This window comes from Escherichia sp. WS1118, assembly GCF_046487695.1.
Taxonomy (GTDB): Bacteria; Pseudomonadota; Gammaproteobacteria; order Enterobacterales; family Enterobacteriaceae; genus Escherichia; species Escherichia coli.
In genome coordinates, this window is record NZ_JBJQIZ010000002.1 from 1 (window position 1) to 57,671 (window position 57,671).

Sequence of the window (57,671 nt, forward strand, 5' to 3'; positions counted from 1 at the left end):
CGCGGTGGTCCCACCTGACCCCATGCCGAACTCAGAAGTGAAACGCCGTAGCGCCGATGGTAGTGTGGGGTCTCCCCATGCGAGAGTAGGGAACTGCCAGGCATCAAATTAGAAAAACCCCGGTCAATAAGGCCGGGGTTTTTTGCATATCAATTATTTGCATGATGAAGGGAATCTCATGTCAGTTCTGTATATCCAAATTCGTCGTAATCAAATTACTGTTCGCGATCTTGAAAGCAAACGTGAAGTGTCAGGAGATGCTGCCTTCAGTAACCAGCGCCTGTTAATCGCCAATTTCTTTGTTGCAGAAAAAGTTCTGCAAGATCTTGTTCTGCAACTCCACCCACGTTCAACCTGGCATTCTTTTTTGCCAGCAAAACGTATGGATATTGTTGTGAGCGCGCTGGAAATGAATGAGGGCGGTTTGTCACAGGTTGAGGAACGCATTCTTCATGAAGTGGTCGCAGGGGCAACGTTAATGAAATATCGCCAGTTCCACATCCATGCGCAATCAGTGGTGCTCAGTGATAGTGCGGTCATGGCAATGTTTAAGCAGAAATAATCATGTCACCATTGGTGGGTACGAAACCTAAAGTTCAGCCCACCGGGATGAGAAAAAACCGCCTACGCCCCCACATATGCCAGATTCAGCAATGGATACGGTTTCCCCAAATCGTCCACCTCAGAGCGTCCCGTAACCTTAAAACCCATCTTCTTATAGAACCCAACAGCCTGCTTATTTTGCTCATTAACATTGGTTGTCAGTTCCGGTGCCATCGAGAGCGCATGTTCCACCAGCATCCGACCCACGCCGCAGCCGCGCACATCAGGATCGATAAACAGCGCATCCATATGCTGCCCACTTAACAACATAAACCCAACCGGCCGATCCCGCTCATTAACCGCGACCCACAACGGCGCTTCCGGCAGGAAGGAACGCACCAGCTCTTCCAGCTCGGCCCGATACTCTGCTGATAAAAAATCGTGAGTGGCATCGACAGAACGACACCAAATCGCAACGAGTTCCTCCCCTTCCTCATGCCGTGAGCGGCGAATACTAATAACCATTTTCTCTCCTTTTCGTCATTCTTATATTCTAACGTAGCCTTTTCCTTGAAACTTTCTCACCTTCAACATGCAGGCTCGACATTGGTAAATTTTCTGGTTATCTTCAGCTATCTGGATGTCTAAACGTATAAGCGTATGTAGTGAGGTAATCAGGTTATGCCGATTCGTGTGCCGGACGAGCTACCCGCCGTCAATTTCTTGCGTGAAGAAAACGTCTTTGTGATGACAACTTCTCGCGCGTCTGGTCAGGAAATTCGTCCGCTAAAGGTGCTTATCCTTAACCTGATGCCGAAGAAGATCGAAACTGAAAATCAGTTTCTGCGCCTGCTTTCAAACTCACCTTTGCAGGTCGATATTCAGCTGTTGCGCATCGATTCCCGTGAATCGCGCAACACGCCCGCAGAGCATCTGAATAACTTCTACTGTAACTTTGAAGATATTCAGGAACAAAACTTTGACGGTCTGATAGTTACCGGCGCGCCGCTGGGCCTGGTGGAGTTTAATGATGTCGCTTACTGGCCGCAGATCAAACAGGTGCTGGAGTGGTCGAAAGATCACGTCACCTCGACGCTGTTTGTCTGCTGGGCTGTACAGGCCGCGCTCAATATCCTCTATGGTATTCCTAAGCAAACCCGCACCGACAAACTCTCTGGCGTTTACGAGCATCATATTCTCCATCCTCATGCGCTTCTGACGCGTGGCTTTGATGATTCATTCCTGGCACCGCATTCGCGCTATGCTGACTTTCCGGCAGCGTTGATTCGTGATTATACCGATCTGGAAATTCTGGCAGAGACGGAAGAAGGGGATGCATATCTGTTTGCCAGCAAAGATAAGCGCATTGCCTTTGTGACGGGCCATCCCGAATATGATGCGCAAACGCTGGCGCAGGAATATTTCCGCGATGTGGAAGCCGGGCTAGACCCGGATGTACCGTATAACTATTTCCCGCACAATGATCCGCAAAATACACCGCGAGCGAGCTGGCGTAGTCACGGTAATTTGCTGTTTACCAACTGGCTCAACTATTACGTCTACCAGATCACGCCATATGATCTACGGCACATGAATCCAACGCTGGATTAATCTTCTGTGATAGTCGATCGTTAAGCGATTCAGCACCTTACCTCAGGCACCTTCGGGTGCCTTTTTTATTTCCGAAACACACCTCAGTAAGTGAATAAATTTTATTTATATTGTTATCAATAAGTTAACATGTATTTTTAATTAAAATGGAAATTGTTTTTGATTTTGCATTTTAAATGAGTAGTCTTAGTTGTGCTGAACGAAAAGCGCACAACGATCCTTCGTTCACAGTGGGGAAGTTTTCGGATCCATGACGAGGAGCTGCACGATGACTGAACAGGCAACAACAATCGATGAACTGGCTTTTACAAGGCCGTATGGCGAGCAGGAGAAGCAAATTCTTACTGCCGAAGCGGTAGAATTTCTGACTGAGCTGGTGACGCATTTTACGCCACAACGCAATAAACTTCTGGCAGCGCGCATTCAGCAGCAGCAGGATATCGATAACGGAACGTTGCCTGATTTCATTTCGGAAACAGCTTCCATTCGTGATGCTGACTGGAAAATTCGCGGGATTCCTGCGGACTTAGAAGATCGTCGCGTAGAGATTACCGGACCTGTAGAGCGCAAGATGGTGATCAACGCGCTCAACGCCAATGTGAAAGTCTTTATGGCCGATTTCGAAGATTCACTGGCACCAGACTGGAACAAAGTGATCGATGGGCAAATTAACCTGCGCGATGCGGTTAACGGCACCATCAGCTATAGCAATGAAGCAGGCAAAATTTATCAGCTCAAGCCCAATCCAGCGGTTTTGATTTGTCGGGTACGCGGTCTGCACTTGCCGGAAAAACATGTCACCTGGCGTGGTGAGACAATCCCCGGTAGCCTGTTTGATTTTGCGCTCTATTTCTTCCACAACTATCAGGCACTGTTGGCAAAGGGCAGCGGTCCCTATTTCTATCTGCCGAAAACCCAGTCCTGGCAGGAAGCGGCCTGGTGGAGCGAAGTCTTCAGCTATGCAGAAGATCGCTTTAATCTGCCGCGCGGCACCATCAAGGCGACGTTGCTGATTGAAACGCTGCCCGCCGTGTTCCAGATGGATGAAATCCTTCACGCGCTGCGTGACCATATTGTTGGTCTGAACTGCGGTCGTTGGGATTACATCTTCAGTTATATCAAAACATTGAAAAACTATCCCGATCGCGTCCTGCCAGACAGACAGGCAGTGACGATGGATAAACCCTTCCTGAATGCTTACTCACGCCTGTTGATTAAAACCTGCCATAAACGCGGTGCTTTTGCGATGGGCGGCATGGCGGCGTTTATTCCGAGCAAAGATGAAGAGCGCAATAACCAGGTGCTCGACAAAGTAAAAGCGGATAAATCGCTGGAAGCCAATAACGGTCACGATGGCACATGGATCGCTCACCCGGGCCTTGCTGATACGGCAATGGCGGTATTCAACGATATTCTCGGCTCCCGCAAAAACCAGCTTGAGGTGATGCGCGAACAAGACGCGCCGATTACTGCCGATCAGCTGCTGGCACCTTGTGATGGTGAACGCACCGAAGAAGGTATGCGCGCCAACATTCGCGTGGCTGTGCAGTACATCGAAGCGTGGATCTCTGGCAATGGCTGTGTGCCGATTTATGGCCTGATGGAAGATGCGGCGACGGCTGAAATTTCCCGTACCTCAATCTGGCAGTGGATCCATCATCAAAAAACGTTGAGCAATGGCAAACCGGTGACTAAAGCCTTGTTCCGCCAGATGCTGGGCGAAGAGATGAAAGTCATTGCCAGCGAACTGGGCGAAGAACGTTTCTCCCATGGGCGTTTTGACGATGCCGCACGCTTGATGGAACAGATCACCACTTCCGATGAGTTAATTGATTTCCTGACCCTGCCAGGCTACCGCCTGTTAGCGTAAACCACTACATAACTATGGAGCATCTGCACATGAAAACCCGTACACAACAAATTGAAGAATTACAGAAAGAGTGGACTCAACCGCGTTGGGAAGGCATTACTCGCCCGTACAGCGCGGAAGATGTGGTGAAATTACGCGGTTCGGTCAATCCGGAATGCACCCTGGCGCAACTGGGCGCGGCGAAAATGTGGCGTCTGCTGCACGGCGAGTCGAAAAAAGGCTACATCAACAGCCTCGGTGCACTGACTGGCGGTCAGGCGCTGCAACAGGCGAAAGCGGGTATTGAAGCAGTCTATCTGTCGGGATGGCAGGTAGCGGCGGACGCTAACCTGGCGGCCAGCATGTATCCGGATCAGTCGCTCTATCCGGCAAACTCGGTGCCAGCGGTGGTGGAGCGGATCAACAATACTTTCCGCCGTGCGGATCAGATCCAATGGTCCGCGGGCATTGAGCCGGGCGATCCGCGCTATGTCGATTACTTCCTGCCGATCGTCGCCGATGCGGAGGCCGGTTTTGGCGGTGTACTGAATGCCTTTGAACTGATGAAAGCGATGATTGAAGCCGGTGCAGCGGCAGTTCACTTCGAAGATCAGCTGGCATCAGTGAAGAAATGTGGTCACATGGGCGGCAAAGTTTTGGTGCCAACTCAGGAAGCTATTCAGAAACTGGTCGCGGCGCGTCTGGCAGCAGATGTGACGGGCGTTCCAACCCTGCTGGTTGCTCGTACCGATGCCGATGCGGCGGATCTGATTACCTCCGATTGCGACCCATATGACAGCGAATTTATTACTGGCGAGCGTACCAGTGAAGGCTTCTTCCGTACTCATGCGGGTATTGAGCAAGCGATCAGCCGTGGCCTGGCGTATGCGCCATATGCTGACCTGGTATGGTGTGAAACCTCCACGCCGGATCTGGAACTGGCGCGTCGCTTTGCACAAGCCATCCACGCGAAATATCCGGGCAAACTGCTGGCTTATAACTGCTCGCCTTCGTTCAACTGGCAGAAAAACCTCGACGACAAAACTATTGCCAGCTTCCAGCAGCAGCTGTCGGATATGGGCTACAAGTTCCAGTTCATCACCCTGGCAGGTATCCACAGCATGTGGTTCAACATGTTTGACCTGGCAAACGCCTATGCCCAGGGTGAGGGTATGAAGCACTATGTTGAGAAAGTGCAGCAGCCGGAATTTGCCGCCGCGAAAGATGGCTATACCTTCGTATCTCACCAGCAGGAAGTGGGTACAGGTTACTTCGATAAAGTGACGACCATTATTCAGGGCGGCACGTCGTCGGTTACCGCGCTGACCGGCTCCACCGAAGAATCGCAGTTCTAAGCAACCGATAAACGTTGCTGACTGTAGGCCGGATAAGGCGTTCACGCCGCATCCGGCAATCAGCGCCTGATGCGACGCTTGCGCGTCTTATCATGCCTACAGCCGTTGCCGAACGTAGGCCGGATAAGGCGTCTACGCCGCATCCGGCAATCAGCGCCTGATGTGACGCTTACGCGTCTTATCCGGCAATTCTCTGCTCCCGACGAGGGCAACAAATGCCGCGTGGCCTGGAATTACTGATTGCACAAACCATTTTGCAAGGTTTCGACGCTCAGTATGGTCGATTCCTCGAAGTGACTTCCGGGGCGCAGCAGCGTTTCGAGCAAGCCGACTGGCATGCTGTCCAGCAGGCGATGAAAAACCGTATTCATCTTTACGATCATCACGTGGGTCTGGTCGTGGAGCAACTGCGCTGCATTACTAACGGCCAAAGCACGGACGCGGCATTTTTACTGCGCGTCAAAGAGCATTACACGCGGCTGTTGCCGGATTACCCGCGCTTCGAGATTGCGGAGAGCTTTTTTAACTCCGTGTACTGTCGGTTATTTGACCACCGCTCGCTTACTCCCGAGCGGCTTTTTATCTTTAGCTCCCAGCCAGAGCGCCGTTTTCGTACCATTCCGCGCCCGCTGGCGAAAGACTTTCACCCCGATCACGGCTGGGAATCTCTGCTGATGCGTGTTATCAGCGACCTGCCGTTGCGTCTGCGCTGGCAGAATAAAAGCCGTGACATTCATTACATCGTTCGCCATCTGACGGAAACGCTGGGGACAGACAACCTCGCGGAAAGTCATTTACAGGTGGCGAACGAACTGTTTTACCGCAATAAAGCCGCCTGGCTGGTAGGCAAACTGATCACGCCTTCCGGCACATTGCCATTTTTGCTGCCGATCCACCAGACGGACGACGGCGAGTTATTTATTGATACCTGCCTGACGACCACCGCCGAAGCGAGTATTGTTTTTGGCTTTGCGCGTTCTTATTTTATGGTTTATGCACCGCTGCCCGCAGCACTGGTCGAGTGGCTACGGGAAATTCTGCCAGGTAAAACCACCGCTGAATTGTATATGGCTATCGGCTGCCAGAAGCACGCCAAAACCGAAAGCTACCGCGAATATCTCGTTTATCTACAGGGCTGTAATGAGCAGTTCATTGAAGCGCCGGGTATTCGTGGCATGGTGATGCTGGTGTTTACGCTGCCGGGCTTTGATCGGGTATTCAAAGTCATCAAAGACAAGTTCGCGCCGCAGAAAGAGATGTCTGCCGCTCACGTTCGTGCCTGCTATCAACTGGTGAAAGAGCACGATCGCGTGGGCCGAATGGCGGACACCCAGGAGTTTGAAAACTTTGTGCTGGAGAAGCGGCATATTTCCCCGGCATTAATGGCATTACTGCTCCAGGAAGCAGCGGAAAAAATCACCGATCTCGGCGAACAGATTGTGATTCGCCATCTTTATATTGAGCGGCGGATGGTGCCGCTCAATATCTGGCTGGAACAAGTGGAAGGTCAGCAGCTGCGCGACGCTATTGAAGAGTACGGCAACGCCATTCGCCAGCTTGCCGCTGCCAACATCTTCCCTGGGGATATGTTATTTAAAAACTTTGGCGTCACCCGTCACGGGCGCGTGGTGTTTTATGATTACGACGAAATTTGCTACATGACGGAAGTGAATTTCCGCGACATCCCGCTGCCGCGCTACCCGGAAGACGAACTTGCCAGCGAACCGTGGTACAGCGTCTCGCCGGGCGATGTTTTCCCGGAAGAGTTCCGTCACTGGTTATGTGCCGACCCGCGTATTGGTCCGCTATTTGAAGAGATGCACGCCGACTTGTTCCGCGCTGATTACTGGCGCGCACTACAAAACCGCATACGTGAAGGGCATGTGGAAGATGTTTATGCGTATCGGCGCAGGCAGCGGTTTAGCGTCCGATTCGTATAAATCAGAGGCGAAAAAGTCAGCGTATTCCACCGTACGCCAGCGTCACTTCCTTCGCCGCTTTAATCACCATCGCGCCAAACTCGGTCACGCGGTCATCGGTAATACGTGAAATCGGTCCGGAAATTGAAATTGCGGCAAACGGTTCGCGGTGCTCATCGAAAATACACGCTGCAAGGCAACGCAGCCCCAGCGCATGTTCCTCATCGTCAAATGAATAACCCCGTTTGCGCGTTTGGGCGAGATCTTCTTTTAAATGCACAGGAGACACCAGCGTCGCGTGGGTATAGGCATGTAACCCTTTGCGGTGCAGCAGCTTCGTCACCTGTTCTTCGCTCAGTTGGGCCAGAAAGGCTTTACCCGCACCGGAAGCGTGCATCGGCAATTTACCGCCGATAGGCGCGGACATACGCATCAGGTGAGTACACTGTACCTGGTCGATAATAATCGCTTCGTGATTGCTTTGATCAAGAACCGCCATATTGACCGTTTCGCCAGACTCTTCCATTAGATTGCGCAGGATAGGGTGAACAATCGCTAACAAATTACGGCTCTGGAGAAAGCTGCTGCCGACCATAAAGGCGTGTGCGCCGATCGCCCAGTGACCCAGTTCGCCGACCTGACGGACAAAGCCCTGCTGTTGCATCGTGGTTAGCAGGCGGTGGGTCGTGGAATTGGGTAACCCGGCTTGCTGTGCCAGTTCCGTGAGTGCCACACTGCCATTGGATTCGGCAATCCACTCCAGTAATTTCAGGCCACGCGTTAAAGACTGAACCTGTCCAGTCGCTGGTGCGGTGGCAACGGCGGGTTTTCTGCCGCGTTTTGCGGGAATGGGTGCGACCATGACAGTCTCCTTTTTCTGTATCGTGGAAATCATTTTCATTTTTATTATCAGCGAATGCAATAGTTGCTGAACAGATCCGATGAGTTAATGTTGAACAAATCTCATGTTGCGTGGTGGTCGCTTTTACCACAGATGCGTTTATGCCAGTATGGTTTGTTGAATTTTTATTAAATCTGGGTTAAGCGTGTCGGGAGCAAGTGTGAGCAGCAAAGTGGAACAACTGCGTGCGCAGTTAAATGAACGTATTCTGGTGCTGGACGGCGGTATGGGCACCATGATCCAGAGCTATCGACTGAACGAAGCCGATTTTCGAGGTGAACGCTTTGCCGACTGGCCATGCGATCTCAAAGGCAACAACGACCTGCTGGTGCTCAGCAAACCGGAAGTGATCGCCGCTATCCACAACGCCTACTTTGAAGCGGGCGCGGATATCATCGAAACCAACACCTTCAACTCCACGACTATTGCGATGGCGGATTACCAAATGGAATCCCTGTCGGCGGAAATCAACTTTGCGGCGGCGAAACTGGCGCGCGCCTGTGCTGACGAGTGGACTGCCCGCACGCCGGAGAAACCGCGATACGTTGCCGGTGTTCTCGGCCCGACCAACCGCACGGCGTCTATTTCTCCGGACGTCAACGATCCGGCATTCCGCAACATCACTTTTGACCAGCTGGTGGCGGCTTATCGAGAATCCACCAAAGCGCTGGTGGAAGGTGGCGCGGATCTGATCCTGATTGAAACCGTTTTCGACACCCTTAACGCCAAAGCGGCGGTCTTTGCGGTGAAAACGGAGTTTGAAGCGCTGGGCGTTGAACTGCCGATTATGATCTCTGGCACCATCACCGACGCCTCCGGGCGCACGCTCTCCGGGCAGACCACTGAAGCGTTTTACAACTCCCTGCGCCACGCCGAAGCGCTGACCTTTGGCCTGAACTGTGCGCTGGGGCCAGACGAACTGCGCCAGTACGTACAGGAACTGTCGCGTATTGCGGAATGCTACGTCACCGCCCACCCGAACGCCGGGCTGCCCAACGCCTTTGGTGAATACGATCTCGACGCCGACACGATGGCAAAACAGATACGTGAATGGGCAGAAGCAGGCTTTCTCAATATCGTCGGCGGCTGCTGCGGCACCACGCCACAACATATTGCAGCGATGAGTCGTGCAGTAGAAGGATTAGCGCCGCGCAAACTACCGGAAATTCCCGTAGCCTGCCGCTTGTCCGGCCTGGAGCCGCTGAACATTGGCGAAGATAGCCTGTTTGTGAACGTGGGTGAACGCACCAACGTCACCGGTTCCGCTAAGTTCAAGCGCCTGATCAAAGAAGAGAAATACAGCGAGGCGCTGGATGTGGCGCGTCAGCAGGTGGAAAACGGTGCGCAGATTATCGATATCAACATGGATGAAGGGATGCTCGATGCCGAAGTGGCGATGGTGCGTTTTCTCAATCTGATTGCTGGTGAACCGGATATCGCTCGCGTGCCGATAATGATCGACTCCTCAAAATGGGACGTTATTGAAAAAGGTCTGAAGTGTATCCAGGGCAAAGGCATTGTTAACTCTATCTCGATGAAAGAGGGTGTCGACGCCTTTATCCATCACGCGAAACTGTTGCGTCGCTACGGTGCGGCAGTAGTGGTAATGGCTTTTGACGAACAGGGCCAGGCCGATACCCGCGCACGGAAAATCGAGATTTGCCGTCGGGCGTACAAAATCCTCACCGAAGAGGTTGGCTTCCCGGCTGAAGATATCATCTTCGACCCGAACATCTTCGCGGTCGCAACTGGCATTGAAGAGCACAACAATTACGCACAGGACTTTATCGGCGCGTGTGAAGACATCAAACGTGAATTGCCGCACGCGCTGATTTCCGGCGGCGTTTCTAACGTGTCGTTCTCGTTTCGTGGTAACGATCCTGTGCGCGAAGCCATTCACGCGGTGTTCCTCTACTACGCTATTCGCAATGGCATGGATATGGGGATCGTCAACGCCGGGCAACTGGCGATTTACGACGACCTGCCTACCGAGCTACGCGACGCGGTGGAGGATGTGATCCTCAACCGTCGCGACGATGGCACCGAGCGTTTACTCGAACTTGCCGAGAAATATCGCGGCAGCAAAACCGACGACACCGCTAACACCCAGCAGGCAGAGTGGCGCTCGTGGGAAGTGAATAAACGTCTGGAATACTCGCTGGTCAAAGGCATTACCGAGTTTATCGAGCAGGATACCGAAGAAGCCCGCCAGCAGGCTACGCGTCCGATTGAAGTGATTGAAGGCCCGTTGATGGACGGCATGAACGTGGTCGGCGACCTGTTTGGCGAGGGCAAAATGTTCCTGCCGCAGGTGGTGAAATCGGCGCGCGTAATGAAGCAGGCGGTGGCGTATCTCGAGCCGTTTATTGAAGCCAGCAAAGAGCAGGGTAAAACCAACGGCAAGATGGTGATCGCCACAGTGAAGGGCGATGTCCACGACATCGGTAAAAATATCGTTGGCGTGGTGCTGCAATGTAACAACTACGAAATTGTCGATCTCGGCGTGATGGTGCCTGCGGAAAAAATTCTCCGTACCGCTAAAGAAGTGAATGCTGATTTGATTGGCCTTTCGGGGCTGATCACGCCGTCGCTGGACGAGATGGTTAACGTGGCGAAAGAGATGGAGCGTCAGGGCTTCACCATTCCGCTATTGATTGGCGGCGCGACCACCTCAAAAGCGCACACGGCGGTGAAAATTGAGCAGAACTACAGCGGCCCGACGGTGTATGTGCAGAACGCTTCACGCACCGTTGGTGTGGTGGCGGCGTTGCTTTCCGACACTCAGCGTGATGATTTCGTTGCTCGTACCCGCAAGGAGTACGAAACCGTGCGTATTCAGCACGGACGAAAGAAACCACGCACACCACCGGTCACGCTGGAAGCGGCGCGTGATAACGACTTCGCTTTTGACTGGCAGGCTTACACGCCGCCGGTGGTGCACCGTCTCGGTGTGCAGGAAGTCGAAGCCAGCATCGAAACGCTGCGTAATTACATCGACTGGACGCCGTTCTTTATGACCTGGTCGCTGGCCGGGAAGTATCCGCGCATTCTGGAAGATGAAGTGGTAGGTGTTGAGGCGCAGCGGCTGTTTAAAGACGCCAACGACATGCTGGATAAATTAAGCGCCGAAAAAATGCTGAACCCGCGTGGCGTGGTGGGCCTGTTCCCGGCAAACCGTGTGGGTGATGACATTGAAATCTACCGTGACGAAACGCGTACCCATGTGATCAACGTCAGCCACCATCTGCGCCAACAGACCGAAAAAACCGGCTTCGCTAACTACTGTCTCGCTGACTTCGTTGCGCCGAAGGTTTCCGGCAAAGCGGATTACATCGGCGCATTTGCCGTGACTGGCGGGCTGGAAGAGGACGCACTGGCTGATGCCTTTGAAGCACAGCATGATGATTACAACAAAATCATGGTGAAAGCGCTTGCCGACCGTCTGGCGGAAGCCTTTGCGGAGTATCTCCATGAGCGTGTGCGTAAAGTCTACTGGGGCTATGCGCCGAACGAGAACCTCAGCAACGAAGAGCTGATCCGCGAAAACTACCAGGGCATCCGTCCGGCACCGGGCTACCCTGCCTGCCCGGAACATACGGAAAAAGCCACAATCTGGGAGCTGCTGGAAGTGGAAAAACATACCGGTATGAAACTCACGGAATCCTTCGCCATGTGGCCGGGTGCATCGGTTTCGGGTTGGTACTTCAGTCATCCAGACAGCAAGTATTACGCGGTGGCGCAAATTCAGCGCGATCAGGTTGAAGACTATGCCCGCCGTAAAGGAATGAGCGTTACCGAAGTTGAGCGTTGGTTGGCACCGAATCTGGGGTATGATGCCGAGTAAGTGATAACACCGGGGTATTTGCCCCGGTTTTTAATGTCATAAATAATGGATTATTGAACATGATAAAAATTGATGAAATAGATTTTTTTGCTTTCGAAGGATGTTCAGAGTCCGAAGTTACTGAACTATTAGGAAAAAAACCAACAGGTTATAATGATTGGATAATTAATATAAAAACAGGTGTGGAGTGGGTATTTTATGATGGTCGTTATTGGTTAGATTTTCGTAAATCCAAAGAGGGTATAAGGTGTATCTCATGCAGTATTCTGTATCACGATAAAAGTAAAGGGCGTATCGATGTCTTGTTTAGTGAAGGTATAGCTGACAGAGGTTTAAAAAATACGGGTGGAGTGTTAATCCAAAAACGCCCGCAATTATAATAATTCCTGGTAATATTTGTTTTCGTAAAAAGGATTTACTTTATGCAACGTCAATATAAAAAATACATTCTTCTTTTTTGGGGTGTTATGGATGTTATCGCGATAGCCACATATCTGTTCTACTCGCTTGGTAATGGTCGTATCCCTTTTTATTCCGATATCGTTCATTCACTTTCTTTACTTAAGGATATCGGTGTTGAAGGCGGTTTTTACGCTTATGCAGTCGCCACTGTTACGCTACAAATAGTATTATTGTTCTCTTTATTCTTTTCTGCGCAATGTTTTTTAAGACAAAAATTATTTAGTTTCTCTTTTTTGGCGATTCAGGAGTTTATGCGTTTTGCTACCGTAAGCTGTTCAATCTCCGTAATACCGTTGTTACTTAATTATTTTTATTCACAGGATCTGGTCTTAAATATTTCGTTGTTTATCTTCTCAGAGGTCACAAAAGTGACAACGATTATCTGGTGTAAACGACAGGGGAAAGTGTGACAGAAATAGCAACAGATACAGGTGGATTTTTATATAAATGCCTTTTTAAATGCTTTCTTGTATAAATCTCTTATACTGAAAGTACATACAAGAGAAATGCCTGGATAAAAACAACGTGATTAGAAAAATCTTAACAGGAAAATGCATAACAAAAAGGAGAACCTGATTCCGTGCTAACTTTGCTTCACCTGCTTTCTGCCGTCGCCCTGCTGGTCTGGGGGACTCATATTGTTCGAACAGGCGTAATGCGCGTCTTCGGCGCGCGTCTGCGTACTGTCCTTAGCCGGAGCGTCGAAAAAAAGCCGCTCGCCTTTTGCGCGGGGATCGGCGTTACCGCACTGGTGCAGAGCAGTAATGCCACCACCATGCTGGTGACCTCGTTCGTCGCTCAGGATCTGGTTGCTCTCGCGCCTGCGCTGGTGATTGTGCTGGGTGCAGATGTCGGGACGGCGCTAATGGCGCGTATTCTCACCTTCGATTTATCCTGGCTGTCACCGTTACTTATTTTTATCGGCGTGATTTTTTTCCTCGGACGCAAACAGTCACGCGCCGGGCAACTGGGCCGCGTCGGTATTGGTCTTGGGCTGATTTTACTGGCGCTGGAGTTGATTGTGCAGGCCGTAACGCCGATCACTCAGGCAAACGGCGTTCAGGTGATCTTTGCCTCGCTGACTGGCGACATTTTGCTGGATGCGCTGATTGGTGCGATGTTCGCCATTATCAGCTACTCCAGCCTTGCTGCTGTACTGCTGACCGCGACTTTGACCGCCGCAGGCATTATCTCTTTCCCAGTGGCGCTTTGTCTGGTGATTGGGGCAAACCTCGGTTCCGGCCTGCTGGCGATGCTCAACAACAGTGCCGCCAATGCCGCAGCCCGCCGTGTCGCGCTGGGTAGCCTGCTGTTTAAGCTGGTGGGTAGCCTGATTATCCTGCCGTTTGTTCATTTGCTGGCAGAGACAATGGGGAAGTTGCCATTGCCAAAAGCGGAATTGGTGATCTATTTCCACGTCTTCTACAACCTTGTACGCTGCCTGGTCATGTTGCCATTCGTTGACCCGATGGCACGGTTTTGCAAAACGATTATTCGCGATGAACCGGAACTGGATACCCAGCTACGGCCTAAACATCTGGATGTCAGCGCGCTGGATACGCCCACGCTTGCTCTGGCGAACGCTGCCCGCGAAACCCTGCGCATTGGCGACGCCATGGAACAGATGATGGAAGGGCTGAATAAAGTGATGCACGGCGAGCCACGGCAGGAGAAAGAGCTGCGTAAGCTGGCTGATGACATCAACGTTCTCTATACCGCCATTAAGCTGTATCTGGCGCGGATGCCAAAAGAGGAACTGGCAGAAGAAGAGTCGCGCCGCTGGGCGGAGATCATCGAAATGTCGCTCAACCTTGAACAGGCCTCCGATATCGTCGAGCGCATGGGGAGTGAAATTGCCGACAAATCGCTGGCTGCAAGGCGAGCATTTTCGCTTGATGGCTTGAAGGAACTGGATGCGCTCTATGAGCAATTGCTCAGTAATTTAAAACTGGCAATGTCGGTTTTCTTCTCTGGCGATGTTACCAGCGCCCGTCGTTTGCGCCGCAGCAAACATCGTTTTCGCATTCTTAATCGCCGCTATTCCCACGCCCACGTCGATCGCCTGCACCAGCAAAACGTGCAGAGTATTGAAACCAGTTCGCTACATTTAGGCTTACTGGGAGATATGCAGCGTCTGAACTCGCTGTTTTGTTCGGTGGCTTACAGTGTGCTGGAACAGCCGGATGAAGATGAAGGACGGGACGAGTATTAATACCGTGACCCTGAAGGCCTGATAAGACGCGTAAAGCGTCGCATCAGGCACTATGAACAAGATGCCGGATCATGCATCCGGCAATTCACTTAAAAACGGTGACCCGCTTCCAGCGGAACCGCTTCTTCACCAGCCTTAAACACATAAGTGGTGTTCGGGCCACCCAGCGTAGCGTGACCTTTACTTACTGTGATCCAGTTACCTTCCGGCAGACCAATAATCGTCAGTTCTGGCGCGACGACCAGCAGTTCGCGAATACGCTGCTCACGGGTTTCACCTTTATGGCCTTCCGGCAGCGCGTTGGTGAAGTGCGGGTTGATTTGTAGCGGGAACAGATTTAGCGCATCGAAACCTTGCGGATCGACAATCGGCATATCGTTGGTGGTACGAATGGTTGGGCAAGCAAGGTTAGCGCCTGCGCTCCAGCCAATATACAGCGCGCCACGTTTCACCACGTCAGTAATGGGTGCCAGCAGCCCGCGCTCGCGGCACTGTTTCAGCAACTGGAAAGTATTACCGCCGCCGACAATCACAATTTCCGCATTTTCAATCGCGGCAACGGGATCGACAACGCTATGAATACCGGTGACAGAAACACCCAGCGGAGCGAGAACCGCAGCCGTTTTCGCTGTGTAATCATCCCAGGTCTGCGTTACGCCAGCGAAAGGAATAAATACCGCAGAACGGCGACCCTGCAACTGTTCAGCAATCAGCGGCAGCGCGTGTTCCAGCCAGGCTTTACCCGGCAGCGTCGAGTTACTCAATAAAAGCAGTTCCATTACTTCTCCGGTTAGTAAGAAAACACGGAAGGAATGCTACCACTGCGAATTTAACCACTTACTGACATGGCTCACGATGTCACATATTGCACAGGCGCTGAGACTGATGACAAACACAGGATTGCCTGATGCGCTACGCTTACCTGGCCTACCAGATAACTGCAATATATTGAATTTTCAAGATTATGTAGGCGAATAAGGCTTCATTCCGTATCCGGCATAAACAATGTGCACTTTGCCACCAATTTGAGCGCCCCTTAAGGCGCTGATGTTTTTTTATTCTTCTCGTGCACATTGTGCCGCTTCTGCAATCAGCCGCACATCAGGCCGCGAAGTTGCTGCGGCGACCAGCCAGCGACATGCAGAGTTAAGTAGCGCGATTAATCATGGGAAATTGCCTCTGCATGGGCGAGCAGGTATTGCTCCGCCTCACCGGACCAGATCCCCTGATGATGCGCCAGAATCACCGCCAGTGCTTGATCCTGAATCTGCGTGAGTGACGTCAGCGGCAGGTATTTCCCGGTATACACCAGCTTTTTGCCGCCGCCGACGGCAGGCAATTCAAGCGTGGTTTCGCCCGCGGCATTCAGCCCAAGAATATGTGTTACCACTTTTGCGGCCTGCACTTTTTTCTCTTCAATCAATTTGACCGCTGCGCGCATGTCGTCGGTATTGCCGCCTGACGTGCCCACGTAGTGGGTAAATGCATAATGCACATCGTAGAAATTAATTGGCGCGCTGAAGTGCTTATCCTGCGGTCCGGCGAAGAAATTCAGACAACCATCTGTTGCCAGCAAGGAAGAGGCGAGAGTCACCAGTCCTTCATTAGGCACAAAGACGAAAATATCATCGAAGCCGTGACCGCCACTCAGTGCCATTAACGTATCAAATGCTGCATCGGCGGCATTGAGATAATGAATCAGTGTTTGCGGTTCTGATGGATAGTGCTTGCGTGCATAACTCAATTTGTCGTTGTCGGTATCGGTAATGACGAGCAGCGACGGGTTAACCGGTCCATGCAACGCATAATCAATCGCCAGCAGCCCCATCGGGCCGGTGCCGCCGAGGATCAGCGTGCGCCCTTGCGGGCGAATCCCCATCGTGTGGTTATAACTACCTTCCTGAAGATGATAGTTGGCGTTGAACGCGCCAATCACGCAGGAAAGCGGTTCAACCAGCGAGCCTTCAAAATAGGTTTCGCCGTCGTATGCCAGCAGGCAATCTTGTTCCATGACCTCGTTGGGAATAACCACATGCGTCGCTTCGCCGCCTACCCACGGGAAGGAGTAGCCGGGGCAATCCGGGCGGTCGGGGAGTTGCAGGTTGGCCTGAATCACATAACGCTGACCCGGCTGGAATTTGTGCTGCCACTTTTTACCCACGGCCAGAATATCGCCGCAAAATTCGTGGCCGATGATGATGGGATTGGTCGCCACATCGTCGGGTACTTTTTTATGGTTTTCACCCAGATTGGCCTCTTTCCAGGAAGAGAGGCACAGGCTGTCAGTGACCACCGTTGCGAGGATTTCATCCTCCTGCATTTCAGGAAGGTCAAAGGTTTCCAGACGCAGGTCACGTTTGCCATAAAGACGCAGAGCTGTTGTTTTCATAAACCACCTCATGTTGAGCGATGACCCCGGCAGTCGTGCCGGGGCGAAGAATCAGGACAGGAAGCCCAGCGCATTACCGATAATCCCTAAACCAAACAGGGCGAAAATCAGCCATACCGGGTTAATTTTTTTGTTGAGCAGACGAACCATCAGCAGCGTCAGACCGAGCGCCAGCAAACCAGGGCAAAGTTGGTCGAGGATGTTCTGCACGGTTATGGTGACGGTGGCACCATCGGCGGCAGGCGTTTGTGAAACCACCAACGGTACGTTGATTGACGTCCATTTGGTCACCAGCACGCCCATCACAAACAGCCCGAGAATCGACGCGCCTTCGGTGAGTTTTTGCAGCAAATTACCGCCCATATCGCTGACGATATTCACCCCTTTGCGAAAGCCGAGCTGTAGGCCATACCACTTCATCGCCAGACGCACCGCGTTGAAAATAAAGAAGAACAGCAGGGGGCCGAGAATGTTGCCCGAAAGTGCCAGAGATGCGCCGAGCGCGGCGGTAATCGGGCGCAGCGTTCCCCAGACCAGTGGATCGCCAACTCCTGCCAATGGTCCCATCAGACCGACTTTGATGCCGTTAATGGTACCGTCATCAATTTCCGCGCCGTTGGCCCGCGCCTCTTCCATGGCAGCAGTGACGCCGATGACCGGGCCACATACGGCTGGCGTGGTATTGAAGAACACCAGGTGTCGCCTGAGCGCCGCAACCTGATCCTCTTTTAATGGGTAAAGTCGTTTGATGGCGGGGATCATGTCGTAGCAAAAACCCAGCCCGTGAATACGTTCAAAGTTAAAGGATGCCTGTTGCAGGTTGGAGCGCAGAAACATGCTCACCAGATCGCTGCGTGTAATTTTTCTCTGTTCCATGATGGCTCCGTTAATCATCAAGTTGGTCAAGGGCGGTGATAGTGGTGGTCTGGGGATGTGGTTCAGCTTTACGCCACTGTGGATTTAACTGGATGTAGAGCAGGGCCATGATCACGCCGACGCCACCGAACGCCAGCAGACTGAGATCGAGGTAGCCACCTGCGAGGAAACCGAGGAAAAAGAAAGGCATCAAATATTTCACGCCCATCATGCGAAGCACCATGGCGTAACCGACCACCACGATAAAACCGCCAGCAATCTGCAGTCCACGGGTCACAAATTCGGGAATGGCGCTCAGCATATTGCTCACCATATCAGCGCTGACGAACAGCGAGACAATCAGTGCCGGAATAGCAACGCGCAGTGCCTGCACGCCAAGCGCGGAGACATGCAGAATATCGAGAGTGCGAAACCGTGCTTCTTCCGCTGCTTTATCCGCCGCGTGCTGGAACACTACGGTGATGGTACGGGCAAACACCGTCAGCACCTGGCCTGCCGCAGCCACAGGCAACGCGATGGCGATTCCGGTGGCGATGCTTTGCTGACCAACGATAACCAGAATGGCGGAGATTATGCTGGCGAGTGCAGAATCCGGAGATTGCGCCGCGCCGACGTTCATCCAGCCGAGAGCTATCAATTCCAGCGTACCACCGAGCATAATTCCGGTTTTTAAATCACCGAGAATTAAACCAATCACCGTACAGGCAATTAACGGACGATGAGTCTGAAATTCATCCAGCACGCTGCCCATTCCGGCAATACAGGAAAAAAGAAATATAGCAATGATTTGTAGGGTACTTATTTCCATGATTTGTCACCTTTTAAGTGTCGTCATCCCTGCCTGTTAAAGCATATGTACACAGGCGCTATTATTTAATTTGCGATTAACTGTTCGTTTATTTTGTCGATAATATTGATTGAGGGATCTGACGCTACGACGCGTAAATCCAGTATGACGCCAAGATTATTTAACTCATGAAATGCGTTAATATCATCGTCATCTAATGAAACTGCTTTGGTTAACTGTTTCTTACCAGGACGCCAGGCCATACCGCCAATATTCAGGGTACCTATTTTTACCCCCTGGCGAACCATTGCTAAGGCATCCTGTGGGCGAGTGAAAAGATAAAAAACGGTTTCGTCCTGATATTGCGGGTTGTGATAAACCGCGACGGCTTTTTCAATATTGACCACGTTAACCTTCATTCCCGGTGGCGCAGCCTGACGCAATAATGTCCGGCGAACTTCATCGTTATAAACTTCGTCATTGCAGATAATAATGCGTTGGGCGTTAGCCACTTTAGACCAGACGGTAGTGACCTGGCCGTGGATCAGGCGGTCATCAATGCGGGCGAGCGTAATGTTCATCAGAAATCCTCCTCTGCTGTTGCTACCTGTCTCCAGACGACGCAGGTTTGCTTTGCGATTTGCGTCAGGTGTTCACACAGTTCATCAACATTCATGCTGTCCTGGTTATCAACCAGTTCGAGCGCCAGCGGCAGAGAAAGGCCGCTGATTACCCGCAGACGAGGATTGCGCATCGCAAGCATCGCTGCCGCATTCCACGGGCTGCCGCACTGTAAATCCACGGCGATTAGCCACTCGTCATGATTGTGAATGCTCACTAACTTCTCCAGCTTTGCCACAATGTCTCCGGCGTTCTCGCCGGGCACAAATTCAACTGCCTCGACCCTGGCATCGCCGTACACCATCTGAACCGATTCCAGCATGGCGCAGGCTAATTTGCCGTGGGCGCAAAAAATGGCATTGACCATAAAGCCTCCTTAGCCGCGCGTTTTGCCGCCTGCAATGTTAGTGGTTACTCCGGTGATATAGCTGGCGCGTTCAGACAGCAGATAACAAACAAAATCAGCCACTTCTGCTAATCTTCCGGCGCGCCCAATAGGAATGGCGTTTTTGGTATAGCCTTCACGCAGCTGCTCGACGGTGATATTGCGCGTCCACGCCAGCGCTTCTTCATATTCCGGCGTGCGCAGTCCTGTTTTTTCCAGAATCCCCGGCGCGATACCGACCACACGGATACCGTGCTTACCCAGCTCTTTCGACCAGGAGCGCGTGAAGCTATTGAGCGCGGCTTTGGTCGCGGCGTAACAGCTTTGGCCTTCTGAGCCTTCCAGCCCACTTTCTGAGGAAACATTCACAATCACGCCATCATGTTGTTTGACCATCTGTCGCGCCACCGCCTGCGACATCAGAAAAACGCCTTTCTGGTTGATATTGACCATTTTTTCGAATGCAGCTTCGTTGAGTTCATACTGCCCGGCAGGCGCTTTCTCATCGACAAGCAGACGCGGGAAATTGACCCCGGCGTTGTTAACCAGACCGTCGATGCGACCAAAACGCTGGATAATTTCTGCTACCGTATGATTTACCTCTTTGGCGCTGGAAATATCGGTCGGCCAGAACTGATAACCTTTATGGCTTTCATATTGACCATCGCCACCGTGAATATCGACCATCTGTACATTCGCGCCTTGTGCTAATAATTCCTCTACAATCGCCAGACCAATACCGGATGCGCCACCGGTGACAATAATGATTTTATCCTGCAAATTTAACCACGTTTGCATAACAGACTCCTGATTTTAGATAATAGGGACCCGCCGTAATTTTTATTACGGTAAACATCGGGAAGATTTTTATTTCAGTAATAGTTCAGCTGTGCTGCTATTCGTTACCAGACAATTAATATATTTTCCACGCAGTGCACCAACAATTCCGCTGTATTTTTCTTCGCTCATGGCAATGCCAATGGAATACCGTGCCTGCTTTAATTTATTCATTTCGATAGAGAGTGTTTTTTCGCTCATATTCGTTTCAACCATTGCGCCGTGAATATCAAAAAAGCGCGAGCAAATATCGCCAGCAACCTGGCGGGCATTCAGGTCGTCACTCTCTTCACCACCATAAAACGCATGCCAGTTAGCGCCGTCGCGAATGGCCGGTGAGCCAATTCCCACCAGGGCGACATCCAGATTATCCCAGTAGGCAGAGATGGTTTTAAAGTGCTGAGACTGCATGATCCCATTACGAATTAATGGGTTATCCAGCAGAGCCGGAAAATCCGCGAGATGCGATTCCCCTTTCAGCTTCGCTGCCGCGCTGTAGGTTAATGTGTTTACGTGATAGCGGCTTTCGAGTTTACCGGACGGGCCGCCAATAATCGGCACGCAAATTAACTGCCGCGATTGCCCCGCCTGCGGCAAGTTTTCAACCAGTGCGCTCACCGCGCGGCCCCAGGAAAAACCGACAATATCGCCAGGTTCCAGCAAGCGATCCAGCAGTTGCGCGCCGTGTAACCCCATCATCGCCAGTTGAATATCTTCATCCTCATCATTTCCTGACACCACCACAACGTCTTTCAGACCAAACTTTTGCTTCACTTGCTGCTCCAGCCAGAGATTTTCGTTGTAGTCATAGTTGATGGCGATGGTGACAATTCCCTGATCGCGGCCTCGTTTAAGCAAGCGGCTGATGGTGGTGCGGTAAATACCCAGTTCGCGCGCAATTTGCGCCTGCGTCATATCCTGTTCGTAATAGAGTTGGGCAATCTTCACAATCAAACGGATATCGTCACTGTTTTCCATTGCCGCCTCCTGGTTCTGCACATTTGTGCAAATACGCTTTCTCACCGCTTGATCTGATATAACCCCATCATGATGGCCTTTCAAAGCGATTTTTCACTCTTTGCATGGGGGAAAATAGCGCTTTCTCTTGCACATTTGTTTCTCTGCGTAGTAGTCATCAGCACAGGTGTGCAGCGATGCGTAATTTGTTGATTATTCTTATTTTGCCAGGCAAATTTGCATCGTACTTCCGGAGACACTTTTGTGATAAAAGGCGTGGCAGATCACATTTAATTTCGACGTTGCCGCATAACCCTGTTTTTCCCCGCTAAGAGGTACGGTATATTCCGCGTTTTACAGGAGAATTTATGCTGCCCGACTCATCAGTCCGTTTAAATAAATACATCAGCGAAAGCGGAATTTGCTCACGCCGCGAAGCGGATCGCTATATCGAGCAAGGCAATGTGTTCCTTAATGGCAAGCGAGCCACCATTGGCGATCAGGTGAAACCCGGCGACGTTGTGAAAGTAAACGGTCAGTTGATTGAGCCTCGGGAATCCGAAGATTTGGTACTTATCGCCCTGAACAAGCCCGTCGGTATTGTCAGCACCACCGAAGATGGCGAGCGCGATAACATTGTCGATTTCGTTAACCACAGCAAACGCGTGTTCCCGATTGGCCGCCTGGATAAAGATTCCCAGGGGCTGATTTTCCTCACCAATCACGGCGATCTGGTGAATAAGATCCTCCGTGCGGGTAACGATCATGAGAAAGAGTATCTGGTGACGGTTGATAAACCGATTACCGATGAATTTATTCGTGGTATGGGGGCGGGAGTACCGATCCTCGGGACGGTAACTAAAAAGTGCAAAGTCAAAAAAGAAGCACCGTTTGTCTTCCGCATTACCCTGGTGCAGGGGCTGAACCGTCAGATTCGTCGCATGTGCGAGCACTTTGGTTACGAAGTGAAAAAGCTGGAACGTACGCGCATTATGAACGTCAGCTTAAGCGGCATTCCGCTGGGTGAGTGGCGCGATTTAACCGACGATGAGTTAATCGATCTCTTTAAGCTCATTGAAAATTCCTCTTCCGAGGCAAAACCTAAAGCGAAGGCCAAACCGAAAACGGTAGGCATCAAACGTCCAGTCGTTAAGATGGAAAAAACGGCGGAAAAAGGCGGTCGCCCGGCGTCCAACGGTAAGCGTTTTACCTCGCCGGGGCGTAAAAAGAAGGGGCGTTAATCAGCGCCTGCCGCGCGTCGACGTATTTGCTGACCAGCTAAATGACGCCTCAGGATCCGGTTTATAAGCCTGCTTTTTCTTCAATTGGCGGGCTTTTTTCGCTTCAGCCTCACGCTCGACCATTAATTTATCGATGTACTCTTTCTTAATGCTGTTAGTTTCGGAGTTGGTCAGTACGCGACCATGCGCAATCCGCGCCCGATCCAGCAGTGTTTTAAGTTCACGCTGCTCGCGTTCAGTCATCTCTTTTTGGGTAATACGGGGGAGTGCCATGATGGTGCCCTCAGTGAGCCAGAGAGTTCAGTGTACGGGAATTCGTTTGCGAGCAGAACTGATAATATTCATTTTGCCTTCTCTTAACTATTTATCTCTTTCGATAATTAGTTAGAGATGCGGATAAAAAATTAAAGGCAATTATTCTCCGATAAAGACGCTGGTTAACAGGGAATAGACTCGTTTATTTATGGGCATAATGACAAGAAAAACAATACGGCCCGAAATAATGTCTTCCGGGCCATACTGTGTTTACTCAAACAAATTAAAATGCAGCTTCTGCACTACCTGCTCGGCATCTTCGCCGGGCACCAGGAAGCACAGGTTATGGCTGGATGCGCCGTAACAAATCATGCGAATGTTGAATGGTTCCAGTACGCCGAATACCTCTTTGCCAACGCCGCAGGCTTTTGACAGGTCATTGCCAATCAACGCGACCAGCGCCAGATCCTCTTCCACTTCCACCCGGCACAGTGCGGAAAGCTCCATCAGCAGGGATTGCGTCAGCAACGTATCGCCAGTGGAGGTTGAACCGGTGGTATCAAGGGTTAATGCCACACTCACTTCTGACGTGGTGATTAAGTCTACCGAAATATTATGCCGCGCGAGGATGCCGAAAACTTCCGCGAGGAAACCGCGAGAATGCAGCATATTCAGGCTGTGCAAAGTGAGCAGAGTCTGATTGCGACGAAGCGCCAGCGCGCGGAACAGCGGCGGATTTTCAGTTTTATTGCACACCAGCGTACCACCTGCGCGTGGGTCTTTGCTGGAGCCGACAAAGACTGGGATATCGCTGCGTACTGCGGGTAGCAACGTTGCCGGATGCAGTACTTTTGCACCAAAAGTTGCCATCTCTGCCGCTTCGGCAAACGCGATTTCATCAATGCGTTTTGCTGCGGAAACCACGCGCGGATCGGTGGTGTAGATGCCCGGGACGTCGGTCCAGATATCAACACGAGATGCGTGTAAAGCCTCCGCCAGCAAGGCTGCCGTATAATCGCTGCCTCCACGGCCAAGCGTCGTTGTACGACCTTTATTTTCGCTGCCGATAAATCCCTGGGTGATCACTAAGCCTTCATTGAGGCGTGGAAGCAGCTGCAGCGCGGCCAGTTCCGCCAGCGCGGCTACATCTGGCTCTGCACGACCAAATCGATCGTTGGTACGCATCACTTTACGTACATCAAACCACTGTGCCTGAACATCGCGTTCGCGCAGGATCTCGACAAACAGCAGGGTCGACATCAGCTCGCCGTGGCTGACCAGTTCATCTGTCAGGGCCGGAGACGTTGCCAGCGCCGCCGCTTCTGCCAGAACGGTAATGTTCTCCAGCAGACGTTCAATCTCTTCACGGATAACGTTCGGGTAACGCAGACGTTCCAGAATGGCAAACTGGATATTGCGGATTGCGTCGAGTTTTTCGAATCGCTCGCCAGGTTCCAGTCCTTCAGCTAAAGCGACCAGTAGATTAGTGATACCAGCAGAAGCCGAGAGGACAACTAAACGTACGTTGGCATCAGAAAGCACAATATCAGCGCTGCGGTTCATGGCGTCAAAATCAGCTACGCTGGTACCGCCAAATTTGGAGACAACAATTTCAGACATAACTACCTCGTGTCAGGGGATCCATTTTCAGCCTTGGCACAAGGGAAGAGCGGAAGACGGGTGGGCGCAGAGCGATACTTCGCTACTATTTTCACCCAGAAGTGCTCCACCACTTGCGAAACGCCCGACTGCGAACGCTTCTGGTGACAACCCAGGGGATTCAGCCCCTGTAGCCGATGATGAACGTAGCCAGCCGTTCAATCACCTCGGCGATGCACCCCCTCAGGTGTTATCACAGGACTGGCTCCTCCAACACCGTTACTTGGGCAACGCGCCTCTTCTGGCCTGCGCTAGCGCAGGTAGTACATTTATAAATAAAGGGTGAGCGGGGCGGTTGTCAACGATGGGGTCATGCGGATTTTTCATCCACTCCTGGCGGTCAGTAGTTCAGCTAATAAATGCTTCGCTGCGCTAAGGGTTTACACTCAACATTACGCAACGGCACTAAAACCATCACATTTTTCTGTGACTGGCGCTACAATCTTCCAAAGTCACAATTCTCAAAATCAGAAGAGTATTGCTAATGAAAAACATCAATCCAACGCAGACCGCTGCCTGGCAGGCACTACAGAAACACTTCGATGAAATGAAAGACGTTACGATCGCCGATCTTTTTGCTAAAGACGGCGATCGTTTTTCTAAGTTCTCCGCAACCTTCGACGATCAGATGCTGGTGGATTACTCCAAAAACCGCATCACTGAAGAGACGCTGGCGAAATTACAAGATCTGGCGAAAGAGTGCGATCTGGCGGGCGCGATTAAGTCGATGTTCTCTGGCGAGAAGATCAACCGCACTGAAAACCGCGCCGTACTGCACGTAGCGCTGCGTAACCGTAGCAATACCCCGATTCTGGTTGATGGCAAAGATGTTATGCCGGAAGTCAACGCGGTGCTGGAGAAGATGAAAACCTTCTCGGAAGCGATTATTTCCGGTGAGTGGAAAGGCTATACCGGCAAGGCAATCACTGACGTAGTGAACATCGGGATCGGCGGTTCTGACCTCGGCCCGTACATGGTGACTGAAGCACTGCGTCCATACAAAAACCACCTGAACATGCACTTTGTTTCTAACGTCGATGGGACTCACATCGCGGAAGTGCTGAAAAAAGTAAACCCGGAAACCACGCTGTTCCTGGTAGCATCTAAAACCTTCACCACTCAGGAAACCATGACCAACGCCCACAGCGCGCGTGACTGGTTCCTGAAAGCGGCAGGTGATGAGAAGCACGTTGCGAAACACTTTGCGGCGCTTTCTACCAACGCCAAAGCCGTTGGCGAGTTTGGTATTGATACTGCCAACATGTTCGAATTCTGGGACTGGGTCGGCGGTCGTTACTCTTTGTGGTCAGCGATTGGCCTGTCGATTGTTCTCTCCATCGGCTTTGATAACTTCGTTGAACTGCTTTCTGGCGCACACGCGATGGACAAGCATTTCTCCACCACGCCTGCCGAGAAAAACCTGCCTGTACTGCTGGCGCTGATTGGCATCTGGTACAACAATTTCTTTGGCGCGGAAACTGAAGCGATTCTGCCGTATGACCAGTATATGCACCGTTTCGCGGCGTACTTCCAGCAGGGCAATATGGAATCCAACGGTAAGTATGTTGACCGTAACGGTAAGGTTGTGGATTACCAGACTGGCCCGATTATCTGGGGTGAACCTGGCACGAACGGTCAGCACGCGTTCTATCAGCTGATCCACCAGGGAACCAAAATGGTACCGTGCGATTTCATCGCTCCGGCTATCACCCATAACCCGCTCTCTGATCATCACCAGAAACTGCTGTCTAACTTCTTTGCTCAGACCGAAGCGCTGGCGTTTGGTAAATCCCGCGAAGTGGTTGAGCAGGAATATCGCGATCAGGGTAAAGATCCGGCAACGCTTGACTACGTGGTGCCGTTCAAAGTGTTCGAAGGTAACCGCCCGACTAACTCCATCCTGCTGCGTGAAATCACTCCGTTCAGCCTGGGTGCGTTGATTGCGCTGTATGAGCACAAAATCTTTACTCAGGGCGTGATCCTGAACATCTTCACCTTCGACCAGTGGGGCGTGGAGCTGGGTAAACAACTGGCGAACCGTATTCTGCCAGAGCTGAAAGATGACAAAGAAATCAGCAGCCACGATAGCTCGACCAATGGTCTGATTAACCGCTATAAAGCGTGGCGCGGTTAATCATTGTCGATATGTAGGCCGGATAAGGCGTTCACGCCGCATCCGGCAACCGATGCCTGATGCGACGCGGTCGCGTCTTATCAGGCCTACAGGTCGATGCCGATATGTACATCGTATTCGGCAATTAATACATAGTACGATTGATTAAATAGCCTTAAAAACAATGCCGACGTTATGTCGGCATTTTTTATCAGATAAATCCCCTTGTCTGTGATTTAACGGAAATCATACCGTGAGGTTAATCCTAAAATAGATTTTTAATCGTGATTGATTTCGGAAAATACGCAGATTAATTACTTTTATTTTTATTTTAAGCTTATGATTTTTAGTGCTATTTATATATAAGCTGAAGCTTATATTTGATATTCATTCCAATTATCCTAAAACCCCATCACTAATTCCCCGCGCCGTAATTCGCATGCTTTAGTTGTGTATACTCGATCCCGCCCGAAATGTTTTTGGGTAAATCTCCATTCATTCAATGAAGGGAAATTGTTATGAAAAAAGTTCTGTATGGCATTTTTGCCATATCTGCGCTTGCGGCGACTTCTGCGTGGGCTGCACCTGTACAGGTGGGCGAAGCGGCAGGATCGGCAGCAACGTCGGTTTCGGCGGGGAGTTCCTCCGCGACCAGCGTCAGCACCGTAAGCTCGGCGGTGGGTGTCGCGCTCGCGGCAACCGGTGGCGGTGATGGTTCTAATACCGGGACCACCACAACCACGACCACCAGTACCCAGTAATAAAGTATGTATCCCCAAAATAATTCGAGTTGCAGGAAGGCGACAAGCGAGTGAGTCCCCGGGAGCATAGATAACTATGTGACCGGGGTGAACGAGTGCGGTCACCGCATCTGCAGCTTGAAGTATGAAGGGGATTAACCATAACCACACTCCGGTGTGGTTATTCTGCCCCTCTGGAGAAGAGTCGTGAAGCGACCTGCACTCATTCTTATCTGCCTGCTATTACAGGCCTGTTCAGCCACGACTAAAGAGCTGGGCAATTCACTATGGGACAGTCTGTTCGGTACGCCAGGCGTACAGCTGACGGACGATGATATTCAAAATATGCCCTACGCCAGCCAGTACATGCAGCTTAATGGCGGGCCGCAGTTATTTGTGGTGCTGGCCTTCGCTGAAGACGGACAACAAAAATGGGTCACTCAGGATCAGGCCACTCTCGTCACACAACATGGTCGTCTGGTGAAGACTTTGCTTGGTGGCGACAACCTGATTGAAGTGAATAACCTTGCCACTGACCCGCTGATTAAACCCGCACAAATTGTTGATGGTGCAACATGGACGCGCACGATGGGCTGGACCGAGTACCAGCAGGTACGCTACGCCACCGCACGCTCAGTCTTCAAATGGGATGGCACCGATACCGTCAAAGTCGGCAGCGATGAAACCCCGGTTCGCGTGCTGGACGAAGAAGTCTCCACCGACCAGGCGCGCTGGCATAACCGCTATTGGATCGACAGCGAAGGGCAAATTCGCCAGTCGGAACAGTATCTCGGCGCGGATTACTTCCCGGTGAAAACCACTCTCATCAAGGCGGCAAAACAATGATTAAACAAACTATTGTCGCATTGATTTTGAGTGTGGGGGCGTCATCGGTCTTCGCGGCGGGAACCGTCAAGGTATTCAGCAATGGCAGCAGTGAGGCCAAAACGCTGACGGGTGCAGAGCATTTAATCGATCTGGTAGGCCAACCACGGCTGGCAAACAGTTGGTGGCCCGGTGCGGTGATTAGCGAAGAGCTGGCAACGGCGGCAGCATTGCGTCAGCAGCAGGCGTTGCTGACACGGCTGGCAGAACTGGCTGCAGATTCCAGCGCCGACGATGCCGCCGCGATTAACGCCTTACGCCAGCAAATTCAGGCGTTGAAAGTGACGGGCAGGCAAAAAATCAATCTTGATCCTGATATCGTCCGCGTTGCCGAACGCGGTAACCCGCCGTTGCAGGGCAACTACACGCTGTGGGTCGGAACGCCGCCGTCCACGGTCACGTTGTTCGGGCTTATCAGTCGTCCTGGCAAGCAGTCATTCACTCCAGGTCGCGACGTGGCGAGCTATCTCTCTGACCAGAGCCTGCTCAGCGGTGCGGATCGCAGCTACGCGTGGGTGGTTTACCCGGACGGACGCACGCAAAAAGCGCCGGTGGCTTACTGGAACAAGCGTCACGTAGAGCCGATGCCCGGCAGCATTATTTATGTTGGCCTCGCGGACTCCGTCTGGAGTGAGACACCTGATGCCCTTAACGCCGACATTCTTCAGACTCTGACGCAGCGGATACCCCAATAATGAAAAAAAGACATCTGCTTAGCTTACTGGCGCTGGGTATTAGCACAGCTTGCTACGGCGAAACATATCCTGCGCCCATTGGTCCGTCGCAATCGGATTTCGGTGGCGTAGGATTATTACAAACGCCCACCGCGCGCATGGCGCGGGAAGGGGAGCTGAGCCTGAACTATCGCGATAATGATCAGTACCGTTATTACTCAGCTTCAGTGCAACTCTTCCCGTGGCTGGAAACAACGCTGCGCTACACCGACGTGCGCACCCGGCAGTACAGCAGCGTCGAAGCGTTCTCTGGCGATCAAACGTATAAAGATAAAGCCTTCGATCTCAAACTGCGTTTGTGGGAAGAGAGTTATTGGCTGCCGCAAGTGGCGGTTGGTGCGCGGGATATCGGCGGTACGGGGCTGTTTGATGCGGAATATCTTGTTGCCAGCAAAGCCTGGGGGCCGTTCGATTTTACACTCGGCCTGGGCTGGGGATATCTGGGCACCAGCGGTAACGTGAAAAATCCGCTCTGTTCAGCCAGTGATAAATATTGCTATCGCGATAACAGCTACAAACAGGCGGGATCTATCGACGGCAGCCAGATGTTCCACGGCCCGGCCTCACTGTTTGGCGGCGTGGAATACCAGACGCCCTGGCAACCGCTGCGCCTGAAACTGGAGTATGAAGGCAATAATTATCAGCAGGATTTTGCCGGAAAGCTGGAGCAAAAAAGTAAGTTTAACGTCGGGGCGATTTATCGCGTTACCGATTGGGCCGACGTTAACCTTAGCTATGAACGTGGCAACACTTTTATGTTTGGCGTCACGCTGCGCACCAACTTTAACGATCTGCGCCCGTCTTACAACGATAACGCCCGCCCGCAATATCAACCGCAGCCGCAGGATGCCATTTTGCAGCATTCGGTGGTGGCGAATCAGTTAACGCTGTTGAAATACAATGCAGGACTTGCCGATCCGCAGATCCAAGCGAAAGGCGATACGCTGTATGTTACCGGCGAGCAGGTGAAATATCGTGATCCGCGCGAAGGGAGCATCCGTGCTAATCGGATCGTGATGAACGATCTACCGGATGGGATCAAAACGATCCGCATTACGGAAAATCGCCTTAACATGCCGCAGGTGACGACGGAAACCGATGTCGCCAGCCTGAAAAATCATCTCGCCGGAGAGCCGTTGGGCCACGAAACGAAGCTGGCGCAAAAACGCGTCGAGCCAGTGGTTCCGAAGTCCACCGAGCAGGGCTGGTATATCGACAAATCGCGCTTTGATTTCCATATCGATCCGGTGCTGAACCAGTCGGTCGGTGGCCCGGAAAACTTTTACATGTATCAGCTGGGCGTGATGGGAACGGCGGATTTGTGGCTGACGGACCATCTGCTGACCACCGGCAGCCTGTTTGCTAACCTTGCCAACAACTACGACAAGTTTAACTACACCAATCCACCGCAGGACTCGCACTTACCGCGCGTGCGTACCCATGTGCGCGAGTATGTGCAGAACGATGTCTATGTGAATAACCTGCAAGCCAACTACTTCCAGCATCTGGGCAACGGCTTCTACGGTCAGGTCTACGGAGGTTATCTCGAAACCATGTTTGGCGGTGCGGGGGCAGAAGTGTTGTATCGCCCGCTGGACAGCAACTGGGCGTTTGGTGTGGATGCCAACTACGTTAAACAGCGCGACTGGCGTAGTGCAAAAGATATGATGAAATTCACCGACTACAGCGTGAAAACCGGACATCTGACCGCCTACTGGACGCCATCTTTCGCTCAGGATGTGTTAGTGAAAGCGAGCGTCGGGCAGTATCTGGCAGGGGATAAAGGCGGCACGCTGGAGATCGCCAAACGCTTTGATAGCGGCGTGGTGGTGGGTGGCTATGCCACGATCACCAACGTTTCGAAAGAGGAGTACGGCGAAGGGGACTTCACCAAAGGCGTGTATGTCTCTGTACCGCTGGATCTCTTCTCGTCTGGCCCGACACGCAGCCGTGCGGCAATTGGCTGGACGCCGCTGACGCGTGACGGTGGTCAGCAACTTGGGCGTAAGTTCCAGTTGTATGATATGACCAGCGACCGTAGCGTCAATTTCCGCTAAGTCATGGGAAAGGTGCCAGTTTTCGCACTCACTGGCACCTTCATTCTTAATGGCCTGTCGAGCCATCAGGAACGCAGTTCACCCCCGGTTTGCGATCTGGTGTGTAAAGGCGAAAACATTCTGTCTTCCTGTCCGTCGATATCGGTTGCAGGTCTGGTTGCCTGAGCGACTGGGCCATCATTGGGCTGGAGACATTGCTTTGCGGTAGGTCGGTTTTATCAGCAGTATCGAGCGGACCAGCATAAGCAGGAAGAACAGAGACTGATAACATCAAAGCAGCAAAATAAGGCTTCATTTTTACCACCTTTATCAGGTTACGTTTCATTTGTTCCAGAGGAACATTGTCGATTTTTCGCGCATTGCTGGTGGCTGGGAATCACCTGAATGGGTGATTTTTTTGGGCTGTGTGTTTTGCCAGATGCGACGTTGATGGGAGATGCCCACTTAATTGAGCTGAACAAAACATACACAAAAAATATAGATCTCCGTCACATTTTTGCGTTATACAGGAAGCTCGCCACTATGAAGGAGGTACTGCTATGACGTCACTCTCTCGTCCGCGCGTGGAGTTTATCTCCACCATTTTGCAGACCGTACTCAATCTTGGCCTGTTGTGCCTCGGCCTGATTTTGGTTGTCTTCCTCGGCAAAGAAACGGTGCATCTGGCTGATGTGCTGTTCGCGCCAGAACAAACCAGTAAATATGAGCTGGTAGAAGGGCTGGTGGTTTATTTTCTCTATTTCGAATTTATCGCGCTGATTGTGAAGTACTTTCAGTCCGGTTTTCACTTCCCGCTACGTTACTTTGTCTATATTGGGATCACCGCCATTGTGCGCTTGATCATCGTCGATCATAAATCGCCACTGGATGTGTTGATCTACTCGGCAGCGATCCTGTTACTGGTGATCACCCTGTGGCTGTGTAATTCGAAACGGCTGAAGCGGGAGTAAAAAAAGGCGCTCCGTGGAGCGCCGAATAACAGTCACAAGTTGGGATAACGTAAGTTGAGGGTGCAGCGGCATAACATTGGCAGAACAACATCTTTAACCTTTCACACCACCTGCCGTCAGGCCGTTGACCAGCCAGCGTTGAGCCAGCAAGAAGACGATGGTGATCGGTAATGCAGACATCACGGCAGCGGCGGCAAAGTCACCCCACAGGTAGTTTTGCGGGTTGAGGTATTGCTGCATCCCCACAGCCAGGGTGTAGCTGTTTACGTCACGCAGTAATAGCGACGCGACCGGAACTTCAGTAATGGCAGCGATAAACGACAGGATGAACACAACCGCCAGAATCGGTACTGACAGCGGCAACAGGACAAGGCGGAAGGCCTGCCACGGTGTTGCACCATCCAGCGCCGCCGCTTCTTCCAGCGAACTGTCGATGGTTTCGAAATAACCTTTGATGGTCCAGACATGCAGCGCAATCCCACCCAGATACGCGAAAATTACGCCGCCGTGAGTATTCAGGCCAATGAATGGAATGTACTCACCCAGACGATCAAACAACGCATACAACGCGACCAGTGAAAGTACTGCCGGGAACATCTGGAAAATCAGCATTCCTTTCAGCAGCGTCGCTTTGCCTGGAAAGCGCATACGGGCGAAAGCGTAGGCGCAGGTGGTGGAGAGCGCCACAATGCCAATCGCGGAAATCCCGGCGACCTTTACCGAGTTCCACAGCCACAGCAGTACCGGGAATGGCGGTGGCGTAATGCGACCATCAGCCTGTTCCACGCTAAAACCTAACGCCAGTTTCCAGTGATCCCAGGAGATTTGCTCCGGGATCAGACTACCGGTCGCGAAGTTCCCCTGACGCAGCGAGATGGCGACGACCATCAGCAGCGGGAACATAATTGCCGCGATAAAAAGTAGCAGTAGCAGGTGAGTAATAAACAAACGTGCTTTTTGCGATTTCGGTTGGACCATTGCCATTTTTGTTATCTCCCTTAATCAAACTTCATTCGCGTGGCTTTCAGGTTCACTATCGCCAGCGCGCCCACCAGCAGGAAGATCAGCGTGGCAATTGCTGCTGCCAGACCGAAGTCCTGACCCCCGCCGCCTTCAAAAGCGATACGGTAGGTGTAGTTAACAAGCAGGTCGGTATAACCGGCTGGCGTGGTCGTGCCAAGACGATCCGGGCCGCCGTTGGTTAACAGTTGAATCAGCACGAAGTTGTTAAAGTTAAATGCAAAGCTGGCGATCATCAGCGGCGTCAGCGGTTTAATCAGCAGCGGCAGCGTAATCTTAAAGAAGTTCTGGAATGGACCTGCGCCATCCATTGCTGAGGCTTCATACAAATCGTCCGGAATCGCTTTCAGCAAGCCCATGCAGAGGATCATCATGTACGGATAACCCAGCCAGGTGTTGACGATAATCAGCATCGTGCGGGCGGTGGTCGGATCGCTGAACCAGGCGGGCTTCACGCCAAACAGCGCGCTCAACATCATGTTGATTTCACCGAAACTCTGGTTAAACAACCCTTTGAAAATCAAGATTGAAATGAACGATGGCACCGCGTAGGGCAGAATCAGCAGGACGCGATAGACCGCTTTGCCGCGCAACGCTTCCCACTGCACCAGACACGCCAGAACCATGCCGACCGCCACCGTTAAAAAGACAGTGATCAGCGAGAACACCACGGTCCAGACGAAAATGGCGAGGAACGGTTTCTGAATGCCTTCGTCGGTAAAGACGCGGGTAAAGTTTTTCCAGCCGGTGGTCACGGTGTAACCGGGGCTTAGCTTTTCATCCCCCCAGTTACCGTCGGCGGTAATGGATTGGTAAAAACCAATTTGGTTATTCGGCCGATATTTCACGCCGCTCTGGTTATTCGTCAACGTGCCGTCACCGTCGAGTGTGTAGAGCGGCTGCGTGCCAGAAAACTGGCGCAGGGAGCTCATCATCACTTTGTTGCCATCCGGCAGAATGGCGGTAATGTCACTCAGTGCCTGACGATTCTGGGTAATTACGCGCAGATTCGCGCGTTCGCCTTCGGGCTGGGCGGTCGTTTCTTTCAGTTGCAGTTTTTGCTCGCCGCCAAATTTAAAAGCGTCGGAGAGGTAATTTTTGCCGGTTTCGCCGTCGCTGAGCGCCAGTTGCCACTCATCGCCCGCCGGATAAAGACCAAAATTATAGATTTTGCCTGCTTGCCAGGAGCGATCTAGCAACACTTCCTGCGCACGTTCAAAAGTCAGCTGGTTAGTGCTGCTGTAGTTGGTGAAGGCAATGGCGATGGTGCAGACCAGAGGGAAGAGGACGAATAATCCCATTCCAGCCATTCCCGGGTAAACATAGCGCCAGGCGTAGGCTTTACGATTGGCGAAAATATACAGCCCCGCTGAGCTCAATATCAGCGTGGTAATGGCGAACAGGTATTCCCCTTGTGCGTACATTAAAACAACAAGGTAACCCACCAGCAGGCCGAGCAGACCTAACACTGACCATTTCAGCGCGTCGCTTTGCCACCAATGTTTCTTTTTAATGACATCCATGGGGTTCTTCCTCATTCCAGGACGGATAAGGCTTTCATACCTTATCCGACAACAACTGCCTGATGCGACGCTGACGCGTCTTATCAGGCCTACATACGTTTCAATTTCGTAGGCCGGATAAGGCGTTTACGCCGCATCCGGCATTTCACAGCATTACTTGGTGATACGAGTCTGTGCATCTTTCAGCGCAGCATCCACAGTTTGACGACCGCTGGCGGCGTTGATCACCGCAGTACGCACGGCATACCAGAAAGCGGACATCTGCGGGATGTTCGGCATAATTTCACCTTTCTGAGCGTTATCCATGGTGGCGGCAATACGTGGATCTTTCGCAAGTTCATCCTGATAGGACTTCAGCGCTACTGCACCCAGCGGTTTGTCTTTATTGACCGCTTCCAGACCTTCGTCAGTCAGCAGATAGTTTTCGAGGAACTCTTTCGCCAGCTCTTTGTTCGGACTGGCGGCGTTAATACCTGCGCTCAGCACGCCAACGAACGGTTTAGATGGTTGACCTTTGAAGGTCGGCAGTACCGTTACACCATAATTCACTTTACTGGTGTCGATGTTGGACCATGCCCACGGGCCGTTGATAGTCATCGCTGTTTCGCCTTTATTAAAGGCAGCTTCTGCGATGGAGTAATCGGTGTCTGCATTCATGTGTTTGTTTTTAATCAGATCAACCAGGAAGGTCAGACCCGCTTTCGCGCCAGCGTTATCCACGCCTACGTCTTTAATGTCGTACTTGCCGTTTTCATACTTGAACGCATAACCCCCGTCAGCCGCAATTAGCGGCCAGGTGAAGTATGGTTCTTGCAGGTTGAACATCAGCGCGCTCTTACCTTTCGCTTTCAGTTCTTTATCCAGCGCCGGGATCTCTTCCCAGGTTTTTGGCGGGTTCGGTAGCAGATCTTTGTTATAAATCAGTGATAACGCTTCGACAGCGATCGGGTAAGCAATCAGCTTGCCGTTGTAACGTACGGCATCCCAGGTAAACGGATACAGCTTGTCCTGGAACGCTTTGTCCGGGGTGATTTCAGCCAACAGGCCAGATTGAGCGTAACCACCAAAGCGGTCGTGCGCCCAGAAGATAATGTCAGGGCCATCGCCAGTTGCCGCAACCTGAGGGAATTTCTCTTCCAGTTTATCCGGATGCTCAACGGTGACTTTAATTCCGGTATCTTTCTCGAATTTCTTACCGACTTCAGCGAGACCGTTATAGCCTTTATCGCCGTTAATCCAGATTACCAGTTTACCTTCTTCGATTTTGGCGAGAGCCGAGGCGGAAAACATCATCGTCGTTAATGCGGATAATGCGAGGATGCGTGCACCTGTTTTTATTTTCATAATCTATGGTCCTTGTTGGTGAAGTGCTCGTGAAAACACCTAAACGGACTCTAGTTTCTTTATACGGCAACCTCTTTCCATCCTCCTTGCCCCTACGCCCCATCGTTGCTTTGTGTGATCTCTGTTACAGAATTGGCGGTAATGTGGAGATGCGCACATAAAATCGCCATGATTTTTGCAAGCAACATCACGAAATTCCTTACATGACCTCGGTTTAGTTCACAGAAGCCGCGTTCTCATCCTCCCGCCTCCTCCCCCATAAAAAAGCCAGGGGGTGGAGGATTTAAGCCATCTCCTGATGACGCATAGTCAGCCCATCATGAATGTTGCTGTCGATGACAGGTTGTTACAAAGGGAGAAGGGCATGGCGAGCGTACAGCTGCAAAATGTAACGAAAGCCTGGGGCGAGGTCGTGGTATCGAAAGATATCAATCTCGATATCCATGAAGGTGAATTCGTGGTGTTTGTCGGACCGTCTGGCTGCGGTAAATCGACTTTACTGCGCATGATTGCCGGGCTTGAGACGATCACCAGCGGCGACCTGTTCATCGGTGAGAAACGGATGAATGACACTCCGCCTGCAGAACGCGGCGTTGGTATGGTGTTTCAGTCTTACGCGCTCTATCCCCACCTGTCAGTAGCAGAAAACATGTCATTTGGCCTGAAACTGGCTGGCGCGAAAAAAGAAGTGATTAACCAGCGAGTTAACCAGGTTGCGGAAGTGCTGCAACTGGCGCATTTGCTGGATCGCAAACCGAAAGCGCTCTCCGGTGGTCAGCGTCAGCGTGTGGCGATTGGCCGTACGCTGGTGGCCGAGCCAAGCGTATTTTTGCTCGATGAACCGCTCTCCAACCTCGATGCTGCACTGCGTGTGCAAATGCGTATCGAAATCTCCCGTCTGCATAAACGCCTGGGCCGCACAATGATTTACGTCACCCACGATCAGGTCGAAGCGATGACGCTGGCCGACAAAATCGTGGTGCTGGACGCTGGTCGCGTGGCGCAGGTTGGGAAACCGCTGGAGCTGTATCACTATCCGGCAGACCGTTTTGTCGCCGGATTTATCGGTTCGCCAAAGATGAACTTCCTGCCAGTAAAAGTGACCTCCACCGCAATCGATCAAGTGCAGGTGGAGCTGCCGATGCCAAATCGTCAGCAAGTCTGGCTACCTGTTGAAAGCCGTGATGTCCAGGTGGGAGCCAATATGTCGCTGGGTATTCGCCCGGAACATCTACTGCCGAGTGATATCGCTGACGTCATCCTTGAGGGTGAAGTTCAGGTCGTCGAGCAACTCGGCAACGAAACCCAAATCCATATCCAGATCCCTTCCATTCGTCAAAACCTGGTGTACCGCCAGAACGACGTGGTGTTGGTAGAAGAAGGTGCCACATTCGCTATCGGCCTGCCGCCAGAGCGTTGCCATCTGTTCCGTGAGGATGGCACTGCATGTCGTCGACTGCATAAGGAGCCGGGCGTTTAAGCACCCCACAAAACACACAAAGCCTGTCACAGGTGATGTGAAAAAAGAAAAGCAATGACTCAGGAGATAGAATGATGATTACTCTGCGCAAACTTCCTCTGGCGGTTGCCGTCGCAGCGGGCGTAATGTCTGCTCAGGCAATGGCTGTTGATTTCCACGGCTATGCACGTTCCGGTATTGGCTGGACAGGTAGCGGCGGCGAACAACAGTGTTTCCAGACTACCGGTGCTCAAAGTAAATACCGTCTTGGCAACGAATGTGAAACTTATGCTGAATTAAAATTGGGTCAGGAAGTGTGGAAAGAGGGCGATAAGAGCTTCTATTTCGACACTAACGTGGCCTATTCCGTCGCGCAACAGAATGACTGGGAAGCTACCGATCCGGCCTTCCGTGAAGCAAACGTGCAGGGTAAAAACCTGATCGAATGGCTGCCAGGCTCCACCATCTGGGCAGGTAAGCGCTTCTACCAACGTCATGACGTTCATATGATCGACTTCTACTACTGGGATATTTCTGGTCCTGGTGCCGGTCTGGAAAACATCGATGTTGGCTTCGGTAAACTCTCTCTGGCAGCAACCCGCTCCTCTGAAGCGGGTGGTTCTTCCTCTTTCGCCAGCAACAATATTTATGACTATACCAACGAAACCGCGAACGACGTTTTCGATGTGCGTTTAGCGCAGATGGAAATCAACCCGGGCGGCACATTAGAACTGGGTGTCGACTACGGTCGTGCCAACCTGCGTGATAACTATCGTCTGGTTGATGGCGCATCGAAAGACGGCTGGTTATTCACTGCTGAACATACTCAGAGTGTCCTGAAGGGTTTTAACAAGTTTGTTGTTCAGTACGCTACTGACTCGATGACCTCGCAGGGTAAAGGTCTGTCGCAGGGTTCTGGCGTCGCGTTTGATAACGAAAAATTTGCCTACAATATCAACAACAACGGTCACATGCTGCGTATCCTCGACCACGGTGCGATCTCCATGGGCGACAACTGGGACATGATGTACGTGGGTATGTACCAGGATATCAACTGGGATAACGACAACGGCACCAAGTGGTGGACCGTCGGTATTCGCCCGATGTACAAGTGGACGCCAATCATGAGCACCGTGATGGAAATCGGCTACGACAACGTCGAATCCCAGCGCACCGGCGACAAGAACAATCAGTACAAAATTACCCTTGCACAACAATGGCAGGCTGGCGACAGCATCTGGTCACGCCCGGCTATTCGTGTCTTCGCAACCTACGCCAAGTGGGATGAGAAATGGGGTTATGACTACACCGGTAGCTCTTCAACCAACCCATACTACGGCAAGGCTGTGTCGGCTGATTTCAACGGCGGTAGCTTCGGTCGTGGCGACAGCGACGAGTGGACCTTCGGTGCCCAGATGGAAATCTGGTGGTAATAGCAAAACCTGGGCCGGATAAGGTGCTTGCGCCGCATCCGGCAACCAATGCCTGATGCGACGCTGTTGCGTCTTATCAGGCCTACAACCGCTGCCGAAAGTAGGCCGGATAAGGCGTTTACGCCGCATCCGGCATAAAAACAGCTTTAAGGGGCGAAAGCCCCTCTGATTATCGGGTTTAGCGCGCTATTGCCTGGCTACCGCTGAGCTCCAGATTTTGAGGTGAAAACAATGAAAATGAATAAAAGTCTCATCGCTCTCTGTTTATCAGCAGGGTTGCTGGCAAGCGCACCTGGAATCAGCCTTGCCGATGTTAACTACGTACCGCAAAACACCAGCGACGCGCCAGCCATTCCATCTGCCGCGCTGCAACAACTCACCTGGACACCGGTCGATCAATCTAAAACCCAGACTACTCAACTGTCGACCGGCGGCCAACAACTGAATGTCCCTGGCATCAGTGGTCCGGTTGCTGCGTACAGCGTCCCGGCAAACATTGGTGAACTGACACTGACGCTGACCAGCGAAGTGAACAAACAAACCAGCGTATTTGCGCCGAATGTGCTGATTCTTGATCAGAACATGACCCCATCAGCCTTCTTCCCCAGCAGTTATTTCACCTACCAGGAACCCGGCGTGATGAGTGCAGATCGGCTGGAAGGCGTTATGCGCCTGACACCGGCGTTGGGGCAGCAAAAACTTTATGTTCTGGTCTTTACCACGGAAAAAGATCTCCAGCAGACGACTCAACTGCTCGATCCGGCTAAAGCCTATGCCAAAGGCGTCGGTAACTCGATCCCGGATATTCCCGATCCGGTTGCTCGTCATACCACCGATGGCTTACTGAAACTGAAAGTGAAAACGAACTCCAGCTCCAGCGTGTTGGTAGGACCACTATTTGGTTCTTCCGCTCCAGCTCCGGTTACGGTAGGCAACACGGCGGCACCAGCTGTGGCTGCACCCGCTCCGGCACCGGTGAAGAAAAGCGAGCCGATGCTCAACGACACGGAAAGTTATTTTAATACCGCGATCAAAAACGCTGTCGCGAAAGGTGATGTTGATAAGGCGTTAAAACTGCTTGATGAAGCTGAACGCCTGGGGTCGACATCTGCCCGTTCCACCTTTATCAGCAGTGTAAAAGGCAAGGGGTAATTACGCCCCACAGTGCTGATTTTGCAACAACTGGTGCGTCTCCTGGCGCACCTTTTTTTCTCCTCCTGTACTATTGTTGCGTTTTTGTTGCGCATTAGTTCACTTAATTTGCTTTACATCTCCCGTAAATATTTTTCTGCGATACAATGCCTTTACGTTATGTAACGGAGAGTTCGGCATGTCACACCCCGCGTTAACGCAACTGCGTGCGCTGCGCTATTTTACAGAGATCCCTGCCCTGGAGCCGCAACTGCTCGACTGGCTGTTGCTGGAAGATTCCATGACAAAACGTTTTGAACAGCAGGGAAAAACGGTGAGCGTGACGATGATTCGCGAAGGGTTTGTCGAGCAGAATGAAATCCCCGAAGAACTGCCACTGCTGCCGAAAGAGTCTCGTTACTGGTTACGTGAAATTTTGTTATGTGCCGATGGTGAACCGTGGCTTGCCGGTCGTACCGTCGTTCCTGTGTCAACGTTAAGCGGGCCGGAGCTGGCGTTACAAAAATTAGGTAAAACGCCGTTAGGACGCTATCTGTTCACATCATCGACATTAACCCGGGACTTTATTGAGATAGGCCGTGATGCCGGACTGTGGGGGCGACGTTCCCGCCTGCGATTAAGCGGTAAACCGCTGTTGCTAACAGAACTGTTTTTACCGGCGTCACCGTTGTACTAAGAGGAAAAAAATATGGAGTGGAGTCTGACGCAGAATAAGCTGCTGGCGTTTCATCGCTTAATGCGTACGGATAAGCCAATTGGCGCGTTACTGCTGCTCTGGCCAACATTATGGGCGTTGTGGGTGGCGACACCGGGCGTTCCCCAGCTCTGGATCCTGGCGGTGTTTGTCGCGGGCGTCTGGCTGATGCGCGCTGCTGGTTGCGTGGTGAATGATTATGCTGACCGCAAGTTTGATGGTCATGTTAAGCGCACGGCGAACCGACCACTTCCCAGCGGCGCGGTAACGGAGAAAGAGGCGCGCGCGCTGTTTGTAGTGCTGGTACTGATTTCATTTTTACTGGTGCTGACGCTGAATACGATGACTATTCTGTTGTCGATTGCCGCGCTGGCGCTGGCGTGGGTGTACCCGTTTATGAAGCGGTATACCCATCTACCGCAAGTGGTGCTGGGCGCGGCGTTTGGCTGGTCGATTCCAATGGCTTTTGCCGCTGTGAGTGAGTCGGTGCCATTGAGTTGCTGGTTAATGTTCCTCGCCAATATTCTCTGGGCGGTGGCTTACGACACGCAGTATGCGATGGTTGACCGCGATGATGATGTGAAGATTGGCATTAAATCCACCGCAATCCTGTTCGGCCAATACGATAAATTGATTATTGGTATTTTGCAGATTGGCGTACTAGCGCTGATGGCGATCATCGGTGAGTTAAATGGCTTAGGCTGGGGATATTACTGGTCAATTCTGGTAGCTGGCGCGCTGTTTGTTTATCAACAAAAACTGATTGCCAACCGCGAGCGTGAAGCCTGCTTTAAAGCATTTATGAATAATAACTATGTTGGTCTGGTACTGTTTTTAGGGCTGGCAATGAGTTACTGGCATTTCTGATGATGTAAAAAAGCCGGATGATCATCCGGCTTTCTTCTGGGTTGCCTGATGCGCTGCGCTTCTCAGGCCTACACAACATATCGCAATTTATTGAATTTGCAGATCATGGTAGGCCGAATAAGGCGTTTGCGTCGCATCCGGCAATTCTCACTGATTACCCTTCGCCCTGCGTCGCACTCTCAATCGTCAAACGCACGTCTGATGTAATCAACTCCGCCAGCAACTGATACACCTTCATCGTTTCTGCCGGTTCGGCGTCGCCGCTATCGCTGATATACCCTTCATCACGCAGTGTCAGCACCAGAGAACTGAACACCGCCTTGTCGAAGAACTCCGGCGCGTTGATACCGTGCAGCACGGAGAGACGTTGCGCGACGGTGCGGCTCTCTTTCTCCAGCGTACCGCGGTTGATCGACGGGTTGGCACTCAACAGCCAGAAGGTGATGGCATAACGTTGCAGCGTTTCGCGCGCGCCTGCGGCCAGCAGCTGTAGCGTGCGAGAATGCGCCGGGTTGATATGCAACTCATCATCTTGCAGGGTAATCAGCCCCTGACGTTGCATCTCATTTGCCAGTGCATCAATAACGTCCGGCAACTCGTCGCGATCCCAGCGCAGGAACAGCTCCGCTTTCAGCATTGGGTAAAGCACATTGACGTGCTCCATCAATACGTCGCGGGAGATGTGGCGATGCTGGGTGACAATTGCCGCCATCAGCGAAGGCAGCACCAACATATGCGCAATGTTGTTGCGATAGTAGGTCATCAGCACCGCTTGCTCGCGGGGCAGAATGATGATGTCGCCGATCGTGTCTTTCTCAACTTCAAACTTGTTCATTTGCAGCGCGTGATCGATAAGCTCGCTGGCGCTGGCTGAAGGAACGGTAGCGTCCGTGGAGTAAGGCACGTTGCGCATCAGATCCAGGTAGCAGTTGAGTTGCTCGGTTAACTGCTCGCGGGTGAGTGAGCGCTGACGTGATGCCAGTAGCGCAGTACAGCACAGGTTCATGGCGTTTGCCGCGCCTGCGTTGTTAATGCGTACCATCAGATCGGCAGCAATATTATTGACCGTCGGCGTTAACCATGCCGGACGCACCGCTTCGATGGGATCGATAGATTCACGCCAGTCTGGTACGTGCTGGTTAAGGTAGGTCATCAACGGCATTGGTTCACCGAAATTGACGTAACCCTGGCCGAGATTACGCAGCTTGCTTAAACCGCGCAGCATCTGCGGCAGGCTCTCTTTCTCTTTCGTCGCGCCGCGCAGTTCTTTGGCGTAAGTACCCACTTCCATGACGTGCTCATAACCGATATAGATCGGAATCAGCGTAATCGGACGCGTGCCGCCACGCAGCATCGCCTGAATGGTCATCGACAGCGTACCGGTTTTCGGATCCAGCAAACGCCCCGTGCGGGAACGACCGCCTTCCACGAAGTACTCGACGGAATAACCACGGCTGAACAGTTCGCCGAGATACTCACGGAAAACGGTGGAATAAAGTTTATTGCCTTTAAAAGTACGGCGAATAAAGAACGCCCCCAGACGGCGGAAAATCGGCCCGGCCGGCCAGAAGTTTAGGTTGATCCCGGCGGCGATATGCGGCGGCACCAGCCCCTGGTGATACAGCACGTAAGAAAGTAGCAGGTAGTCCATGTGACTGCGGTGGCAAGGCACATACACCAGCTCATGACCGTCGTGGGCCAGCTGGCGAACGCGCTCGGCGTTATGGACGTTGATGCCCTGATAAAGTCGGTTCCAGGTGAAGCCCAGAATGCGGTCAGTCAGGCGGATCATCTCGTAAGAGAAATTCGCCGCAATCTCTTCCATCAGCGCAATCGCGTTCTGCTGCGCTTTTTCATGGGAGATTTTTTTGCTGCGCGCTTCATCTTCTACCGCTTTGGCAATGGCGCGGGAGGCGAGCAGCTTATTAAACAGATCCTGACGAGCAGGCAGACGTGGTCCTACGGCAGCCAGACGTTGACGGGCAAAGTGCATACGCGCCACGCGCGCCAGTTTCTGCGCGATAGTTTTATCCGTGCCGTGTTCATCCGCCATACGGCGCAGCGAAACTGACGGCGAGAAACGCACAAAACTGTCGCGACCGAGCCACAGTACAGCGAAAAATTTCTGTACGCCGTTAAGCATACGCAGCGGCGGGTTCACTTCGCCTTTTTCACGCCCCGGCGCGCGACCAAACATCACCGACACTGGCACCATCTGCACATCCAGATTTGGGTTACTGCGGTGCAAATCGAGATAGTCGTGGAACAGCTTAATAGACTCTTCTTTCGGCGTGTAATAGGTGAATACACGCGGCCCGCCGTGAATGAACACATAGCGCGGCAGTAGCGTGCCGTCGATTTCCAGCGGCTCTAACGGGTCAGGCAGGTCATGTGCCAGACACTGGGCGCGCAACGTCAGCAAGTCTGCTTTCGAGTTGTACGGTAAAACGTACATAATTGGACGAGAGGTATCCAGCCCCAGTTCCGGGGCAGGATCTGCCGGAATAGACTTGCTTTTTACCAGGATGCTTAATGGTAAATTCAGTAATTTGTAGTAAATTCGTGGCCAGCCGGACATAAACGATGTAAAGCCTCTGGTTAATAATGCAAATGCGCGGCAAGGATAGCAGAAAGTCATGGGAAATTCTGTGGTATCCGCTCATGTTTCGCGCGGCGTTACGCAAACCCGAATCATCGGATTTAACGGTACACTGATATTGACGCTCATAATGTAAAAAGGTTCTTTCAATGGCCAATAATACCACTGGATTCATCCGAATTATTAAAGCTGCTGGCTATTCCTGGAAAGGTTTACGCGCTGCATGGATCAACGAAGCGGCATTCCGTCAGGAAGGCGTAGCGGTATTGTTAGCGGTGGTTATCGCCTGCTGGCTGGATGTGGACGCGATTACCCGCGTGCTGCTTATCAGCTCCGTGATGCTGGTGATGATTGTGGAAATTCTCAATAGCGCCATCGAAGCTGTGGTTGACCGAATTGGCTCTGAATACCATGAGCTTTCCGGACGCGCTAAAGATATGGGATCCGCCGCAGTGCTGATTGCGATTATCGTCGCCGTGATTACCTGGTGCATCCTGTTATGGTCGCATTTTGGATAACCCTTCCAGATTTCGATAAATCTCTGGTTTATTGTGCAGTTTATGGTTCCAAAATCGCCTTTTGCTGTATATACTCACAGCATAACTGTATATACACCCAGGGGGCGGAATGAAAGCGTTAACGGCCAGGCAACAAGAGGTGTTTGATCTCATCCGTGATCACATCAGCCAGACAGGTATGCCGCCGACGCGTGCGGAAATCGCGCAGCGTTTGGGGTTCCGTTCCCCAAACGCGGCTGAAGAACATCTGAAGGCGCTGGCACGCAAAGGCGTTATTGAAATTGTTTCCGGCGCATCACGCGGGATTCGTTTATTGCAGGAAGAGGAAGAAGGGTTGCCGCTGGTAGGTCGTGTGGCTGCCGGTGAACCGCTTCTGGCGCAACAGCATATTGAAGGTCATTATCAGGTCGATCCTTCCTTGTTCAAGCCGAATGCTGATTTCCTGCTGCGTGTCAGCGGGATGTCGATGAAAGATATCGGCATTATGGATGGCGATTTGCTGGCAGTGCATAAAACTCAGGATGTACGTAACGGTCAGGTCGTTGTCGCACGTATTGATGACGAAGTTACCGTTAAGCGCCTGAAAAAACAGGGCAATAAAGTCGAACTGTTGCCAGAAAACAGCGAGTTTAAACCAATTGTCGTTGACCTTCGTCAGCAGAGCTTCACCATTGAAGGGCTGGCGGTTGGGGTTATTCGCAACGGCGACTGGCTGTAACATATCTCTGAGACCGCGATGCCGCCTGGTATCGCGGTTTGTTTTTCATCTCTCTTCATCAGGCTTGTCTGCATGGCATTCCTCACTTCATCTGATAAAGCACTCTGGCATCTCGCCTTACCCATGATTTTCTCCAATATCACCGTTCCGTTGCTGGGACTGGTCGATACGGCGGTAATTGGTCATCTTGATAGTCCGGTTTATTTGGGCGGCGTGGCGGTTGGTGCAACGGCGACCAGCTTTCTCTTTATGTTGTTGCTGTTTTTACGCATGAGCACCACCGGGCTGACTGCGCAGGCTTATGGTGCCAAAAATCCTCAGGCATTAGCCCGTGCGCTGGTGCAACCGTTGCTGTTGGCGTTGGGGGCTGGGGCGTTAATTGCGCTGCTGCGTACGCCGATTATCGATCTGGCGCTGCATATTGTTGGCGGTAGTGAAGCAGTCCTGGAACAGGCACGACGCTTTCTTGAAATCCGCTGGTTAAGCGCACCGGCGTCGCTGGCGAATCTGGTATTACTTGGCTGGTTACTCGGCGTGCAATATGCCCGTGCGCCAGTAATTTTGTTAGTGGTCGGCAATATCCTCAACATTGTGCTGGATGTCTGGCTGGTGATGGGGCTGCATATGAACGTGCAGGGCGCGGCTCTGGCGACGGTTATTGCGGAATATGCAACATTGCTGATTGGTCTGCTAATGGTGCGTAAAATTCTCAAACTACGCGGAATCTCCGGCGAAATGCTGAAAACAGCCTGGCGAGGAAACTTCCGTCACTTGCTGGCGCTTAACCGCGATATCATGCTGCGCTCGCTGTTGCTGCAACTCTGTTTCGGCGCGATCACTGTACTTGGCGCGCGACTGGGGAGTGACATTATCGCTGTTAACGCAGTTCTGATGACGCTACTCACCTTTACCGCCTATGCGCTGGATGGTTTTGCCTACGCGGTTGAAGCACATTCCGGTCAGGCATACGGTGCGCGCGACGGTAGTCAATTGCTGGATGTCTGGCGGGCAGCGTGCCGCCAGTCGGGGATCGTAGCGTTACTGTTTTCGGTGGTTTATTTGCTGGCAGGGGAACACATCATTGCGTTGCTGACGTCGTTAACCCAGATTCAGCAGCTGGCTGACCGCTATCTTATCTGGCAGGTGATTTTGCCGTTGGTCGGCGTCTGGTGTTATCTGCTGGACGGCATGTTTATAGGCGCAACGCGTGCCGCCGAAATGCGTAACAGTATGGCGGTGGCCGCCGCAGGTTTTGCACTGACGCTCCTTACGCTGCCGTGGCTGGGGAATCATGGTTTGTGGCTGGCGTTAACCGTCTTTCTGGCGTTACGCGGGCTTTCTCTGGCGGCTATCTGGCGGCGTCACTGGCGTAACGATACCTGGTTTGTCGCAACGTGACGGTTAAAAATTCTGAATAAATAATCCTAAGCCAAATTGCTGACTACACTTAATCTCACGTTCAGAAGAAAAGTGAACGTACTCTCATTCACAACCTAACGATGAGGTCTTGATTATGAATAAAGATGAAGCCGGCGGTAACTGGAAACAGTTTAAAGGTAAAGTGAAAGAGCAATGGGGCAAACTGACCGATGATGATATGACGATCATTGAAGGAAAACGTGATCAGTTAGTGGGTAAAATCCAGGAACGCTACGGTTATCAGAAAGATCAGGCAGAAAAAGAGGTTGATAGTTGGGAAAAACGCCATGATTACCGCTGGTAATTAATCCCTCCTGCCCGACATGTACAAGGATGTACACCCTTTTAGCGAGGTTTCTTTTTCACCTGAATAGAGTGGTCATGATGGCACTGTTCGGGATGACGACACGCTTCTACTTCTACACATGCTGAACATAATCCATGTGCTTCAATAACATTATGCCGCAGGGCAAAACCCATTTTTGCCGCCAGCGTATGCATGATGTCTTCCACGCCTTCAGCACATTCTTCTTTCACCGCGCCGCAGCGATCGCAAATAAACATGGCTGAAGTATGGGTGGGCTGATCGAACAGATGACAGAGCACATAACTGTTGGTGGATTCCACCTTATGCACAAAACCTTGTTCAAGCAGAAACTCCAGCGCGCGATAAACCGTTGGCGGCTTGGCTTGCGGTTCAGCTTCGCGCAGCAAATCAAGCAGATCATAAGCGCTGATAGCGCCATCCTGCAGACTCATCAGGCGCAACACTTCGAGACGCTGTGGGGTCAGGCGCACATTACGCTGTGCGCAGATTTTTTCAGCCTGCGCTAATAACTCCTGCGTTGTGGTCTTTTCCATTGGGCACCTCGACAGTGGGGTTAAGAATGTCCTTACTTTACCATAGTTCTCACTTAAACGCCGAGAACAGGGTGTCATGGCTGTCACATTGCCTGATCGCATATTCGTTATGCTATAGTAGCGCCCCCAATTTACCAGATGCTTAAAAAGTCGCCATGCCAGCAGAATCACACACTGTTTATCCCGCTTACCGTTTCTCGATTGCCCCGATGCTTGACTGGACGGACAGACATTGCCGTTATTTCCTGCGTCTGCTTTCCCGCAATACGTTGCTGTATACCGAAATGGTGACCACAGGGGCGATTATTCACGGTAAAGGTGATTACCTGGCGTACAGTGAAGAAGAACATCCGGTAGCGTTGCAACTCGGGGGTAGCGATCCGGCGGCGCTGGCACAGTGTGCGAAGCTGGCAGAAGCGCGCGGATATGATGAGATCAACCTGAATGTCGGCTGCCCGTCTGACCGGGTGCAGAACGGCATGTTTGGTGCGTGTCTGATGGGTAATGCGCAGCTGGTTGCCGACTGCGTGAAAGCGATGCGCGATGTGGTGTCGATTCCGGTGACGGTGAAAACGCGTATTGGCATCGATGATCAGGACAGCTATGAATTTCTCTGCGATTTCATCAACACCGTTTCCGGCAAAGGTGAGTGTGAGATGTTCATCATCCACGCACGTAAAGCCTGGCTTTCTGGGTTAAGTCCGAAAGAAAACCGTGAGATCCCGCCGCTCGATTATCCGCGTGTGTATCAACTGAAGCGTGACTTTCCGCATCTGACGATGTCGATTAACGGTGGTATCAAGTCGCTGGAAGAAGCTAAAGCGCATTTGCAACATATGGATGGCGTGATGGTCGGGCGCGAGGCGTATCAGAATCCGGGGATTCTGGCGGCGGTAGACCGAGAGATTTTTGGTTCCTCGGATACCGATGCCGATCCGGTGGCGGTAGTGCGCGCCATGTATCCGTACATTGAGCGTGAACTCAGCCAGGGTACGTATCTCGGCCATATTACCCGGCATATGCTGGGCTTGTTCCAGGGTATTCCTGGCGCGCGGCAGTGGCGGCGTTATTTAAGTGAAAATGCCCATAAAGCGGGTGCAGACATTAATGTGCTGGAACACGCGCTCAAACTGGTGGCGGATAAGCGTTAACTTTTCACCAAAAAGTAGTCAAATTCACCACGCCCTGCGCCCCGTCGCGGGGCGTTTTGCTGTTAAATCAATAGATTATTTTTGGCATGATTCTTGTAATGCCAGCAAGAGATTTCATATTTGGGAGAGCATCATGCTGGAACTACTTTTTGTAATTGGCTTTTTTGTCATGCTGATGGTCACCGGTGTTTCGTTGCTGGGTATTATCGCCGCGCTGATTGTGGCGACGGCCTTTATGTTCCTCGGCGGTATGCTGGCATTGATGATTAAGTTGCTGCCGTGGCTGCTGTTGGCGGTTGCGGTGGTGTGGGTGATCAGGGCGATTAAAGCACCAAAAGTGCCGAAATATCAGCGTTATGACCGCTGGCGTTACTAAGGGATTGTGCGGATGATCACAACCTAAGGTTTTATCCTTAGAACAAAATAGGAATTGATAATCAAATCTGTCACTATTGCGCGTCAAACAAATTCATCGAGCTGTACCCTACATACAGCCGAACTATAAAAGAAAGGGCTTCCCAGGTGGAAGCCCAATTTCTTTTATGGAATCAACAGGCTGGAACCCTGCGTCGCCCGGCTTTCCAGAATCTCATGCGCACGCCGCGCATCCTTCAGCGGATATTTCTGCTGCTCGGCGACATCGACCTTAATCACACCGCTGGCAATCAAAGAGAACAGTTCATTACTGGCCTCGGTTAATTCCTCCCGCGTGGTGATATAGCCTTGCAGGGAAGGGCGTGTCACATACAACGAGCCTTTCTGATTGAGAATGCCTAAGTTCACACCGGTAACCGCACCTGATGAGTTGCCAAAACTCACCATTAAGCCGCGGCGTTGCAGGCAATCCAGCGACCGTTCCCAGGTGTCTCTGCCCACTGAATCGTACACCACACGCACTTTCTTACCACCGGTGATCTCTTTCAATCGCTCGACCAGATTCTCTTCACGATAGTTAATAACCTGCCACGCGCCCGCTTTTAGCGCACTCTGCGCTTTTTGCGCGGTTCCTACGGTGCCGATAAGTTTCGCGCCCAGGGCTTTTGCCCACTGGCAGGCAATCAAGCCAACGCCGCCAGCCGCTGCGTGGAACAGGAACTGCTCATCGGGTTTAATTTCATAGGTTTTGCGCAGCAGATAATAAACCGTTAAGCCTTTCAGGAAGGATGCCGCAGCTTGCTCAAAAGAAATTGCCGCAGGCAGAATCGCCGCTTTATCCGCATTAATGTTATGCACAGAGCTGTAAGCGCCTAATGCCGATTGTGCATAGACTACGCGATCGCCTGCCTTAATATGCTTTACACCACTGCCGACTTTACTCACGATGCCTGCCGCTTCGGTGCCTAATCCGCTGGGTAACGATGGTGGCGGGTAAAGGCCGCTGCGGATATACGTGTCGATAAAATTGATGCCGATGGCTTTATTTTCGACCTGGATTTCATTCTCCGCCGGATCGGCAGGAGTGAACTCTACGGCTTGAAGTACTTCCGGGCCACCGTGCTTGTGAAATTCAATTCGTATTGCCATGTGTCCTCCAGAACGTATCGTCAGGGTCTGCTTCATATGGTAAAGTTTCGACCCATTCTTTATCTCGGTAACTCCATTCACTATGGCAGGAAATAAACCCTTCAACAAACAGCAGGCTGAACCCCGCGAACGCGATCCACAAGTTGCCGGGCTGAAAGTGCCTCCGCACTCGATCGAAGCGGAGCAGTCGGTGTTGGGCGGTTTAATGCTGGATAACGAACGCTGGGATGATGTAGCCGAGCGTGTGGTGGCAGATGATTTTTACACCCGCCCACACCGTCATATCTTTACTGAAATGGCGCGTTTGCAGGAAAGCGGTAGTCCTATCGATCTGATTACCCTTGCGGAATCGCTGGAACGCCAGGGGCAACTCGATAGCGTCGGTGGTTTTGCTTATCTGGCAGAGCTGTCAAAAAATACGCCAAGTGCGGCGAACATCAGTGCATATGCGGATATCGTGCGCGAACGTGCCGTTGTTCGTGAGATGATCTCCGTTGCTAACGAGATTGCCGAAGCTGGTTTTGATCCACAAGGGCGTACCAGTGAAGATCTGCTCGACCTTGCTGAATCCCGCGTCTTTAAAATTGCCGAAAGTCGTGCAAACAAAGACGAAGGGCCGAAGAACATCGCCGATGTGCTCGACGCAACCGTGGCGCGTATTGAGCAGTTGTTTCAGCAGCCACACGATGGCGTTACCGGGGTAAATACCGGTTATGACGATCTCAACAAAAAAACCGCTGGCTTGCAGCCGTCGGATTTGATCATCGTTGCCGCGCGTCCGTCGATGGGTAAAACGACATTTGCGATGAACCTCGTCGAAAACGCGGCGATGTTGCAGGATAAACCGGTGCTTATCTTCTCGCTGGAGATGCCATCAGAACAGATCATGATGCGTTCTCTGGCGTCGCTGTCGCGCGTTGACCAGACTAAAATCCGTACCGGTCAGCTCGATGATGAAGACTGGGCACGCATTTCCGGCACCATGGGTATTTTGCTCGAAAAACGTAATATCTATATCGATGATTCCTCCGGCTTGACGCCAACGGAAGTGCGTTCCCGCGCACGCCGTATTGCCCGTGAACACGGCGGCATCGGGCTTATCATGATCGACTACCTGCAACTGATGCGCGTACCGGCGCTTTCCGATAACCGTACGCTGGAAATTGCAGAAATCTCCCGCTCGCTGAAAGCACTGGCGAAAGAACTGAACGTGCCGGTGGTGGCGCTGTCCCAGTTGAACCGTTCTCTGGAACAACGTGCCGACAAACGCCCGGTCAACTCCGACCTGCGTGAATCTGGCTCTATCGAGCAGGATGCGGACTTGATCATGTTTATCTATCGTGATGAGGTGTATCACGAAAACAGTGATTTAAAAGGCATCGCGGAAATTATTATCGGTAAACAACGTAACGGCCCAATCGGGACGGTACGCCTGACCTTTAACGGTCAATGGTCGCGCTTCGACAACTATGCGGGGCCGCAGTACGACGACGAATAATAATTATTTTATGAATTAGGTAATTAAAGCAAACACTTATCAAGGAACACAAATGCAAGCGGCAACTGTTGTGATTAACCGCCGCGCTCTGCGACACAACCTGCAACGTCTTCGTGAACTGGCGCCTGCCAGTAAAATGGTTGCGGTGGTGAAAGCGAACGCTTATGGTCACGGTCTTCTTGAGACCGCGCGAACGCTCCCCGATGCTGACGCCTTTGGCGTAGCCCGTCTCGAAGAAGCTCTGCGACTGCGTGCGGGGGGAATCACCAAACCTGTACTTTTACTCGAAGGCTTTTTTGATGCCAGAGATCTACCGACGATTTCTGCGCAACATTTTCATACCGCCGTGCATAACGAAGAACAGCTGGCTGCGCTGGAAGAGGCTAGCCTGGACGAGCCGGTTACCGTCTGGATGAAACTCGATACCGGTATGCACCGTCTGGGCGTAAGGCCGGAACAGGCTGAGGCGTTTTATCATCGTCTGACCCAGTGCAAAAACGTTCGTCAGCCGGTGAATATCGTCAGCCATTTTGCGCGCGCGGATGAACCAAAATGCGGCGCAACCGAGAAGCAACTCGCTATCTTTAATACCTTTTGCGAAGGCAAACCTGGTCAACGTTCCATTGCCGCGTCGGGTGGCATTTTACTCTGGCCACAGTCGCATTTTGACTGGGTGCGCCCGGGCATCATTCTTTACGGCGTATCTCCGCTTGAAGATCGCTCCACCGGTGCCGATTTTGGCTGTCAGCCAGTGATGTCGCTAACCTCCAGCCTGATTGCCGTGCGTGAGCATAAAGCCGGAGAGCCTGTCGGTTATGGTGGAACCTGGGTAAGCGAACGTGATACTCGTCTTGGCGTAGTCGCGATGGGCTATGGCGATGGTTATCCGCGCGCCGCGCCGTCCGGTACGCCAGTGCTGGTGAACGGTCGCGAAGTGCCGATTGTCGGGCGCGTGGCGATGGATATGATCTGCGTAGACTTAGGTCCACAGGCGCAGGATAAAGCCGGGGACCCGGTCATTTTATGGGGCGAAGGTTTGCCCGTAGAACGTATCGCTGAAATGACGAAAGTAAGTGCTTACGAACTTATCACGCGCCTGACCTCAAGAGTCGCGATGAAATACGTGGATTAATCGTTCTGTAATATTTGATTGTCTGTGCCGGATGCGGCGTGAATGCCTTATCCGGCCAATAAAATCTTACCAATTCAATGAGTTGATATTCTTTCATGCTCTTATAAAGGTCGTGCATCTGGCGGATGTACGTTTGTCATGAGTCTCACTCTGTTGCTAATTGCCATTCGCCCCTGAACATCCTCTCGATCTTCGCCTACTTCCGGTTTATTGTGTTTTAACCACCTGCCCGTAAACCTGGAGAACCATCGCGTGTTTCAAAAAGTTGACGCCTACGCTGGCGACCCGATTCTTACGCTTATGGAGCGTTTTAAAGAAGACCCTCGCAGCGACAAAGTGAATTTAAGTATCGGTCTGTACTACAACGAAGACGGAATTATTCCACAACTGAAAGCCGTGGCGGATGCGGAAGCGCGCCTGAATGCGCAGCCTCATGGTGCTTCGCTTTATTTACCGATGGAAGGGCTTAACAGCTATCGCCATGCCATTGCGCCGCTGCTGTTTGGTGCGGACCATCCGGTACTGCAACAACAGCGCGTAGCAACCATTCAAACCCTTGGCGGCTCAGGGGCATTGAAAGTGGGCGCAGATTTCCTGAAACGCTACTTCCCGGAATCAGGCGTCTGGGTCAGCGATCCTACCTGGGAAAACCACGTAGCAATATTCGCCGGGGCTGGATTCGAAGTGAGCACTTACCCCTGGTATGACGAAGCGACTAACGGCGTGCGCTTTAATGACCTGTTGGCGACGCTGAAAACATTACCTGCCCGCAGTATTGTGTTGCTGCATCCATGTTGCCACAACCCAACGGGTGCCGATCTCACTAATGACCAGTGGGATTCCGTGATTGAAATTCTCAAAGCCCGCGAGCTTATTCCATTCCTCGATATTGCCTATCAAGGATTTGGTGCCGGTATGGAAGAGGATGCCTACGCCATTCGCGCCATTGCCAGCGCTGGATTACCCGCTCTGGTGAGCAATTCGTTCTCGAAAATTTTCTCCCTTTACGGCGAGCGCGTCGGCGGACTTTCTGTTCTGTGTGAAGATGCCGAAGCCGCAGGCCGCGTACTGGGGCAATTGAAAGCAACCGTTCGCCGCAACTACTCCAGCCCGCCGAATTTTGGTGCGCAGGTGGTGGCTGCGGTGCTGAATGACGAGGCATTGAAAGCCAGCTGGCTGGCGGAAGTAGAAGAGATGCGTACTCGCATTCTGGCAATGCGTCAGGAACTGGTGAAGGTATTGAGCACAGAGATGCCAGAACGCAATTTCGATTATCTGCTTAATCAGCGCGGCATGTTCAGTTATACCGGTTTAAGTACCGCTCAGGTTGACCGACTACGTGAAGAGTTTGGGGTCTATCTCATCGCCAGCGGTCGCATGTGTGTCGCCGGGCTTAACGCGCAAAATGTGCATCGCGTGGCAAAGGCGTTTGCTGCGGTGATGTGATTTTAATCAACAGGCGGATCTCTCCGCCTGTTCCTGACTCCAGCCACACCCTACTATTCTGTCCCTTTTTTCGCCCACTTTTACATCATCTCTTTTCTATAAGTTTTTGAAAATTAGTGTTTTTAACTGTTGGTACGGATTGTGCAGTAATGCGGCTGTCTATGACCATCAGGAGAAAAACATGGAGAACATGACCTCGCCCGGCACGCTGCTTAGTGGAGATAACGCGACCTGGCTTGAAGAGTACTACCAGACCTGGTTGCGTACGCCGGAAAAACTCCCGGAAGACTGGCGGCGTTTTTTTCTTTCACCTGAACTGACTGTCCAAAGCGTATCCGGTGATAACAATATCAGCGGTGCGACCTTAAAAAAACAGGCTGCGGTAGTACAACTGATCAATGCCTGGCGCACGCAGGGGCATCTGCGCGCAAAGCTTGATCCACTTGGTTTGAATCCCCCAGCTGACGTTCCCTCCCTCCAGCCTGGTTTTTGGGGATTAAGCGAAGAAGACTTGTTGCAGGAGTTTAGCGTCATCTTTGGCGCACACACCACGCAAATGCCACTTAAGCAACTGCTTAACCTGCTAGAGCAAGCCTGGGCCGGTAGCCAGGCTTATGAACTTGCTCATCTGGAAAATCGTGAAGAAATCAACTGGTTGTTATCACGGATTGAGAGCAGCAATGCGCCACAAGCAGATGTACAAACCTGTCTTGCTCGTTTTGAAAAACTGATGGCGGCAGAGACGTTAGAGCGTTATCTGCATACCCGTTATGTTGGGCAGAAACGGTTTTCTCTGGAAGGGGGCGAAAGTGCAATCCCGGCGCTCGATACGCTGACAAAACGCCTGCGTGCGCAAGGTGTGGAGGAAATGGTCATTGGCATGGCGCACCGGGGAAGACTTAATGTTCTGGTTAATCTGTTGAATAAAGACCCGGCACAGCTTTTTGCTGAGTTTGAAGGCAAGCAGACGATCGGCAGTGGTTCAGGCGATGTGAAATACCACATGGGGTATTCCAGCAATCTGGAAACACCTGCCGGTTCGCTGCATGTGGCGCTGGCGTATAACCCCTCACATCTGGAGATCGTGAATCCGGTGGTGCTGGGCCAGGTGCGAGCCAGGCAGGAACGCCGTGGTGAGGATGGTCAGGCAAAAGTGGTGGGCGTACTTATTCATGGGGATTCCGCGTTGGGCGGCCTCGGCGTCAACCAAACCACGTTTAACTTATCGCAGACTCAGGGCTACGGCACTGGCGGTACGCTACATCTGGTGATTAACAATCAGATTGGCTTCACCACTTCCCGCTTGCAGGATATGCGTTCTTCACGGTACTGCACCGATATTGCCAAAATGGTAGCGGCCCCAATTATCCACGTTAATGGCGATGACGTTGACGCTGTTTGCCAGGTAATGGAACTGGCGTGCGAATGGCGAGACACCTTCCGGCGCGACATCATCATCGATATTTGCTGCTTCCGTAAGCACGGACACAACGAAAGCGATGAGCCACGTCTTACCCAGCCACAAATGTATCAGGCAGTGGATGCTCACCCTGGTACGCTCGCCCGTTATGGTGAATCTCTTGCCCGCCGCGGCCTGTTAACTCAGGCGCAACAAGATGAGATGACGGCACGCTATCGCGACTGGCTGGATAGCTGCCAGAAACGTGAACCGCAGCCTCTCAAACCTGCAATTCACTCTTTTAGCGCTAACTGGTATGGGTTGACCAACCCTCACTGGAGCGCCCCGGTATCTACGGCATTGCCTCGGCAAAAGCTGGTAGCGTATGGTGAAATCATTTCTACACTGCCACCCGATGTGGTCGCACATCCTACCATTAAACGGCAACTGGCGTTACGCCAGGATATGGCCGCAGGTACTCAGCCAATAGACTGGGGAATGGCTGAAATGCTGGCCTATGCATCGCTTGTGGATGCGGGTGTTGGTGTGCGTCTTTCTGGTGAAGACTCAGGGCGTGGCACGTTCAGTCATCGCCATGCAGTGGTACATCATCAAACTGAAGCCCGTCGTTATCTGCCGTTACAGCATATCCGCGCTGGTCAGGCATCTTTCGATGTTTATGATTCGGTGCTTAATGAAGAAGCGCTCTTAGCCTTTGAATATGGCTATTCAACGTCTGCGCCTCAGCAACTGGTTATTTGGGAAGCACAGTTTGGTGACTTTGCCAACGGCGCTCAGGTTGCTATTGACCAGTTTATCTCGTCTGGCGAAACCAAGTGGGATCGCTATAGCGGTTTAACCATTCTTCTGCCGCATGGCTATGACGGACAAGGGCCGGAGCACTCTTCTGCGCGTCCTGAGCGCTGGCTGCAACTGTGCGCAGAAAACAACATGCAGGTGGTGATGCCCAGTGAGTCAGCACAAATGTTCCATTTGTTGCGCGGTCAGGCATTACGCCCAATGCGCAAACCGTTAGTGATAATGATGAGTAAGCGTTTACTTCGGTTTAAAGGCGCTATGAGCGAGCTTTCTGAATTCACTGATGGCGCTTATAAACCGGTAGTCACCGATCCGCAATTGCATCAGTCCCAGAAAGTTAAGCGCGTTATTTTGTGTAGCGGCCAGGTCTATTACGACGTACTGGAAGCCCGTAAGCAGCGTGAGTGTGAAGATGAGGTAGCGATTGTTCGCCTGGAGCAACTCTACCCGTTCCCGGTCGCAGAACTGAATGATGTTCTGGCGAGTTGGCCGAACTGCTGCGAATGGATTTGGTTGCAGGAAGAGCCAGAAAACCAGGGCGCGTGGCGGCAGATTCGTCATGAGCTGGCGGCACTGAAAATTAACACTCCTTACTGGCAGTATGCAGGCCGCCCGGCAGCGGCAGCTCCGGCGACAGGGTATGGGCGTGTACATAAACAACAAATCGACGAATTTCTTGCTGCTGCGTTTGCAGATATTCAGCCATGAAAGGCGCACAAAAATAATAAGGAGAACATTTTATGATCGAAATTACTGTCCCTGTATTACCGGAATCTGTCACGGAAGGCACGCTGACAACCTGGTGTAAACAAGAAGGCGAGCACGTAAAACGCGATGATGTGATTGCCGAGCTGGAAACCGATAAAGTCATTCTGGAAATACCGGCCCCGCACGATGGCGTGTTAAGCAATAT

51 protein-coding genes, 1 rRNA gene and 1 riboswitch (1 of these 53 running past the window's edge) are annotated in these 57,671 nt (G+C 51.9%); of the genes, 33 read left to right on the plus strand and 19 right to left on the minus strand.

What is annotated here, in order from left to right:
* Positions 1–102: ribosomal RNA gene (gene rrf, locus ACJHYO_RS03470) — 5S ribosomal RNA — on the plus strand; the annotation flags it as partial.
* Between the two features lie 76 nt (positions 103–178).
* Positions 179–562, plus strand: a complete 384-nt coding sequence (locus ACJHYO_RS03475; RefSeq protein ID WP_001350411.1) for a YjaA family stress response protein — start codon at positions 179–181, stop codon at positions 560–562.
* Positions 563–624: 62 nt separating this feature from the next.
* Here the strand turns inward: ACJHYO_RS03475 and ACJHYO_RS03480 are convergent, their stop codons facing one another.
* Entirely contained in the window at positions 625–1,068 is a 444-nt protein-coding gene (locus ACJHYO_RS03480) for an acetyltransferase (RefSeq protein ID WP_000236984.1), read from the minus strand.
* Positions 1,069–1,224: 156 nt separating this feature from the next.
* Here ACJHYO_RS03480 and metA point away from each other — a divergent pair, with 156 nt between their 5' ends.
* The 4 genes from metA to aceK all read left to right on the plus strand — a co-directional run bounded on the left by metA (position 1,225) and on the right by aceK (position 7,298).
* The gene (gene metA, locus ACJHYO_RS03485) at positions 1,225–2,154 is read left to right on the plus strand and encodes a homoserine O-succinyltransferase (protein WP_001122785.1); all 930 of its coding nucleotides are present in this window, start codon (positions 1,225–1,227) and stop codon (positions 2,152–2,154) included.
* A gap of 268 nt (positions 2,155–2,422) precedes the next feature.
* On the plus strand, positions 2,423–4,024 hold the full coding sequence (aceB, locus tag ACJHYO_RS03490) for a malate synthase A (protein WP_000138852.1): 1,602 nt from the start codon (positions 2,423–2,425) through the stop codon (positions 4,022–4,024).
* A 29-nt stretch (positions 4,025–4,053) separates the two neighbouring features.
* Complete coding sequence (aceA, locus tag ACJHYO_RS03495) at positions 4,054–5,358, plus strand: isocitrate lyase (protein WP_000857856.1); 1,305 nt, start codon at positions 4,054–4,056, stop codon at positions 5,356–5,358.
* A gap of 215 nt (positions 5,359–5,573) precedes the next feature.
* Positions 5,574–7,298: a bifunctional isocitrate dehydrogenase kinase/phosphatase gene (aceK, locus tag ACJHYO_RS03500; protein WP_042107028.1), complete on the plus strand. Its 1,725-nt coding sequence runs from the start codon at positions 5,574–5,576 to the stop codon at positions 7,296–7,298.
* 16 nt (positions 7,299–7,314) lie between these two features.
* Here aceK and iclR read toward each other — a convergent pair whose 3' ends face one another.
* Positions 7,315–8,139 carry a glyoxylate bypass operon transcriptional repressor IclR gene (gene iclR / locus ACJHYO_RS03505; RefSeq protein WP_000226409.1) on the minus strand — a complete coding sequence of 275 codons (825 nt, stop codon included), beginning with the start codon at positions 8,137–8,139 and terminating at the stop codon, positions 7,315–7,317.
* 199 nt (positions 8,140–8,338) lie between these two features.
* On the opposite strand from iclR, the gene metH reads away from it, so the two are divergent.
* The 4 genes from metH to ACJHYO_RS03525 all read left to right on the plus strand — a co-directional run bounded on the left by metH (position 8,339) and on the right by ACJHYO_RS03525 (position 14,696).
* Positions 8,339–12,022, plus strand: coding sequence for a methionine synthase (metH, locus tag ACJHYO_RS03510; protein ID WP_085455633.1), 3,684 nt, complete (start codon positions 8,339–8,341; stop codon positions 12,020–12,022).
* A 59-nt stretch (positions 12,023–12,081) separates the two neighbouring features.
* Positions 12,082–12,402, plus strand: a complete 321-nt coding sequence (locus ACJHYO_RS03515) for a hypothetical protein (RefSeq protein ID WP_000590023.1) — start codon at positions 12,082–12,084, stop codon at positions 12,400–12,402.
* Between the two features lie 42 nt (positions 12,403–12,444).
* Positions 12,445–12,894: a hypothetical protein gene (locus tag ACJHYO_RS03520; RefSeq protein ID WP_001189565.1), complete on the plus strand. Its 450-nt coding sequence runs from the start codon at positions 12,445–12,447 to the stop codon at positions 12,892–12,894.
* Between the two features lie 170 nt (positions 12,895–13,064).
* On the plus strand, positions 13,065–14,696 hold the full coding sequence (locus ACJHYO_RS03525) for a Na/Pi cotransporter family protein (protein ID WP_000956822.1): 1,632 nt from the start codon (positions 13,065–13,067) through the stop codon (positions 14,694–14,696).
* Positions 14,697–14,785: 89 nt separating this feature from the next.
* Here the strand turns inward: ACJHYO_RS03525 and pepE are convergent, their stop codons facing one another.
* The 8 genes from pepE to ACJHYO_RS03565 all read right to left on the minus strand — a co-directional run bounded on the left by pepE (position 14,786) and on the right by ACJHYO_RS03565 (position 21,569).
* Positions 14,786–15,475 carry a dipeptidase PepE gene (gene pepE / locus ACJHYO_RS03530; RefSeq protein WP_000421763.1) on the minus strand — a complete coding sequence of 230 codons (690 nt, stop codon included), beginning with the start codon at positions 15,473–15,475 and terminating at the stop codon, positions 14,786–14,788.
* A gap of 380 nt (positions 15,476–15,855) precedes the next feature.
* On the minus strand, positions 15,856–17,085 hold the full coding sequence (gene sorE / locus ACJHYO_RS03535) for an L-sorbose 1-phosphate reductase (RefSeq protein ID WP_052912666.1): 1,230 nt from the start codon (positions 17,083–17,085) through the stop codon (positions 15,856–15,858).
* A 51-nt stretch (positions 17,086–17,136) separates the two neighbouring features.
* Complete coding sequence (locus tag ACJHYO_RS03540; protein WP_000437896.1) at positions 17,137–17,961, minus strand: PTS system mannose/fructose/sorbose family transporter subunit IID; 825 nt, start codon at positions 17,959–17,961, stop codon at positions 17,137–17,139.
* Positions 17,962–17,971: 10 nt separating this feature from the next.
* Positions 17,972–18,769, minus strand: a complete 798-nt coding sequence (locus ACJHYO_RS03545) for a PTS mannose/fructose/sorbose transporter subunit IIC (protein ID WP_000406332.1) — start codon at positions 18,767–18,769, stop codon at positions 17,972–17,974.
* A 65-nt stretch (positions 18,770–18,834) separates the two neighbouring features.
* Positions 18,835–19,329 (minus strand): PTS system mannose/fructose/N-acetylgalactosamine-transporter subunit IIB, encoded by a 495-nt coding sequence (locus ACJHYO_RS03550; protein ID WP_001027853.1) that lies wholly within the window; start codon positions 19,327–19,329, stop codon positions 18,835–18,837.
* Positions 19,329–19,736: a mannose/fructose/sorbose PTS transporter subunit IIA gene (locus ACJHYO_RS03555; RefSeq protein WP_000245624.1), complete on the minus strand. Its 408-nt coding sequence runs from the start codon at positions 19,734–19,736 to the stop codon at positions 19,329–19,331. The genes ACJHYO_RS03550 and ACJHYO_RS03555 overlap by 1 nt, the downstream gene beginning before the upstream one ends.
* A 9-nt stretch (positions 19,737–19,745) precedes the next feature.
* Positions 19,746–20,552, minus strand: a complete 807-nt coding sequence (locus tag ACJHYO_RS03560) for an SDR family oxidoreductase (protein ID WP_001195436.1) — start codon at positions 20,550–20,552, stop codon at positions 19,746–19,748.
* Positions 20,553–20,621: 69 nt separating this feature from the next.
* Positions 20,622–21,569 (minus strand): sugar-binding transcriptional regulator, encoded by a 948-nt coding sequence (locus ACJHYO_RS03565; protein WP_000431663.1) that lies wholly within the window; start codon positions 21,567–21,569, stop codon positions 20,622–20,624.
* Positions 21,570–21,916: 347 nt separating this feature from the next.
* Here ACJHYO_RS03565 and rluF point away from each other — a divergent pair, with 347 nt between their 5' ends.
* Positions 21,917–22,789 (plus strand): 23S rRNA pseudouridine(2604) synthase RluF, encoded by an 873-nt coding sequence (gene rluF, locus ACJHYO_RS03570; protein ID WP_000936385.1) that lies wholly within the window; start codon positions 21,917–21,919, stop codon positions 22,787–22,789.
* Here rluF and ACJHYO_RS03575 read toward each other — a convergent pair whose 3' ends face one another.
* A complete protein-coding gene (locus tag ACJHYO_RS03575; RefSeq protein ID WP_001207638.1) occupies positions 22,790–23,062 on the minus strand; it encodes a DUF3811 domain-containing protein in 273 nt (90 codons plus the stop codon). It lies immediately after the preceding gene.
* A 252-nt stretch (positions 23,063–23,314) separates the two neighbouring features.
* Complete coding sequence (lysC, locus tag ACJHYO_RS03580) at positions 23,315–24,664, minus strand: lysine-sensitive aspartokinase 3 (RefSeq protein ID WP_085455634.1); 1,350 nt, start codon at positions 24,662–24,664, stop codon at positions 23,315–23,317.
* A gap of 91 nt (positions 24,665–24,755) precedes the next feature.
* A riboswitch (Lysine riboswitch) is annotated at positions 24,756–24,952 on the minus strand.
* Between the two features lie 235 nt (positions 24,953–25,187).
* On the opposite strand from lysC, the gene pgi reads away from it, so the two are divergent.
* The 5 genes from pgi (at position 25,188) to ACJHYO_RS03605 (ending at position 31,232) form a co-directional block, all read left to right on the plus strand.
* Entirely contained in the window at positions 25,188–26,837 is a 1,650-nt protein-coding gene (pgi, locus tag ACJHYO_RS03585; protein WP_000789981.1) for a glucose-6-phosphate isomerase, read from the plus strand.
* Between the two features lie 497 nt (positions 26,838–27,334).
* Positions 27,335–27,577: an exopolysaccharide production protein YjbE gene (gene yjbE, locus ACJHYO_RS03590; protein WP_000757333.1), complete on the plus strand. Its 243-nt coding sequence runs from the start codon at positions 27,335–27,337 to the stop codon at positions 27,575–27,577.
* Between the two features lie 186 nt (positions 27,578–27,763).
* A complete protein-coding gene (locus ACJHYO_RS03595; RefSeq protein WP_001363004.1) occupies positions 27,764–28,402 on the plus strand; it encodes a YjbF family lipoprotein in 639 nt (212 codons plus the stop codon).
* Positions 28,399–29,136 carry a capsule biosynthesis GfcC family protein gene (locus ACJHYO_RS03600; RefSeq protein WP_000595524.1) on the plus strand — a complete coding sequence of 246 codons (738 nt, stop codon included), beginning with the start codon at positions 28,399–28,401 and terminating at the stop codon, positions 29,134–29,136. Before ACJHYO_RS03595 ends, ACJHYO_RS03600 begins: the two co-directional genes overlap by 4 nt.
* Positions 29,136–31,232: a YjbH domain-containing protein gene (locus ACJHYO_RS03605; RefSeq protein ID WP_000745760.1), complete on the plus strand. Its 2,097-nt coding sequence runs from the start codon at positions 29,136–29,138 to the stop codon at positions 31,230–31,232. Before ACJHYO_RS03600 ends, ACJHYO_RS03605 begins: the two co-directional genes overlap by 1 nt.
* A 46-nt stretch (positions 31,233–31,278) precedes the next feature.
* Here the strand turns inward: ACJHYO_RS03605 and ACJHYO_RS03610 are convergent, their stop codons facing one another.
* Complete coding sequence (locus tag ACJHYO_RS03610; protein ID WP_012579033.1) at positions 31,279–31,557, minus strand: hypothetical protein; 279 nt, start codon at positions 31,555–31,557, stop codon at positions 31,279–31,281.
* Between the two features lie 214 nt (positions 31,558–31,771).
* On the opposite strand from ACJHYO_RS03610, the gene psiE reads away from it, so the two are divergent.
* On the plus strand, positions 31,772–32,182 hold the full coding sequence (psiE, locus tag ACJHYO_RS03615) for a phosphate-starvation-inducible protein PsiE (protein ID WP_000202902.1): 411 nt from the start codon (positions 31,772–31,774) through the stop codon (positions 32,180–32,182).
* 93 nt (positions 32,183–32,275) lie between these two features.
* Here the strand turns inward: psiE and malG are convergent, their stop codons facing one another.
* The 3 genes from malG to malE all read right to left on the minus strand — a co-directional run bounded on the left by malG (position 32,276) and on the right by malE (position 36,069).
* Positions 32,276–33,166: a maltose ABC transporter permease MalG gene (gene malG, locus ACJHYO_RS03620; protein WP_001252058.1), complete on the minus strand. Its 891-nt coding sequence runs from the start codon at positions 33,164–33,166 to the stop codon at positions 32,276–32,278.
* Between the two features lie 14 nt (positions 33,167–33,180).
* Positions 33,181–34,725 carry a maltose ABC transporter permease MalF gene (malF, locus tag ACJHYO_RS03625; RefSeq protein ID WP_001318176.1) on the minus strand — a complete coding sequence of 515 codons (1,545 nt, stop codon included), beginning with the start codon at positions 34,723–34,725 and terminating at the stop codon, positions 33,181–33,183.
* Between the two features lie 153 nt (positions 34,726–34,878).
* A complete protein-coding gene (gene malE / locus ACJHYO_RS03630) occupies positions 34,879–36,069 on the minus strand; it encodes a maltose/maltodextrin ABC transporter substrate-binding protein MalE (protein WP_000695389.1) in 1,191 nt (396 codons plus the stop codon).
* A gap of 364 nt (positions 36,070–36,433) precedes the next feature.
* Between malE and malK the strand changes: the two genes are divergently transcribed.
* The 5 genes from malK to ubiA all read left to right on the plus strand — a co-directional run bounded on the left by malK (position 36,434) and on the right by ubiA (position 41,674).
* Complete coding sequence (malK, locus tag ACJHYO_RS03635; RefSeq protein ID WP_001314343.1) at positions 36,434–37,549, plus strand: maltose/maltodextrin ABC transporter ATP-binding protein MalK; 1,116 nt, start codon at positions 36,434–36,436, stop codon at positions 37,547–37,549.
* A gap of 71 nt (positions 37,550–37,620) precedes the next feature.
* On the plus strand, positions 37,621–38,961 hold the full coding sequence (gene lamB, locus ACJHYO_RS03640; RefSeq protein ID WP_000973666.1) for a maltoporin LamB: 1,341 nt from the start codon (positions 37,621–37,623) through the stop codon (positions 38,959–38,961).
* A 231-nt stretch (positions 38,962–39,192) separates the two neighbouring features.
* Positions 39,193–40,113, plus strand: coding sequence for a maltose operon protein MalM (malM, locus tag ACJHYO_RS03645; RefSeq protein WP_001298285.1), 921 nt, complete (start codon positions 39,193–39,195; stop codon positions 40,111–40,113).
* A gap of 178 nt (positions 40,114–40,291) precedes the next feature.
* Positions 40,292–40,789, plus strand: a complete 498-nt coding sequence (ubiC, locus tag ACJHYO_RS03650; protein WP_000019227.1) for a chorismate lyase — start codon at positions 40,292–40,294, stop codon at positions 40,787–40,789.
* A gap of 12 nt (positions 40,790–40,801) precedes the next feature.
* Positions 40,802–41,674, plus strand: a complete 873-nt coding sequence (gene ubiA, locus ACJHYO_RS03655; RefSeq protein ID WP_000455227.1) for a 4-hydroxybenzoate octaprenyltransferase — start codon at positions 40,802–40,804, stop codon at positions 41,672–41,674.
* 154 nt (positions 41,675–41,828) lie between these two features.
* Here ubiA and plsB read toward each other — a convergent pair whose 3' ends face one another.
* Positions 41,829–44,252: a glycerol-3-phosphate 1-O-acyltransferase PlsB gene (gene plsB / locus ACJHYO_RS03660; RefSeq protein WP_085455635.1), complete on the minus strand. Its 2,424-nt coding sequence runs from the start codon at positions 44,250–44,252 to the stop codon at positions 41,829–41,831.
* A gap of 170 nt (positions 44,253–44,422) precedes the next feature.
* Here plsB and dgkA point away from each other — a divergent pair, with 170 nt between their 5' ends.
* The 4 genes from dgkA to ACJHYO_RS03680 all read left to right on the plus strand — a co-directional run bounded on the left by dgkA (position 44,423) and on the right by ACJHYO_RS03680 (position 47,232).
* A complete protein-coding gene (gene dgkA / locus ACJHYO_RS03665) occupies positions 44,423–44,791 on the plus strand; it encodes a diacylglycerol kinase (RefSeq protein WP_000002899.1) in 369 nt (122 codons plus the stop codon).
* Between the two features lie 109 nt (positions 44,792–44,900).
* A complete protein-coding gene (gene lexA, locus ACJHYO_RS03670; protein ID WP_000646078.1) occupies positions 44,901–45,509 on the plus strand; it encodes a transcriptional repressor LexA in 609 nt (202 codons plus the stop codon).
* 72 nt (positions 45,510–45,581) lie between these two features.
* Entirely contained in the window at positions 45,582–46,907 is a 1,326-nt protein-coding gene (dinF, locus tag ACJHYO_RS03675) for an MATE family efflux transporter DinF (RefSeq protein WP_001296637.1), read from the plus strand.
* A gap of 115 nt (positions 46,908–47,022) precedes the next feature.
* Positions 47,023–47,232 (plus strand): CsbD family protein, encoded by a 210-nt coding sequence (locus ACJHYO_RS03680; protein WP_001296638.1) that lies wholly within the window; start codon positions 47,023–47,025, stop codon positions 47,230–47,232.
* A 41-nt stretch (positions 47,233–47,273) separates the two neighbouring features.
* On the opposite strand, the gene zur is transcribed toward ACJHYO_RS03680, so the two are convergent.
* On the minus strand, positions 47,274–47,789 hold the full coding sequence (zur, locus tag ACJHYO_RS03685) for a zinc uptake transcriptional repressor Zur (RefSeq protein ID WP_000416264.1): 516 nt from the start codon (positions 47,787–47,789) through the stop codon (positions 47,274–47,276).
* 155 nt (positions 47,790–47,944) lie between these two features.
* Here zur and dusA point away from each other — a divergent pair, with 155 nt between their 5' ends.
* Complete coding sequence (gene dusA / locus ACJHYO_RS03690; protein ID WP_001110630.1) at positions 47,945–48,940, plus strand: tRNA dihydrouridine(20/20a) synthase DusA; 996 nt, start codon at positions 47,945–47,947, stop codon at positions 48,938–48,940.
* A 133-nt stretch (positions 48,941–49,073) separates the two neighbouring features.
* Positions 49,074–49,316 carry an envelope stress response protein PspG gene (pspG, locus tag ACJHYO_RS03695; protein WP_000891396.1) on the plus strand — a complete coding sequence of 81 codons (243 nt, stop codon included), beginning with the start codon at positions 49,074–49,076 and terminating at the stop codon, positions 49,314–49,316.
* A gap of 164 nt (positions 49,317–49,480) precedes the next feature.
* Here pspG and ACJHYO_RS03700 read toward each other — a convergent pair whose 3' ends face one another.
* Entirely contained in the window at positions 49,481–50,464 is a 984-nt protein-coding gene (locus ACJHYO_RS03700; protein WP_001007672.1) for a quinone oxidoreductase, read from the minus strand.
* A gap of 82 nt (positions 50,465–50,546) precedes the next feature.
* Between ACJHYO_RS03700 and dnaB the strand changes: the two genes are divergently transcribed.
* The 5 genes from dnaB to odhB all read left to right on the plus strand — a co-directional run.
* Entirely contained in the window at positions 50,547–51,962 is a 1,416-nt protein-coding gene (gene dnaB, locus ACJHYO_RS03705; protein ID WP_000918363.1) for a replicative DNA helicase, read from the plus strand.
* Between the two features lie 52 nt (positions 51,963–52,014).
* Positions 52,015–53,094, plus strand: coding sequence for an alanine racemase (gene alr / locus ACJHYO_RS03710; RefSeq protein ID WP_001147328.1), 1,080 nt, complete (start codon positions 52,015–52,017; stop codon positions 53,092–53,094).
* 252 nt (positions 53,095–53,346) lie between these two features.
* A complete protein-coding gene (gene tyrB / locus ACJHYO_RS03715) occupies positions 53,347–54,540 on the plus strand; it encodes an aromatic amino acid transaminase (protein WP_085455636.1) in 1,194 nt (397 codons plus the stop codon).
* Between the two features lie 181 nt (positions 54,541–54,721).
* Positions 54,722–57,466: a 2-oxoglutarate dehydrogenase E1 component gene (locus ACJHYO_RS03720; protein WP_085455637.1), complete on the plus strand. Its 2,745-nt coding sequence runs from the start codon at positions 54,722–54,724 to the stop codon at positions 57,464–57,466.
* A 32-nt stretch (positions 57,467–57,498) separates the two neighbouring features.
* On the plus strand, positions 57,499–57,671 hold the 5' end (the start) of the coding sequence (gene odhB, locus ACJHYO_RS03725) for a 2-oxoglutarate dehydrogenase complex dihydrolipoyllysine-residue succinyltransferase (RefSeq protein ID WP_000570224.1). Its footprint extends 982 nt past the window's final position; the window shows 173 of its 1,155 coding nt (coding positions 1–173); the start codon lies at positions 57,499–57,501; the stop codon falls past the right edge of the window.

Coding starts and splice junctions, on each gene's coding strand:
- ACJHYO_RS03475 (WP_001350411.1), top strand. CDS start 179: ATGTCAGTTCTGTATATCCAAATTCGTCGTAATCAAATTACTGTTCGC.
- ACJHYO_RS03480 (WP_000236984.1), bottom strand. CDS start 1,068: ATGGTTATTAGTATTCGCCGCTCACGGCATGAGGAAGGGGAGGAACTC.
- metA (WP_001122785.1), top strand. CDS start 1,225: ATGCCGATTCGTGTGCCGGACGAGCTACCCGCCGTCAATTTCTTGCGT.
- aceB (WP_000138852.1), top strand. CDS start 2,423: ATGACTGAACAGGCAACAACAATCGATGAACTGGCTTTTACAAGGCCG.
- aceA (WP_000857856.1), top strand. CDS start 4,054: ATGAAAACCCGTACACAACAAATTGAAGAATTACAGAAAGAGTGGACT.
- aceK (WP_042107028.1), top strand. CDS start 5,574: ATGCCGCGTGGCCTGGAATTACTGATTGCACAAACCATTTTGCAAGGT.
- iclR (WP_000226409.1), bottom strand. CDS start 8,139: ATGGTCGCACCCATTCCCGCAAAACGCGGCAGAAAACCCGCCGTTGCC.
- ACJHYO_RS03515 (WP_000590023.1), top strand. CDS start 12,082: ATGATAAAAATTGATGAAATAGATTTTTTTGCTTTCGAAGGATGTTCA.
- ACJHYO_RS03520 (WP_001189565.1), top strand. CDS start 12,445: ATGCAACGTCAATATAAAAAATACATTCTTCTTTTTTGGGGTGTTATG.
- pepE (WP_000421763.1), bottom strand. CDS start 15,475: ATGGAACTGCTTTTATTGAGTAACTCGACGCTGCCGGGTAAAGCCTGG.
- sorE (WP_052912666.1), bottom strand. CDS start 17,085: ATGAAAACAACAGCTCTGCGTCTTTATGGCAAACGTGACCTGCGTCTG.
- ACJHYO_RS03540 (WP_000437896.1), bottom strand. CDS start 17,961: ATGGAACAGAGAAAAATTACACGCAGCGATCTGGTGAGCATGTTTCTG.
- ACJHYO_RS03545 (WP_000406332.1), bottom strand. CDS start 18,769: ATGGAAATAAGTACCCTACAAATCATTGCTATATTTCTTTTTTCCTGT.
- ACJHYO_RS03550 (WP_001027853.1), bottom strand. CDS start 19,329: ATGAACATTACGCTCGCCCGCATTGATGACCGCCTGATCCACGGCCAG.
- ACJHYO_RS03555 (WP_000245624.1), bottom strand. CDS start 19,736: ATGGTCAATGCCATTTTTTGCGCCCACGGCAAATTAGCCTGCGCCATG.
- ACJHYO_RS03560 (WP_001195436.1), bottom strand. CDS start 20,552: ATGCAAACGTGGTTAAATTTGCAGGATAAAATCATTATTGTCACCGGT.
- ACJHYO_RS03565 (WP_000431663.1), bottom strand. CDS start 21,569: ATGGAAAACAGTGACGATATCCGTTTGATTGTGAAGATTGCCCAACTC.
- rluF (WP_000936385.1), top strand. CDS start 21,917: ATGCTGCCCGACTCATCAGTCCGTTTAAATAAATACATCAGCGAAAGC.
- ACJHYO_RS03575 (WP_001207638.1), bottom strand. CDS start 23,062: ATGGCACTCCCCCGTATTACCCAAAAAGAGATGACTGAACGCGAGCAG.
- lysC (WP_085455634.1), bottom strand. CDS start 24,664: ATGTCTGAAATTGTTGTCTCCAAATTTGGCGGTACCAGCGTAGCTGAT.
- pgi (WP_000789981.1), top strand. CDS start 25,188: ATGAAAAACATCAATCCAACGCAGACCGCTGCCTGGCAGGCACTACAG.
- yjbE (WP_000757333.1), top strand. CDS start 27,335: ATGAAAAAAGTTCTGTATGGCATTTTTGCCATATCTGCGCTTGCGGCG.
- ACJHYO_RS03600 (WP_000595524.1), top strand. CDS start 28,399: ATGATTAAACAAACTATTGTCGCATTGATTTTGAGTGTGGGGGCGTCA.
- ACJHYO_RS03605 (WP_000745760.1), top strand. CDS start 29,136: ATGAAAAAAAGACATCTGCTTAGCTTACTGGCGCTGGGTATTAGCACA.
- ACJHYO_RS03610 (WP_012579033.1), bottom strand. CDS start 31,557: ATGAAACGTAACCTGATAAAGGTGGTAAAAATGAAGCCTTATTTTGCT.
- psiE (WP_000202902.1), top strand. CDS start 31,772: ATGACGTCACTCTCTCGTCCGCGCGTGGAGTTTATCTCCACCATTTTG.
- malG (WP_001252058.1), bottom strand. CDS start 33,166: ATGGCAATGGTCCAACCGAAATCGCAAAAAGCACGTTTGTTTATTACT.
- malF (WP_001318176.1), bottom strand. CDS start 34,725: ATGGATGTCATTAAAAAGAAACATTGGTGGCAAAGCGACGCGCTGAAA.
- malE (WP_000695389.1), bottom strand. CDS start 36,069: ATGAAAATAAAAACAGGTGCACGCATCCTCGCATTATCCGCATTAACG.
- malK (WP_001314343.1), top strand. CDS start 36,434: ATGGCGAGCGTACAGCTGCAAAATGTAACGAAAGCCTGGGGCGAGGTC.
- lamB (WP_000973666.1), top strand. CDS start 37,621: ATGATGATTACTCTGCGCAAACTTCCTCTGGCGGTTGCCGTCGCAGCG.
- malM (WP_001298285.1), top strand. CDS start 39,193: ATGAAAATGAATAAAAGTCTCATCGCTCTCTGTTTATCAGCAGGGTTG.
- ubiC (WP_000019227.1), top strand. CDS start 40,292: ATGTCACACCCCGCGTTAACGCAACTGCGTGCGCTGCGCTATTTTACA.
- ubiA (WP_000455227.1), top strand. CDS start 40,802: ATGGAGTGGAGTCTGACGCAGAATAAGCTGCTGGCGTTTCATCGCTTA.
- plsB (WP_085455635.1), bottom strand. CDS start 44,252: ATGTCCGGCTGGCCACGAATTTACTACAAATTACTGAATTTACCATTA.
- dgkA (WP_000002899.1), top strand. CDS start 44,423: ATGGCCAATAATACCACTGGATTCATCCGAATTATTAAAGCTGCTGGC.
- lexA (WP_000646078.1), top strand. CDS start 44,901: ATGAAAGCGTTAACGGCCAGGCAACAAGAGGTGTTTGATCTCATCCGT.
- dinF (WP_001296637.1), top strand. CDS start 45,582: ATGGCATTCCTCACTTCATCTGATAAAGCACTCTGGCATCTCGCCTTA.
- ACJHYO_RS03680 (WP_001296638.1), top strand. CDS start 47,023: ATGAATAAAGATGAAGCCGGCGGTAACTGGAAACAGTTTAAAGGTAAA.
- zur (WP_000416264.1), bottom strand. CDS start 47,789: ATGGAAAAGACCACAACGCAGGAGTTATTAGCGCAGGCTGAAAAAATC.
- dusA (WP_001110630.1), top strand. CDS start 47,945: ATGCCAGCAGAATCACACACTGTTTATCCCGCTTACCGTTTCTCGATT.
- pspG (WP_000891396.1), top strand. CDS start 49,074: ATGCTGGAACTACTTTTTGTAATTGGCTTTTTTGTCATGCTGATGGTC.
- ACJHYO_RS03700 (WP_001007672.1), bottom strand. CDS start 50,464: ATGGCAATACGAATTGAATTTCACAAGCACGGTGGCCCGGAAGTACTT.
- dnaB (WP_000918363.1), top strand. CDS start 50,547: ATGGCAGGAAATAAACCCTTCAACAAACAGCAGGCTGAACCCCGCGAA.
- alr (WP_001147328.1), top strand. CDS start 52,015: ATGCAAGCGGCAACTGTTGTGATTAACCGCCGCGCTCTGCGACACAAC.
- ACJHYO_RS03720 (WP_085455637.1), top strand. CDS start 54,722: ATGGAGAACATGACCTCGCCCGGCACGCTGCTTAGTGGAGATAACGCG.